Origin of the sequence: Rhizobium sp. PP-CC-3G-465, from assembly GCF_004343445.1 — a bacterium.
GTDB lineage: Bacteria > Pseudomonadota > Alphaproteobacteria > Rhizobiales > Rhizobiaceae > Ferranicluibacter > Ferranicluibacter rubi.
In genome coordinates, this window is record NZ_SLYH01000001.1 from 1,017,994 (window position 1) to 1,075,664 (window position 57,671).

The window sequence follows — 57,671 nt, forward strand, 5'->3', positions numbered from 1 at the left end:
TGAAAATGTCCGGGCTTTGCCGCAAAACCACTTTTTGCGTCAGATACGCCTAAACACGCTCGGAGCCCGCCATGTCCCTTCCTGAAAAAGCCTTTCCCGTTTCCTGGGACCAGTTCCACCGCGATGCGCGCGCGCTTGCCTGGCGCTTGGCGGATCAGGGAGTGGAATGGAAGGCGATCGTCTGCATCACGCGTGGTGGACTGGTACCTGCAGCAATCATTTCGCGGGAATTGAACATCCGGATGATCGAGACGGTCTGCGTCGCGTCCTATCATGACTATTCGTCTCAGGGTCAGATGGAGGTCATCAAGGCGATCTCCGAGGAGATCCGTGCCGATGGCGGCGAGCGCGTGCTGATCGTCGACGATCTCACGGACACCGGCAAGACAGCCGCGATCGTGCGGGCCATGCTGCCGAAAGCGCATTTTGCAGCCGTCTATGCCAAGCCGAAGGGGCGTCCGCAGGTCGATACGTTCGTGACCGAGGTCAGCCAGGATACGTGGATCTATTTTCCGTGGGACATGGGCTTTTCCTATCAGGAGCCGATCGCCAAGGGATCGCGCGGGTAAACCGACGCCGGTAACAGGCTGTGAAGCTTGCGCGTATCGACGGGGCTCGGGGGCGGTGCATACGCCCTCGACGCCCCGTTCTTCGTTAACGCCGCGCCCGGCAATGCGTGGCTTTTATGACACCATGTTGACCGAGACGGATGATCTCAACAAGTTTTTGTCCACAAGTTTTCATGGAACGAACGGCCCAATCGGTAAGTGCCGACCACAAGTGACTGATTTCCTTAGGTCACTCAGTTTCTTCCTATTTCCACAAGATATAGTCGGCAGTGGACGACAAGACGCAAGCCCTTGACGGTGCCACCGGACTCGCGGTTAATCATAATCGAGACTGGCATGAGGCCAGACGACGGCCCAGGCGGCGGCTTGCCCCGGACTGCGCCATCATCCTGAACTTGTTGGAGATCCTGCCTTCACGGCGGGAACGCGTGTTGAAAAATGAGCTGTCAGAATAAAATCACGCTTGCGGGACCAGCAAACAGCTCGATAATTTTATCTACATCTGGTAGATTGAGAACCTAGAGAACACCATATATCGGATTCCATGATTGGCATCCATCGAAACGCACCACCGACCGGCAATGTCGCGGCTCGGAAGGACTTTTTGCGTGCCTGAGAAGCGCATGCCACGGACAGAATAAGGATCGGGACAGATGCAGATCGAACGTCGCTTTACCAAGGCGGGCCAATCGGCCTATGCAGACATCGCATTCCGCAAGGCGGTGAGCGAGATCAAGAACCCGGACGGTTCCATCGTCTTTCGGCTTGCCGATATCGACGTTCCCACCCAGTTCAGCCAGGTCGCAGCCGACATTCTGGCTCAGAAGTATTTCCGCAAGGCCGGCGTTCCCGCGCGCCTGAAGAAGGTCGAGGAGAACTCGGTTCCCTCGTGGCTGTGGCGTTCGGTCGCCGACGAGGCTGCCCTGAAGAACCTCCCGAAGGACGAGCAATACGGCTCGGAAACCGATGCCCGGCAGGTCTTTGATCGCCTTGCCGGAACTTGGACCTATTGGGGCTGGAAGGGCAACTACTTCGCCTCCGAAGACGCTGCCCTCGCCTTCCGCGACGAGCTTGCCTACATGCTGGCGACCCAGCGCGTGGCACCGAACTCGCCACAGTGGTTCAACACCGGCCTGCATTGGGCCTATGGCATCGACGGCCCCGGCCAGGGTCATTTCTACGTCGATCCCTTCACGGGCAAGCTTGTCAAGTCGAAGTCGTCCTACGAGCATCCGCAGCCGCATGCCTGCTTCATCCAGTCGGTCGGTGACGATCTCGTCAACGAAGGCGGCATCATGGACCTGTGGGTGCGCGAAGCGCGCCTCTTCAAGTACGGTTCCGGCACCGGCTCCAACTTCTCCTACCTGCGCGGCGAAGGCGAAAAGCTTTCGGGCGGCGGCAAGTCCTCCGGCCTGATGAGCTTCCTCAAGATCGGCGATCGCGCGGCCGGCGCCATCAAGTCGGGTGGCACCACGCGTCGCGCCGCCAAGATGGTCGTCGTTGATATCGATCATCCCGATATCGAAGACTACATCAACTGGAAGGTGAAAGAGGAGCAGAAGGTCGCGGCTCTCGTCACCGGTTCCAAGATCGTCGCTCAGCACCTCAAGGCCATCATGAAGGCCTGCGTGAATTGCGAAGGTCCGGATGGCGCCTGCTACGACCCGAACGAGAACCCTGCCCTGAAGCGCGAGATCAAGGCTGCCAAGAAGAACCAGGTTCCGGAAAACTACATCCAGCGCGTCATCCAGTTCGCCCGTCAGGGCTATAAGGATATCGACTTCAAGACCTATGACACGGACTGGGATTCGGAAGCCTACCTCACGGTCTCCGGCCAGAACTCCAACAACTCCGTTTCGCTGCGCGACGACTTCCTCAAGGCTGTCGAGGCCGACGGCGACTGGAACCTGACCGCCCGCAAGGACGGCCGCGTCATGAAGACGCTGAAGGCGCGCGACCTGTGGGAAAGCATTTCCTACGCCGCCTGGGCATCGGCCGATCCGGGCCTGCACTTCAACACGACCATGAACGACTGGCACACCTGCCCGGCCGCCGGCTCCATCCGTGCATCCAACCCGTGCTCGGAATACATGTTCCTGGACGATACGGCCTGCAACCTTGCCTCGCTCAACCTGTTGCAGTTCAAGGACCAGACCACCAAGAACATCGACATCGCCGATTACGAACATGCCGTCCGCCTCTGGACGGTCGTGCTTGAAATCTCGGTGATGATGGCGCAGTTCCCGTCGAAGGAAATTGCAGAGCGCTCCTACGAATACCGCACGCTCGGGCTCGGCTATGCCAATATCGGCGGCCTGCTGATGTCGTCCGGCATTCCCTATGACAGCAAGGAAGGCCGTGCGATCGCCGGGGCCCTCACCGCCGTCATGACAGGCGTTTCCTATGCGACCTCGGCCGAAATCGCCGCCAAGCTCGGTCCGTTCCCCGGCTTCAAGCCGAACCGCGACAACATGCTGCGCGTCATCCGCAACCATGCCCGCGCCGCCCGTGGCGAAGCGAACGGCTATGAAGGCCTGTCGGTCGCGCCTGTGCCGCTGGTTCATTCCGAGTGCCCGGACCAGACGCTGATCACGCATGCCGTTGCCGCATGGGAGAAGGCTCTGTCGCTCGGCGAGCAGCATGGCTACCGCAATGCCCAGGTTTCCGTCATCGCGCCGACCGGCACGATCGGTCTCGTCATGGATTGCGACACCACCGGCATCGAGCCCGATTTCGCTCTGGTGAAGTTCAAGAAGCTTGCCGGCGGCGGCTACTTCAAAATCATCAACCGTGCCGTTCCCGAGGCCCTGCGCACGCTTGGCTATTCGGAAAGCCAGATCGCCGAGATCGAGGCCTATGCCGTCGGTCATGGCAACATCAACCAGGCGCCGGCCGTCAACCCCGGCTCGCTGCGGGCCAAGGGCTTCACGGACGACAAGATCGAGGCGATCAACGGCGCGACGAAGGCAGCCTTCGACATCAAGTTCGTCTTCAACCAGTGGACGCTCGGCGTCGATTTCCTGAAGAACACGCTGAAGGTCAGCGACGAGCAGCTCGCCGACATCAGCTTCAATCTGCTGGAGCACATCGGCTTCTCCCGCAAGGAAATCGAAGCGGCCAACGTGCATGTCTGCGGCGCGATGACGCTGGAAGGCGCGCCGTTCCTGAAGGACGAGCACCTGCCGGTGTTCGACTGCGCCAACCCCTGCGGCAAGATCGGCAAGCGCTACCTCTCGGTCGATAGCCACATCCGCATGATGGCGGCCGCTCAGCCGTTCATCTCCGGGGCGATCTCCAAGACGATCAACATGCCGAACGAGGCGACCGTCGAGGACTGCAAGAACGCCTACATGCTGTCCTGGAAGCTCGCGCTGAAGGCCAACGCTCTCTATCGCGACGGCTCCAAGCTCTCGCAGCCGCTGAACGCCTTGCTGATCGAGGACGAAGAGGACGAGGATGCTCTGGAAACGCTGATCCAGCAGCCGGTGGCCGCTCAGGCCGTGACGGTCACGGAAAAGATCGTCGAGCGCGTGATCGAGCGGATCACCCGCGAGCGCGAAAAGCTGCCGAACCGCCGTCAGGGTTATACCCAGAAGGCGATCGTTGGCGGGCACAAGGTCTATCTGCGCACCGGCGAATTCGGCGACGGCCGGATCGGCGAGATCTTCATCGACATGCACAAGGAAGGTGCTGCCTTCCGTGCGATGATGAACAACTTCGCCATCTCCATCTCGCTGGGGCTCCAGTACGGCGTGCCGCTCGAGGAGTTCGTGGAGGCCTTCACCTTCACGAAGTTCGAGCCGGCCGGCATGGTGCAGGGCAACGACGCGATCAAGAACGCGACGTCGATCCTCGACTATGTGTTCCGCGAACTTGCCGTCTCCTATCTCGGCCGTCACGACCTTGCGCATGTCGATACGTCCGACTTCGGCAACACGGCACTCGGCAAGGGCATTCAGGAAGGCAAGACCAACCTGCTCTCGACCGGCTGGACCCGCGGCCACAAGCCGACGCTCGTCTCCGGCACGACAACCGGTGCCGGCATCGACCGCGCAAACAGCGAGCCCAAGGGATCGGCAACGACGACCCCTGCCCGCAGCGCGTCGCCAAGTGGCACAGTGACCCCGTTTGCAGGCTCCGCCGCCCGCAAGCTGGAGCCGGCAACGTCGATCTCCACGTCGGAAGTCGTCGCCTTCAAGCGCGACTACGAGGAACGGATCGCCGAAATCGTCGAGCAGGTCACAACCGAAGTTGCCGAGCCACCACGCGACGTCACCGCTCTCTTCTCCGACAAGGCCGCTGCGGAAGCTGCCGCTGCAAAGTCGGATGCCAAGAAGCGCGAAACCGAACGCCGCATGCGCTCGATCGCACAGGGCTACACCGGCAACATGTGCTCGGAATGCCAGAACTTCACGATGGTCCGCAACGGCACCTGCGAGAAGTGCGACACCTGCGGCGCGACCAGCGGCTGCAGCTGAGCGAATTGGGTCCGTTAAACGGCCCGGTCCGGTAACGACCACCACAACACGGACAACCCGCCGATGGCAGCATCGGCGGGTTTTTTCGTTGCTGCGGTTGGCTGCTTCCGAGCGATCGACTTGGGAACAGGCGAGGCCGGTGAGGGTTTCGTCATGACCGAACGACGGAGCGACCCTTGACCACTTCCTATCCTCATACGCCGGATGGCCGATACTTCGTGGTCCGGGGCCGTCTGTGGCGGATGAGCAGTCCCGACCTTACCGAGGACGATCGCGCCAGGCTGGTGTCGGAGCTCATGTCCGCGCGAAGGGCGGTTCGCGATGCGGGCGAGGATCGCGCAGGGATGGCTGAGGCGCGGCATCGGGTCGAGGCGGCGAAGGTGGCGTTGGGTGAACGGGGGCCCGCTTGGTGGACGGATGGCGCGCCTGACTATAATCGCCATCTCGTCAAAAACACGCCTTACGCCGACTGGTTCTCTGACTTGAAATAAAAGCGAAGTACACCCTTAGGCAGCACTATCGAACGGTTCCGTGGCGCCGTTTGTTTCCAGCGGAAAGCCCTAGGGTGCAATCGCGCAAGAAACCCTAGAATTGGTGTTTTTACCTCTGAACATTCACGAAGTTTTAGAGCGCGCGGCTCATCACTGATCCAAAGCATGGATCGCGGCGGCTGGCGTCTGCGCATGCGCAGTCGTGGAGCCCACATGTCGAGCCTGACAATTTCTCGCTTGCTGGTAGTGTTCGGAGTCGTCGTCACGGGCGGTCTCGTTGCCTCTATCGGATTGCAGACGATGACCCTGCAGGAACTCAAGGTCGGTGGACCCGTCTATACCGGGATCGCCAATGGCAAGGATCTTGTGGCCGACATTCTCCCGCCGCCGCTCTACGCTCTGGAAGCCTACATGCTGGCGAACGAGACCATGGCGCACCCGGAACGCGCCGGTTCCAACCTCGAAAAAATGAAGGCGCTCCGCGCTGATTTCGACGCGCGCAAGGCGTTCTGGGTGTCGGCGGACCTCGACAAGACGCTTCGGGCCGGCCTGGCCGATCAGGTCGTTGCCAGTGGCGAGGCGTTCTGGGCGATGGCCACGGTTTTCGAAGAGGCCAAAGTCCGCGGGGAAACGGCGGACCTTCAACCCGTCATGGACGCCTTCTATGTTCATGACGCAAAGGTTCGTGACCTGGCAAAAATGGCGACCGCGACGCTGGAGACGGCCGTGGCGAAGGCCGACAGTGCCGGAACCGAATATACGATGATCGGCGCGCTCAGCAGTGCTGCATCCGTTCTTCTCTTTCTCGCCGGCCTCTGGTTCGTCCGGCGTCGGGCCATCACACCGCTCGTCGAGATCGGCAGCGCCATGAGCGTGCTTTCCGGCGGCGACTACACGGCAGAGGTTCCGTTTGCCAAGCGCACGGACGAGATCGGCGCCATGGCGCGCGCCCTCACAGTCTTCCGTGCGGGCGCGATCGAGCGCCAGCAAATGCGTGCGGCCGCCGAACAGGATCGGTCCCTGTCGGAAGCCCAGCGTCTCGAACAGCAGCGCCATCGCGAGCGGGAAGCCGAGGAACTGCGCACCGTTGTGGAAACGCTTGGTGCCGGTCTCGGACGGCTTGCAGATTGCAATATTCGCAGCCCGCTCGACCAGCCTTTCGCTGACCGCTTCGAGCCGCTTCGCCTCGATTTCAATCAGTCGCTCGCAACCTTCCAGCTGACGTTGGAGCAGGTTCTCGGCAAGACATCCGAGCTTTCCGGCAATGCAAGCGAGATGTACCAGGCGGCAGACGAGCTTTCCAAGCGTACCGAGCAGCAGGCGGCAGCGCTGGAACAGACATCCGCGGCCCTCGACGAAGTCACCGCCACCGTCAAATCCTCGGCCGACCGAGCTGCGGAAACGCGCAGCCTCGTCGGCGCGGCCAACCAAAGCGCGACATCCTCGGGCCAGATCGTGCGGGATGCGGTCGAGGCGATGCGGCGCATCGATGCGTCGTCGAACCAGATCGGACAGATCATCCATGTGATCGACGAGATCGCTTTCCAGACCAACCTGCTCGCCCTCAACGCCGGGGTCGAGGCGGCGCGCGCGGGGGATGCCGGCCGCGGATTTGCCGTCGTCGCACAGGAGGTTCGCGAACTCGCACAGCGCTCGGCCGCCGCCGCCAAGGATATCAATGCGCTGATCCGAACATCCTCAGGCGATGTGTCCGACGGCGTGCGGCTGGTCGACCAGACGGGTCGCGCGCTCGCAGAGATCGCACAATATGTGATGGAGATCGACACCAAGGTCGAAGCGATCACGACAGGCTCGAAAGAGCAGTCCGTAGGACTGCTGGAGATCAGCATAGCCGTGAACGCGATCGACCAGATGACCCAGAAGAACGCGGCCATGGTCGAGGAGACAACAGCCATCAGTAGCAACCTTGCCTCAGATGCGACGGCGCTGTCGGCGATCGTCAATCGGTTCCAGCTCAATCCCGGCAGGCAGGGCGCTGCACCGGCGGTCGCCACGCGGCATAGGGCCGCGTAGGCCGCCTTCAGCGCCCGAAGCGACGCGCGCCGAAGACACAGAGGATAACGCAGACGGTGATACCGAGCATGCCCGCTGTTACCGGCTCGTGCAGAAGGGTCGCCGCCAGTGCCAGCGCGAAAAAGGGTTGCAGCAATTGCAACTGGCCGACGGCGGCGATGCCGCCTTGGGACAGCCCGCGATACCAGAAGATGAACCCGATCAGCATGCTGAACAGCGAAACATAGGCAAGCCCGAAAAGGGCCGGCGGCTCGATGCCGGCAAAGCTTGCGGGCATGGTGAACAAGGCCAGGCAGAGCATCGGCGGGAGCGAGAGAACGAGTGCCCAGGAAATGACCTGCCAGCCGCCGAGGGTCCGCGACAACTTTCCCCCTTCGGCATAGCCGAGGCCGCAGACGATGACCGCCACAAGCATCAGGAGGTCGCCGAGCGGGGACGCGCTCAGCCCCTGCGCCAGTGCATAGCCGGCAACAAGCGTGCTTCCCAGGAGAGAGAAGAGCCAGAAGGCGGGTTTCGGCCGTTCACCACCCCGGATGACGCCGAAAATGGCGGTCGCCAGCGGCAGCAGCCCGATGAAGACGATCGAGTGTGCGGATGTGACGTGCTGTAGCGCCAGCGCGGTCAGCAGGGGGAAACCGACGACGACGCCCAGCGCGACGATCACCAGGGAGGCGATTTCACGCGGTGTCGGCCATTTCTGGCGCAGCAGCAGCAGAAGCCCGAGCGCCAGCAGGCCCGCGATTGCCGCACGGGCGACCGTGAGGAAGACGGGATCGAACTGCATCACGGCGAGGCGTGTGGCGGGCAGCGATCCGCTGAAGATCAACACGCCGATCATTCCATTCAGCCATCCGGCAGTTCCCCTATCCATTACGCACCCCTTCGACAAGCCTGTCCTGTTCGACACACCCGTCCCGTTCGAAAAGACGATCGTTATTGACCGGCTTGCCCGGCAGTGCCAGAAACGGTTCCGTACAGTTCGTCAAAACTGTTATGGTGAAAGAGCATTACAGATGGATCACATTGCACCTTCTCCGAGCCGCACGACGATGGTGATGGAGACGATCCGTCTGCGGATCGCCAGCCGTGCGCTGTTGCCGGGCGCGAAGCTGCCGTCGATCCGCAAGCTTGCGGCGGCGCTGAAGGTCTCCACATCCACCGTGGTGGAGGCCTATGAGCGACTGGTCGGGGATGGCACGATCCAGTCGCGACCGGGCTCGGGCTTCTATGTGACGCATCATGCGGGCGCGACCACGATTCCCTTTTCGGTTGCCGATGCCGGGCCAAAGCGTGATCGGGCCATCGATCCCTTCTGGGTGTCCCGCCAATCGCTGGAGGCAGATGCGGAGGATGCAAAGCCCGGATGCGGCTGGCTGCCGCCGAGCTGGTTGCCGGAGGACGGGGTGCGGCGCGCGCTGCGCACCTTGTCGCGCGCCAAAAGCCCTGTGCTTTCCGAGTACGGCTCTCCCCTTGGCCTCGCGCCCCTTCGTCAGCTGATCGGCCGGCGCATGGGCGAACGCGGCATCGAGGCCTCCCCGGACCAGATCCTGCTGGCGGAATCCGGCACGCAGGCGATCGACCTCCTCTGCCGCCTGCTGCTGGAGCCCGGGGATACCGTGCTGGTGGACGATCCCTGCTACTTCAATTTTCACGCCTTGTTACGCGCGCATCGGGCACAAATCGTCGGCGTTCCCTACACGCCAACCGGCCCGGATATCGACGCCTTCACGAAAGCGGTCGCGGACCACCGGCCCCGGCTCTACATCACCAACTCCGCCATCCACAATCCGACCGGCGCGATCCTTTCGCCGGTTACCGCACATCGGGTCCTGAAGATCGCCGAGCAAGGCAATGTCGTCATCATAGAGGATGATATCTTCGCCGATTTCGAGCGCAGCCCCGCCCCGCGGCTGGCAGCCTTCGACGGGCTCGATCGTGTCATTCACATCGGCAGCTTTTCGAAGACGTTGTCCGCCTCAGGACGCTGCGGCTTCATCGCCGCAAAGCCCGAATGGATCGACAGCCTGACAGATTTGAAGATCGCGACGACCTTCGGTGGCGGTCGCATGACGGCCGAGCTTGTCTACGGCGTCCTCAGCGACGGCAGCTACCGCAAGCACCTGGAGACGCTGCGCCAGCGGCTGGCAACCGCGATGCAGACCGTCTCGACCCGGCTCCAGAACCTCGGTGTCACTCCGTGGCTCGAGCCGCAGGCAGGCATGTTCCTCTGGTGCCGGCTTCCGGAGGACAGGGACGCCGCCGACGTGGCGCGCAGCGCCCTGCAGCGCGGTCTCGTCCTTGCGCCCGGCAACGCCTTCAGCCTTTCGCAGAGCGCGACAACCTTCATGCGCTTCAATGTTTCACAAATGCAGGAGCAGAAGGTCTTCGACGTCCTGCGCGATGTTCTGAAGACGGCGCAAGACCGGAGAGAGAACCTTTGAGCCCTTACCTCCGGGCGTGTCACGCCCGGGATCACTTCCAGCTCGTATAATCGCCGGCCGTGCATCCGAACGGTGCGCGCTGATCGCCAAAGCGCGTCTTCAGCTGGTCGCAGCCCCATTCGTTGATTGGTGCCGGCATCATATTATTGATGTTCATGCCCGGCGACTGGAACTGCGTGTCGGAGGCAAGGACGTACCAGAGCCAGAAACCGACGACGCCGACCACGATGAGAAGCAGTACGCCGAAGACGATCTGAAGCCGCTTCCAGATCGACACCGTCTTTTGCGGCGCTTCCACGAGCAGCGGCCGACCGTCGTGCTCGTCGGCCGCTCTCTCGAAGGGAAGAAGGGCCTCTGCGCGCTCCGCATCGGTCAGCTCGATCCGCATCAGGCGATCGTCGAGCAACACGGGGAGAGCTGTGTTTCCGTGCCGGACGGCGAGAGCTACCGGCTTGGTCCCGTTCGCTCCCACGATCAGCGGCTCCTCGCCGTTCCGCATCCGCGTATAGGCCGAGCGCTTGGTCTTGTCGTCCGCGATCGTGTCGTTATAGGTGATCGAGAGGATGTTGCGCTTGCGATCGAACGCTGCGATTTCCACCGGCACCGGAACCAGCGTGGCGGGATGCCGCAACTGCCCGCGGACGCGCCAGATCCGCAGGCTAAGAAAGATCATCCCGAGCCCGAGCCCTCCGAGGAAGAGAACGAAGAGCGTCAGCGTGATGATGCGGTTCCAGAGCTTGTCGAGGCCGAGGCTCATCGTTGCCAGTTCCGGATGATCGCTCGAGATGACGAGGCCCGTCTCGTAGTCCCCGACATGAAAATCGACGAACATGATCTCGACGTCCGACGCGTAGTCCTTGCCGCCATAGCTGTAGACGAGGCGGGCTTCGCAATCGGTGAAGATGGCCTTGCGGGTCGTGCAGCGTCCGTTCTGGACGTCGCCATCCTCGATGAGCACCGGATTCTGGCTGATGGTGAAATCCCGCAGCACGCCCGGCCCTTCCCAGACGAGCAGAAAGACGCAAAGCGCCAGAATGATCGGCGTAGACCAGTAATAGGCCCGCGGTGTGGAAATGACATCGGGCGCCAGTCTCAACGGGCGGCGGGGAAGCGAGAGTTCGGGCAAATCGAGACCTTTCCTTGTGCGTCGCTTTCAGCGTCCATGGCACAGACGAACCGTGCGGGAAAGCCGTCGTTTTTCACTTACGCACACCTGTGTCGCTCTTTGCCGACATTGGTATCCCCTGAGGGATGGATAGATGAGACTGGAAGATTTACCGCCACGGCGCTACATCGCCGAGGATATCGTGCACTTGCTGATGCCGGCGCCTGCTGAATGAAGGACTCTCGATGTTTCCTGCCAATCCCGACTGCGGGAACCTGTTCGATGAGATGGACTGGTCACAGACACCGCTTGGGGCACGGGAGGACTGGAGCGTCGAGCTGAAAACGCTGACCAATGTCATGCTCGGCTCGCTTCAACCGATGCTGATCGTCTGGGGGCCAGAGCAGACGACGCTTTACAATGACGGCTATGCCGCCATGTGCGGGCATCGGCATCCCGCTGCCTTCGGACGGTCGTTCCGCGCGTTGTGGCACGACATCTGGGACGCCGTCGAACCCATCATCACCGATGCCTATGAGGGGCGCAGCACGTCGATGGACGACATCGAGTTCACCATGCACCGGAACGGCTATCCGGAAGAAACGCACTTCGCCTTTTCCTACACGCCGGTGCGCGACCCCTGGGGCACGGTGCTCGGCATGTTCTGCGCCTGCACGGAAATCACCGCTCAGGTCATGGTGCGTCGTGCTGAGCGGACGCAGCGGGAGCGTTTCCGGCAGGTGTTCGAACTCAGCCCCGGCGGCATCGCCATGCTCGTCGGCCCGAACCATGTCTTCGATTATGCGAACGAGGACTATTATACGATGATCGGCGTCGGCCGGGATATCATCGGAAAGACCGTGGCGGAAGCCGTGACAGAGGTCGTGCGTCAGGGGTTCATCGACATTCTCGACAACGTCTACCGAACCGGCGAAAGCTTTATTGCGCGCGACCTGCCGATCCAGCTCAATCGGGGCCCCGATGGCGAGATGCAGCGCCGGCTGATCGACCTTGTCTACCAGCCGATGCGGCAGGAAGACGGCGCGATCAACGGCATCCTTGTGCAGGCCCGCGACGTGACGGACCTCCGGGCAGAGGAGGCCAGCCGAGAGCTTCTTTCCCACGAACTCGGGCACAGGCTTAAGAACCAGCTTGCCATGGTCCAGGCGATTGCCTCGCAGACCCTTCGCAATGCGCCCGGCTTGCCGTGCTCAGCGCCGCGCATGATACGATTCTCGAAGGAGGGCGCGGGACATCGACGGTGCGCCAGCTCGTCCAGCAGATGACGGATCTGCACGACGACCCCGCCGCGCCACGCTTTGCGACGTCGGGCCCCAACCTCAAGATCGGCTCCCGTCCTTCGCTCTCTCTGTCGCTCATCCTGCATGAACTCGCGACAAATGCCGTGAAGCATGGTGCGCTCTCGGTACCGACAGGCAGCGTCGATCTGCGCTGGCGCGTGGTGCTGCCGGCGGCCGACCGCTTCGAGATGATCTGGACGGAACGGGGCGGCCCGACTGTCGCGGAGCCGCTCGTCAAAGGCTCCGGCTCCCGACTGATCTCAGCGGGCTTGAACGGCACATCCGATGGGCATGTGGACATGATCTACGCGCCGGAGGGCCTGCGCTGCATCGTGACCGCCGACCTCGAAAGCTTCCAGAAAGAACATTGATGCCCGACCATCCGCGCTCCCCTCCCGTCCTTGTCGTCGAAGACGACGGCCTGATCCGGATGGATCTTGCCGATCTCCTCTCCGACATGGGTTTGGCCGTCGTAGAGGCCGGAAACGCGGATCAGGCGCTGAAGATCTTGGACACCCTGCCCGCGATCTCCGCGCTGCTCACCGACATCGACATGCCCGGCTCCATGAACGGTATTCAACTGGCGCATCTCACCGCAACCCGCCACAGCACCTGTCCCCTCGTCATCATCTCCGGCCGCTACAACCCGGCCGACGGCACACTGCCCGAAGGCGCAGTCTTCCTGTCGAAGCCGATTTCGGAGCCGATGCTGAAGCGCACGCTGGCGGCGATAAAGCTGATGACGGGGGATGCGGAGTAATCTCCCGCCGCTTCAACCTGGTTGCGACAACGTCACGTTTTCTGCAATACCGTATCGCGGGTAATGGAACGCGCCATGGTCGTGATAATTCGCAGGCAGTCCGCCTTTCGCCCTTGCGGCCCTGCCATCGAGCGTGTATTGCCCACCCATCGGCACGGAGTGTAGCGCAGCCTGGTAGCGCATCTGGTTTGGGACCAGAGGGTCGGGAGTTCGAATCTCTCCACTCCGACCATTTTCCCCCTTCTAAAATTTCATCGCCTCGAATGTGAGGACCTCTTCGTCCACAGCACAGCTGCGAGCCGATTTGGACCTCTTTACGAACGGAAAATTCGGTCGAGCTTGCATCAAGGTCATTCCGTTTTCAGCATTTGTGCGTTATGCCACAGGAAAGCCGGCTGAGCCGGTAGTTGCCATGCTTGGAGTTTGAGGAATGTCCGCCAAGATTTATCGTCCCGCCAAGACCGCGATGCAGTCGGGCAAGGCCAAGACCAATCTTTGGGTGCTCGAATTCGATCAGGAGACGCCCCGCACGATCGATCCGATGATGGGCTATACCAGCTCGGCCGACACCCGCCAGCAGGTCAAGCTCACCTTCGAAAGCGCGGAAGCCGCCGTCGCCTACGCCGAGCGTAACGGCATCGAATATCGCGTCATCGCACCGAAGGACCCGACCCGGAAGAATGTCTCCTACAGCGACAACTTCCGCTACAGCCGCATGCAGCCCTGGACGCACTGATACTACCCGCGCCGCTTACAGCAGCGCCAACGGCCCCTTAGCTCAGCTGGATAGAGCACCTGCCTTCTAAGCAGGTTGTCGCAGGTTCGAGCCCTGCAGGGGTCGCCATATTTCCAAAGAAAATTTTAAGATCTGATAGGTCGCGCATTCTCATATGCTGAGAAAGCACGCGTTACCTGATGAGGTGGGCGCAAGGTCGATCATCAAGCAACGTGAATCGATATCTCTCCGCGTGCCGAGATACCCTTCAGAATCTTACCCGAGTCAGTCCGGCTTGGCCGCCGGAAGCTGCGACGGCAGCGCTACGTGTGCGCCGGGGGTGATCGATAAGGTCTTTGCCACGCCTGCGTTCAGTTCAACGACATAGGCGACGGGGACGCGGGAGTCGATGATGGATTCGGAGTGCGGGACGGCGTTTTCGTGGATGGTTTCCACCTTGCCGTCTTTCGAAACGAACAGCATGTCCAGTGGAAGGAACGTGTTCTTCATCCACATCATCACCTGACGCGTCTGGCCGAAGTCGAAGAACATGCCGTGATCGGCGGGCATTTCGCGGCGGAACATCAGGCCCTGGGCACGCTGGTTGCTGTCGAGCGCGAGTTCCACGGTGAAGGTATGCGTCTTGCCGTCGGTCGTGGAGATCGTCAGCGGCGCCTTCTCGAACGTTACGTCCGCGGCATATGAGGGTGCCGCCGCCAGCAGCATACCGGCCATGAGAATGGTGCGGCGTGCGGCCTGGCGCAGGTTTAGCATGTGACGTCCGTCAATGTGCGCGGCCGGCGGGTGCGGGCACGTCGGGATGGATTTCCGCAGCCATCAGACCCTTGTCGCCATCGCCAAAACGCACGAGCACGGTCTGGCCCGGGCGCAACTCCGTGAGGCCGAAACGGCGCAGGGTTTCCATGTGGATGAAGATGTCTTCCGTGCCGTCGCCACGCGTCAGGAAGCCGAAGCCTTTGGTGCGGTTGAACCACTTCACGAGCACGCGCTCGAGGCCGCTGGTGGGCGTTACCTGAACGTGGGTCTTGACGGGCGGCAGTTGCGACGGGTGGATCGCGGTCGATTGATCCATCGAAAGAATGCGGAAGGCTTGATATCCCCGGTCGCGCTTCTGGATCAGCGCGACGATGCGCGCACCTTCCAGAACCGTCTGGTAGCCATCGCGGCGCAGGCAGGTCACATGCAGAAGAACGTCCTGCATACCATTATCCGGAATGATGAATCCGAAGCCCTTGGCAACGTCGAACCACTTGATGACACCGGTGATCTCGATCAGATCGAGCGCGTCACCGCCGAAATCTTCATCTGGTGCGACATCTTTCGCCGAAATCCTGTCCACCATTATATGCCAGCCCCTCGAATACGCATCACGATTGCTGCGGTTAACTGATTCTTGAGCATCAGAATAACATCGTCCCGCCGCTTATGGGCAAGCCCTAAGGACGAAATTTGCCGCTTTCGGTAAGCTATGACTCCAGCCTTGTGTCTGGCTGGCGCAGCGCTAGATAGGACAGGCAACAACAGGAGAGAGGGCTTTCATGCGCTATCTGCACACCATGGTTCGGGTTAAGGACCTTGATCAGGCACTGCATTTTTACGGCACACTGTTCGGACTGCAAGAGGTGCGCCGCACGGAAAATGAAAAGGGGCGCTTTACGCTGGTCTTCCTGGCCGCGCCCGGCGACGTGGATCACGCGGAGTCACGGCTGTCCCCGTGCCTTGAGCTGACCTACAACTGGGACACGGAGGATTATACGGGCGGTCGCAATTTCGGCCATCTCGCCTACGAGGTCGACGATATCTATGCCATCTGCCAGAAGCTGATGGATGCTGGTGTCACGATCAACCGTCCGCCCCGCGACGGCAACATGGCCTTCGTTCGCTCCCCGGACGGCATCTCCATCGAGATTCTGCAGAAGGGCGAGCCGCTCCCGCCGCAGGAGCCGTGGTCGTCCATGGAAAACACCGGCGCCTGGTGATCGCTTCCGCGTAACCGCTGCATATTCAAACAACCCTGCGACGAGGTTCCCCCGCCGCAGGGTCATGGCGCAAGCTCCACGCAACGGGGCTGGCGCATAGCTCTCCCTTGAGATCTGCCCGGACACATGGTTTTCGGGCATCGGCCATGATGGCGCGACCCTGCCCCTTGCGATGGATCGGGGTCGTCGCTCGGGAGATGTAGCGTTGCGATACGGCCCTTCGTCCAAACCCTTTCTCACAAGCGTCGGCGGTGCGGTGTTCGCTGCAGTACTGTTGACGGGCTGCGTAACGGGCAAGCCGGTTACGGATCAACTGGTCGAAGGCGTCGTTGCACCCGACGTCGGCGAAGCGGATGTGCCGGTCGTCGCGTCGGGCCCGGCTTCCGCAACGTCTCCGGCAGCGCAAGCCTCAAGCCGTCCAGCCGCTGCGCAGCAGACTGCACAGCCGCAGGCGCCTGCACAGCCGGGTGCCATCGTCATGCAGGGAACAGGACTGCAAGCAACGTCGAGCAGCATCTTCTCCGTCAGCGGCACGGCGGGTGCCTCGCCCGTTTCCGGCGGCGGGTCGTCGCCAGCGAGCCTGTTCCGCGTTGCCCCACAGGGTCAGACAATGCCACCCGTATCCCCGCAACCGTTGCCGCTTCAGTCCACGGATGCCGGCTATCAGGTTCAGGGCGCGGCGGCGCCTGCATCGACAAACGAGATGCCGGCCGAGGCTGCGCTGGCCAGCCTGAGGCCCGCGGCGGTGCCGCAGACGGTTGACGCAACACGGGCGTCGTCGTCCCTGATCGGGCTGTTCGGCAAGTCCCAAGGTGGCGCCGACATGAGCGCGCCCGGTAAGCCGGCTAACAACAAGGTGCTCCCCGGCATGGCGCCGCAGCAGGTGGCGGCGCTCAGCTATACCGCCCTGCCCGGCATACGCGCGCGTTCGATGTTTGCGACAGTGGACGATACGGCCGAGAATCACGACGACAACAGCCCCAAGGTCCAGATGGCCTCGCTCTCCGGTCTCGCCCGGCTGGCGCCCAGCGGCCTTCTCCTGCAGACGGAAACGGTGGAGACCGGCTGCTTCAAACCGCAGCTGTTGAACATCCTGAAATCGGTGGAGCGGCATTTCGGCAAGAAGGTGCTCGTCACGTCCGGTCGGCGCAGCCTCAGCCACAACATCAAGGTGGGCGGTCGGCCGCAATCGCGGCACCTGACCTGCGAAGCCGCCGATATCCAAGTGGCGGGCGTCAGCAAGTGGGATGTCGCGACCTTCCTGCGTGGGTCCGAAGGGCGCGGTGGCGTGGGTACGTATTGCCACACGCAGTCCGTCCATATCGACATCGGACCACGGCGCAACTGGAACTGGGCCTGCGGCCCGCGGGATGCATAAGCGGCTGATTTGACGCTCTTTTTTAGAACGTTTGCCGTCATCGTCCACAGCCATGATATTTTTACGACAAAATGACATTTGCGGCTTGCGGTCCCCAAAACCGCTGACTATAAGACGCCCACCGCAAAGCGACTGCGCCCTTCGTCTATCGGTTAGGACACCAGATTTTCATTCTGGGAAGAGGGGTTCGACTCCCCTAGGGCGTACCACTTTGCGGTTTAAACCCCTCCCCCTTTTCTATCTGACATCAAGCTTTAGCTCTACCGCGCATCGCGTTGGTATTGCGTGTGAAATACGCTTGAATTCATCATGAGAAATTCGTGGCTTTCTGCGTTTTTCCTCTTGCCTCCAGATGATCCTCAGCCTATAAGCCGGCCACCAGCGAATGCGCCCTTCGTCTATCGGTTAGGACACCAGATTTTCATTCTGGGAAGAGGGGTTCGACTCCCCTAGGGCGTACCACCTGGCTTTCCCCGTATCTACGATCGACACGATGGCGGTGCTATGGACCCATATGGTCCGTTATCATGGCATATTGTCATGCGATATCGCGGCGTCGCGAGAGGCTGGATCGACCACTCCTCTTAACCGTCATCGAGACCGTCCGGATGTCTTTGGTCCGCCTACAAAGCGCGTGCAGCATCGAGAATGCGCAGCTGGACCCGGCGTGTACCCTGCCAGATATCGGCCGAGAGGCTACCGGCGAGATGGATGGTCATTCCCCGTGAGGCGAGAAGAAAGTCGCCGAGAGGCGTCTGGAAAGCGCGGAAGGCGATGGCATCGAGTCGCGCGCCATCCTGCCCCTCAAGCGTCACCTTCACGTGATCCGTTCCGATCTGGCGTACGTCGCGCACCCTGTGGGCGGGAATCGCGAAGATCGGCTGCGGATGGCCGGAGCCGTAGGGGCCTGCCTGCTCCAGCCGGTCGATCAGATCGATGGTCGCGCCGGAGGCTGCAAGTGCCCCATCGATCTTCACGGTTTCCGCCGCCACCAGATCGTGAACCGTGCGGGCGGCGCGTTCCTCAAGGAAATGGCGGAGGCGCCCGAGATTGGCGCGCTCGACGGTCAGGCCCGCTGCCATGGCGTGGCCGCCGCCCTTGACGAGAATCCCCTCCTCGACCGCCGCACGAACGACCTTGCCGATATCGAAACCGGCAATCGAGCGGCCGGAGCCTGTTCCACGGCCATTGAGATCGAAGGAAATGGCGAAGGCGGGGCGGCGGAAGCTTTCCTTGAGGCGGGCCGCGAGCAGGCCGACGATGCCGGGATGCCAGTTTTCCCGCGCCGTCACGATCACGGAGGCGCCGTCGCCATTGCCGTATTCCGCCAGCGCCTCGGCCTGGGCTTCCATCAGCATCACCTGCTCGATCGCCTGACGTTCGCGGTTTAGTTCGTCAAGGCGGGCGGCAATGGCGTCGGCCTCGTTGCTGTCATCGAGCGTCAGGAGACGGCTGCCGAGCGCCGCATCTCCAATGCGACCGCCGGCATTGATGCGCGGTCCCACGAGAAACCCGAAATGGTAGGGCGTTACGGGGCCACTGAGGCCAGCTTTGCGGAAGAGCGCGGCAAGACCGGGGTTCTTCATGTGGCGCGCGGCGATCAGCCCCTTGACGACATAGGCCCGGTTCAGGCCCTTCAGAGGCACGACGTCGCAGACGGTCGCAAGCGCGACGATATCGAGATGGGACAGGAGATCGAAATTGCCGGCGCGGAGGTCGCCCCGCTCGCGCAGGACACGCAGCAGGTTGACGAGCACCAGCATGACGACGCCGGCCGCGCAGAGATGCCCCTGCCCCGACAGGTCGTCTTCCCGGTTGGGGTTCACCAGCGCCACCGTCGGCGGGAGTTCGCCTGAGACCTGATGGTGGTCGATGACGACGACGTCGATGCCGCGCGTCCGCGCGCGTTGCAGCGATTCGTGGCTGGTCGAGCCGCAATCGACGGTGACGATCAGGACGGCACCGTTATCGATCAGCTTGTCGATGGCACCCGGGTTCGGGCCGTAGCCTTCGAAGATCCGGTCTGGAATGTAGATTTCCGCCGTTACGCCGAAATGGGTGAGCAGGCGATAGAGGATGGCGGATGACGCTGCGCCGTCGACATCGTAGTCGCCGAAGATGGCGACGCGCTCTTGCCGGGCGATCGCGTCGGCGATGCGGACCGCCGCCTTCCGGCAATCCGTCAGCTTGTCGGGGTCCGGCATCAGGCTGCGGATGGTGGGATCGAGGAAAGCGATCGCGTCTTCCTGTTGGACGCCACGACCGGCGAGGACACGCGAAATCAAATCGGGAAGCCCGTGGACCTGGCTGATCGCCAAGGCGCGGTTCTGACCCGCCTGATCCAGCCGCGACACCCACCTCTGCCCCGTGACGGAGGTCTCGACGCCGAGAAAGGCCCGCGGAACCGGGTCGGGAAGCTCGCTCATGCGCGTCCCTTCCCGTCTGACAAGGGCCGCACGGCCGACAGTTCGGACGAGGCAGCGCCGATCTCAGTAATCCTTCGGACGCTCGATGCGGATGACCTGCGGTTCGCCGACGAGATAGCCCTCGCCCTTGATCGCCGCCACCGCATCACGGACCGAATGCTCGGCCGTCGCATGCGTGACGAGAATGATCGTCTGCGGCTTGCCGGTTTCCTGCGTGTGCTTGGAATGCTGCATGATCGATTCGAGCGAGATGCCGTTCTCGGCCATGCGGGATGCGACACTGGCGAAGACGCCGGCGCGGTCGATGACCTTCAGCCGAATGAAGTAGCCGCCTTCATGGCTCTGGATCTGCGCGCGCGTGTAGGGGATGAGCGCCGCGACCGGGCGGCCGAAGGCCGGAACATGCTGGGCGCCGGGGCGGCTCTTGGCGATGTCGGCGATATCGCCGAGCACGGCCGAGGCCGTCGCGTTGCCGCCGGCACCGGGGCCGACCATCAAAAGCTCGCCAAGGATGTCCGACTCGATCGCCACCGCATTGGTGACGCCGTCAACCTGCGCGATGACGGAGTCGAACGGCACCATGGTCGGATGCACCCGCTGCTCGATACCGCCGCTGTCGGTGCGCTGGGCGACACCGAGAAGCTTGATACGGTAACCGAGATCGGACGCCGCCTGGATGTCCTCGATCGAGATGTTGGTGATGCCTTCGAGGTAGATATCGTCAGCCGCGATGGCAGTACCGAAGGCAAGGCTGGTGAGAATCGCCAGCTTATGCGCCGTGTCGTTGCCCTCGATGTCGAAGGCCGGGTCGGCTTCGGCGTAACCGAGGCGCTGCGCTTCCTTGAGGCACGCCTCGAAGCTCAGGCCTTCCTTCTCCATCTTGGTCAGGATGTAATTGCAGGTCCCGTTCATGATGCCGTAGACGCGGGCGATCGTGTTGCCGGTCATCGACTCGCGCAGCGCTTTGATGACAGGGATGCCGCCAGCGACGGCAGCCTCGTAGTTCAGAAGTGCGCCATGCTTTTCGGCAATGCCGGCAAGCTCGATGCCGTGGCTCGCGAGCAGTGCCTTGTTGGCGGTCACGACATGGATGCCGCGGGCGAGCGCTGTCTTGACGGCGGAGTAGGCCGGATCGCCCGCGCCGCCCATGAGCTCGACGAACACGTCCATCTCAGCTTCCGCAGCGAGCGTTCCCGCGTCTGCGAACCAGATGTCGTCTGCCAGCGCGATACCGCGGTCCTTGGCGCGATCACGCGCCGTGACGGCGACGACCTCGATAGGCCGGCCGCAGGTCGTGGCAAGCGAGTCATAACGTTCGGTGAGAATGCGGACCAGAGAGGCGCCCACGGTGCCCAAGCCCGCAATGCCGATTCTCAGCGCGTCTGCCATACTCATTATCCCTACTGTCTGAAAATTGTCCCGCCGACACTGCGGCGGGAAGATGTGTCTTCGATTGTCGGTCGCGACGCGAACGCCTAGCGGCGGGCGTTGAGCGAAATCACGTTGTGCAGCGTGTCGTCGGCGGTGGACAGGAACTTCTTCAGGTTCCGGGCCGCCTGGCGGATGCGGTGCTCGTTTTCGACCAGCGCGATGCGGACGTAGTCGTCGCCCATTTCACCGAAGCCGATGCCGGGGGCGACCGCGATGTCGGCCTTCTCGACGAGCAGCTTGGAGAATTCGAGCGAGCCGAGATGCCGGAATTTTTCCGGAATCTTGGCCCATGCAAACATCGTCGCTTCCGGCGGTGGAACTTCGAAGCCGGCCTTGCCGAAGCTCTCGACCAGCACGTCGCGGCGGCGCTTGTAGACGGCGCGAACTTCGGAGATATCGGAGCCGTCACCGTTCAACGCGTGCGTGGCCGCCACCTGGATCGGCGTGAAGGCGCCGTAGTCGAGATAGGACTTCACGCGCGTCAGCGCTGAGATCAGGCGCTCGTTGCCGACGGCAAAGCCGATGCGCCAGCCGGGCATCGAGAAGGTCTTCGACATGGAGGTGAACTCGACGGTGCAATCCATCGCGCCGGGAACTTCCAGAACGGAGGGTGGCGGCGTGTCGCCGAAGTAGATCTCGGAATAGGCGAGGTCCGACAGGATGACGATGTCATTGCGCTTGGCGAAGGCGACGACTTCCTTGTAAAAGTCGAGCGTGGCGACATGCGCCGTCGGGTTCGACGGATAGTTGATGATCAGCGCGATGGGCTTGGGGATCGAATGCTTGATCGCCCGTTCCAGCGGCGGGAAGAACGTATCGTCCGGCTCCACCGAGATGGAGCGGATGACGCCGCCCGTCATGAGGAAGCCGAAGGCGTGGATCGGATAGGTCGGGTTCGGGCAAAGCACGACATCGCCGGGCGCCGTGATGGCCTGCGCCATGTTGGCGAAGCCTTCCTTGGAGCCGAGCGTGGCCACGACCTGGGTATCGGGATTGAGCTTCACGCCGAAACGACGGGCATAATAGGCGGCCTGCGCCCGGCGAAGACCGGGAATGCCCTTGGACGAGGAATAGCGATGGGTGCGCGGATCGCGCACGACCTCGCAGAGCTTGTCGACGATGGCCTGGGGTGTCGGAAGGTCGGGGTTGCCCATGCCGAGGTCGATAATGTCGGCGCCGCCCGCTCGCGCGCTAGCCTTCAGGCGATTGACCTGTTCGAAGACGTAGGGCGGCAGACGCCGGACTTTATGAAACTCTTCCATCTCTCTGACCTTGTCCAGAACGCCTGCATCCGGCCGGACGCGCGTGAGGGCGTTCTCTTTGATATAACGTGAACAGCGTATCGGCGAAATGATGACGCTTTCTTCTGCAGTATGTCCGTCGCACCCTTTCCGAAGCTGGCGTTTTTGACCGCACACCGGAAACACTGCGACAGGGGGAGATCTGCAACATGGCAGGACGTGCTCTACGGCCTGCAACGCTGCAACACGACCGGAAACGCCTCATGAAAAGGCCTGATCCACCCCTCGGTCGACGTTCTGGCTTTGCGTCCAAACGGCTCGAAAGGCAAGCCTTAATCGCGAATCTCGTTGAGCGTGTCGGCACCGTGGTGTTCCGCAAGCGCGTTCAGTTCGGCGAGCCGGCGACGGTATTCCGCCTCGGAGATGGCGCCGGATGCGCGGCGGGCCGAGAGTGCACTCAGCCGCGTCGAAACACTCGTGGCCTCCTCGTTCGTCATCTGCGGCGCGGCAGCGGAAAGTTTGCCCTCGATGCGCGGATAGACGTTGGTCGGCACCGGGCGCGCCATCGTGGAGGTGTAGGCCGGTGTACGATCGGCCTGAGGGGTCGTGCAGCCGACGGCAGTGGCGCAGAGCGCGCTGATCGCGCTGATCGCCGCAGTGCGCAGCATCGAATGTCCCGACAGCAATTTCATGATAGCCCTCTAAAACCCAGATCGTCCGGTGGTCGCCAATCTGCGTGGCGCTTCCCTGCCCCGCATGGCAACATCCGCTGGCACTTGTAGTGATATTCCGGCAGAATGTAAAAAGCCAAAACAAAGAGATATGGCGGGAGGATCTGGTGGGAGACGACAAGACGACCGGCAACGGCGGACGCGCTTTTCCGGGCTTCGATCCGAAAGCCGTCGAAGCTTATCTGATCAAGGATCCCGAGGCCCTGACCGTCAACCTGGCCCGCTCGCTGGAGCATGTGGGCAAGGCGGCGTCCGCCTGGCTTGCGCCGCGCGAAAGCGGCGAGAAGGTCGATACGATCGCCGATCCGATGACGGATCTCGTAAAGACCCTCTCCAAGGTTTCCGAATACTGGATGTCGGATCCCCGCCGGTCGTTCGAGGCGCAGACGCATCTGATGACCAGTATGATGGGCATGTGGACGCGCAGCCTGCAGAAAGCCAGCGGCCTCGACATACCGCCAAGCGAGACGCCGACGCTTGAGCCACCCCGCGACAAGCGCTTCGCCGATCCGGACTGGATCGCCAACCCCTTCTTCGACATGCTGCGGCAGGCCTATCTCGTCCTCTCCGACTGGGCGGAGAAGATGGTGACGCAGACGGAGGGACTGGACGAGCACACGCGCCACAAGGCCGCGTTCTATGTGCGGCAGGTCACAGAGGCCCTCTCCCCGTCCAACTTCATCGCGACCAATCCGCAGCTCTACCGCGAGACGGTCGCCGCCAATGGCGCCAATCTCGTCAACGGCATGCGGATGCTGGCCGAGGACATTCTCTCCGGCAAAGGCGAACTGCGTCTGCGCCAGAGCGACACGAGCAAGTTTGCGATCGGTGAGAATATCGCGCTGACGCCGGGCAAGGTGCTGGCACAAAGCGACGTCTGTCAGGTCATCCAGTACGATGCGACGACGGAAACGGTGCTGAGGCGCCCTCTCCTCATCTGCCCGCCCTGGATCAACAAGTTCTACGTTCTCGACCTCAACCCGCAGAAGTCCTTCATCAAGTGGGCCGTGGACCAGGGCCACACGGTCTTCGTCATCTCCTGGGTGAACCCCGACGAGCGCCATGCGGCCAAGGACTGGGAATCCTATGCGCGCGAGGGCATCGGCTTCGCGCTCGACACGGTGAAGCAGGCGACCGGCGAAGACGAGGTCAACGCGGTGGGCTATTGCGTCGGTGGCACGCTGCTCGCGGCAACGCTCGCGCTACATGCGCAGGAAGGCGACCGGCGCATCCGGTCGGCGACGCTGTTCACGACGCAGGTCGATTTCACCCATGCCGGCGATCTCAAGGTGTTCGTCGATGAGGACCAGATCTCGCAGATCGAAAAGCGCATGAGCGAGAAAGGTTATCTCGAAGGGTCGAGCATGGCGCTTGCCTTCAACATGCTGCGCGCTTCCGAACTGATCTGGCCTTATTTCGTCAATAACTACCTGAAGGGCGTCGAGCCCTCGGCCTTCGACCTTCTCTATTGGAACGCCGATTCGACCCGCATGCCGGCGGCGAACCACTCTTTCTACCTGCGCAATTGCTACCTCGAGAACAAGCTCAGCCGCGGCGAGATGGTGCTGGCGGGCAAGACGCTGTCGCTGAAGGACGTGACGATCCCCGTCTACAACCTCGCGACACGGGAAGATCATATCGCGCCGGCGAAGTCCGTCTTTCTCGGCAGCAGCGCCTTCGGCGGCGCGGTCACCTATGTCCTGTCCGGCTCCGGCCACATCGCCGGCGTGGTCAATCCGCCGGACAAGCGGAAGTACCAGTTCTGGACGGGCGGCCCGCCGGTCGGAGAACTGGAAGACTGGATCGCAAGCGCCAAGGAAACGTCTGGCTCTTGGTGGCCTAACTGGCATGACTGGGTGGCCTCGCTCGATGGAGAGCGGGTTCCTGCCAGACGCACGGGCGGCTCGATGAACTCGATCGAGGAAGCTCCGGGCTCCTATGTCAGAGTTCGCGCCTGAGCGAACGGCCGGTGCCTGGAGGCGGGTCAAATATTTCCAGAACTTCGACGGTTTGGGCTGTGGTTTCGCGATCGCCTTCATTGCCGACATCCGTCCTTGCCTCTAGCATAGGCTTGAGGTCGGCCTGACATCCCCCAAGCGGGATCTCCAGGACCGCAGAAGACGCAAGACAGGCAAGCAGGAAGAGTCGGGCTATGGTCAACTACATCGAAGCGGCGGCCGCGCCCACGCGAAACACCGGCGTCATCCGCCTGCACACGGCAGAGGATTTCGAAGGCATGCGACGGGCCTGCCTCATCACCGCGCGCTGTCTCGATGCGCTGGTCGATATCGTCAAGCCGGGCGTCACCACGGATGCGATCGACCGGTTCGTGTTCGACTTCGGCATGGAGAACGGCGTTCTCCCCGCGACGCTGAACTATCGCGGCTACACCAAATCGTCCTGCACCTCGATCAACCATGTCGTCTGCCACGGCATTCCCAACGACAAGCCGCTGCGCGAAGGCGACGTCGTCAATATCGACGTGACCTATGTGGTGGACGGCTGGCATGGCGATTCGAGCCGGATGTATCCGGTCGGCGAGATCAAGCGCGCGGCGCAGCGACTGCTGGAGGTGACGCATGAGTGCCTGATGCGCGGCATCGCCGCGGTGAAGCCCGGCGCCCGCATCGGCGCGATCGGCGAGGCCATACAGACCTTTGCCGAAGCCGAACGCTGCTCCGTGGTGCGGGATTTTTGCGGCCATGGCGTCGGGCGGCTGTTCCATGATGCGCCGAACATTCTGCATTACGGCCGGGCCAGTGATGGGCCGGAAATGCGTGAAGGCATGATCTTCACCATCGAGCCGATGATCAATCTCGGCCGGCCGCATGTGAAGGTGCTGGCGGATGGCTGGACGGCGGTCACACGCGACAGATCGCTGTCGGCCCAGTACGAACATGCCGTCGGTGTGACGGCCGATGGCTGCGAGATCTTCACGCTCTCGCCCGCCGGTCTCGACCGACCCGGCCTGCCGGCGGCGTGATGGGCACAAAACCTCCCTTCGATCTCGACGGCGACGCGCCGGAGCCTGCGGACGAACGCGGCTTCTTCGCCGACCAGCCGGCCCGCCCTGCATCCGCGTCAAGACAGGGAAGGTTTACGCCGAAGCCGCCTGTGAAAGATGCCGACGAGGCGCACTATCACGGACATCGCGACCGCTTGAGAAGCCGTTACCGCGACAATGGCGACACGGCGCTTGCCGATTACGAACTCCTCGAACTTCTCTTGTTCCGCCTCATCCCGCGCCGCGATACCAAGCCGATCGCCAAGGCGCTTCTCGACCGGTTCGGCACCCTCTCCGGGGTCCTTGGTGCGCCGCCGGCGCTGCTGCAGGAGGTCAAGGGTATCGGAGAGGCCGTCGCCCTCGACCTGAAGCTCGTCTCGACCATTGCCCACCGCATGTTGAAAAGCGAGTTGCGGGGCAAGAAGGTGCTCTCGTCCTGGTCGCAAGTGATCGAATATTGCCATGCCGCCATGGCCAACGAGACGCGCGAGCAGTTCCGAATCCTGTTCCTCGACAAGCGCAATGCCCTGATTGCCGACGAAGTTCAGCAGACTGGCACCATCGACCATACGCCCGTCTATCCGCGCGAGGTCGTCAAGCGAGCGCTGGAGCTTTCGGCGACCGCCGTCATCCTCGTCCACAACCACCCCTCCGGCGATCCGACGCCGTCACGGGCGGATATCGACATGACGAAGACCATCATTGATACGGCAAAGCCGCTCGGCGTCACGGTCCACGACCACATCATCATCGGCCGCGACGGTCATGCGAGCCTCCGGGGACTGCGCCTCATCTAGAGACTTTCCTTCCCGCGGTCTCTCAGGCTCGCGCAGGGCTTGCCACCCTGTCGGTTTCTCGCCATTTTGCGTCGTTCATACAGTCTCCATGATTGACCTATAGGCCATTGACGCGCGACATTTGCCGCAACGCACAACGATTCATCCTCCTATCGGAAACATTCCATGATGCAGTATGACCTCATCGTCGTCGGCAGCGGCCCCGCTGGCCGTCGCGCCGCCATCCAGGCCGCCAAGCTCGGCAAGAAAGTGGTGGTGATCGAGCAGGGCAAACGCGTCGGTGGTGTTTCCGTGCACACCGGCACCATTCCCTCGAAGACGATGCGCGAGACGGCACTGAACCTCTCCGGCTGGCGCGAACGCGGCTTCTACGGGCGCGCCTATCGCGTCAAGGAACAGATCAGCGCCGAGGACCTGCGCCGCCGCCTGATCATCACCCTCGACCACGAGGTCGAGGTTCTGGAGCACCAGTTCGCCCGCAACCGCGTGCAGCATATCCGGGGACGCGCGAGCTTCGTCGACGTCAACACCATGCAGATCGTCAAGGAAGACGGCGAGGTGGTGCAGATCACCGGCATGAGCATCCTGCTTGCCGTCGGCACGAAGCCCTTCCGCCCCGACTACATTCCCTTCGACGGCAAGACCGTGCTGGACAGCGACGAGCTTCTCGACATCGAGGAACTGCCGCGCTCCATGGCCGTCATCGGCGCTGGCGTCATCGGCATCGAATATGCGACGATCTTCAGCGCGCTCGATACGGCCGTGACGATCATCGACCCGAAATCGACCATGCTCGACTTCATCGACAAGGAAATCGTCGAGGACTTCACCTATCAGCTGCGCGACCGAAACATGAAGCTGCATCTCGGCCAGAAGGCCGACAAGGTGGAGCGGTTGCCGGATGGCAAATGCCAGATCACCCTCGACAGCGGGCGTGTGATCATCTGCGAGATGGTGCTGTTTGCAGCCGGGCGCATGGGGGCGACCGAATCGCTCAACCTTGCAGCCGCCGGCCTGCAGGCCGATACGCGCGGACGGCTCAGCGTCAATCCCGAGACCTTCCAGACCTCCGTGCCCAACATCTACGCGGCGGGCGACGTCATCGGTTTCCCAAGCCTTGCCTCGACCTCCATGGAACAGGGCCGGATCGCGGCACGCGTGGCCGTCGGCGCCATCGCCAAGGAGCCGCCGAAGTTCTTCCCCTACGGCATCTATGCCGTCCCCGAGATCTCGACCTGCGGCCTGACCGAGGAAGAGGTAAAGACGCGCGGCATCCCTTACGAATGCGGCCTCGCGCGGTTCCGCGAAACCTCGCGCGGGCACATCATGGGCCTTGATTCGGGCCTCCTGAAACTGATCTTCTCGCTCAAGACCCGCCGCCTTCTCGGCATCCATATCGTCGGCGAAGGTGCGACCGAACTCGTCCATATCGGCCAGGCCGTCCTCAACCTGAAGGGCACGGTCGAATACTTCGTCGAGAACACCTTCAACTATCCGACGCTCGCCGAAGCCTACAAGATCGCGGGTCTCGATGCCTGGAACCGCATGGGCGATCTGAAGAGTACGGCGCGTTGAGACTGCTTTGAAGCTATGACCACAGACGAAGAGCCCCTCATCCCGCTGCCGCGACCTTCTCCCCGCGCGCGGGGAGAAGGGACCTCAAGTTAGCATTCGTCGCCTGTAGCTGCCTGCTTAATCTCGGAAAGATACGAAAGCGCAACCGCGTCCCCTCTCCCCGCATGCGGGGAGAAGGCTAGGGTGAGGGGCAGCCGCACATGAGCGGCCAAATTCAGCGTCGCAAGCCAACGCTTACCGCCCCAACCGAAAAACCCCGCCGGCGAAACCGGCGGGGTTTTCAATATCCGGACTGCGCGCCGATTACTCGGCGGCGTTGTCGTCTGTGGCCTTCTTCTTGGAAGCGGCCTTCTTCTTCGGTGCAGCGGCTTCGGCGGTTTCTTCGCCTTCGGCAGCATCGGCCTTGGCAGCCGACTTCTTCTTGGCAGACGTCTTGGCCGGCTTGTCGTTGCCGTCCTCGTCATCTGCCATCAGTTCTTCCTTGCTGACCGTCTTGTCGGTCACGCTGACTTCGGAAAGGAGATGATCGACGACCTTTTCTTCGAACAGCGGGGCGCGCAGCGAAGCGGCAGCACCCGGGGTCTTCTGGAAGTAGTCGATGATCTGCTTTTCCTGGCCGGGGAACTGGCGCAGCTGGTCGAACAGCGAACGCTGCATTTCTTCGTCCGTCACAGTGACGCCGGCCTTTTCGCCGATTTCCGAAAGAACGAGGCCGAGACGAACGCGGCGTTCCGCAAGCTTGCGGTACTCGACGCGGGCTTCTTCTTCCGTCGTTTCTTCATCGGCAAAGGTCTTGCCGGCCTGTTCCAGATCGGTGTTGATCTGGCGCCAGATGTTTTCGAACTCGGCATCGACGAGGCGCTGCGGGGTATCGAACTGGTACATTTCGTCCAGCTGGTCGAGCATCTGACGCTTGACCTTCTGGCGCGTCATCGAACCGTACTGGCTCTCGATCTGGCCGCGGACGATTTCCTTCAGCTTGTCAGCCGATTCGACGCCAAGCTTGGTGGCCAGTTCGTCGTTGATCTCGACAGCGCCGGGCGCGGCAACCGACTTGACCTTGATATCGAAGGTGGCTTCCTTGCCGGCGAGGTTCGCAGCCGGATATTCTGCCGGGAACGTGACGTTGATCGTCTTCTCGTCGCCGGTGGAGGCGCCGACCAGCTGCTCTTCGAAGCCGGGGATGAAGCGGTTGGAGCCGAGAACCAGCTCCGCGTCTTCGTCCTTGCCGCCGTCGAAGGCTTCGCCATCGACCTTGCCGAGGTAGTCGATCGTGACACGATCGCCATTTTCGGCTGCACCGGTCTTGTCTTCGAAGGTGCGCGCGCTTTCAGCGATGCGCATGATCTGCTCGGTAACTTCGTCTTCGGCGATATCGACCACTTCGCGCGTGATCTTGATGCCGCTGACGTCTTTCAGCTCGATGGCCGGGATGACTTCATAGGCGAGCGTGAATTCGAAATCGGCTTCGGCGCTGAGGATCTTTTCGGCTTCCGCCTCGTCCTCGGTCATCGCCACTTCCGGCTGGGTCGCAGACTTTTCGCCGCGCTCCGACAGGATCTCGGTGGGCTTGTCGCGGACCAGCTCGTTGACGAGCTCAGCCATGATCGACTTGCCGTACATCTTCTTGAGATGTGCAACCGGTACCTTGCCCGGACGGAAGCCGTTGATCTTGACCTTGTCCTTGGCATCGGCGAGGCGCTCGTTCATGCGCGCCTGCATGTCCTTTGCCGGGATGACGACCTTGAGTTCGCGCTTCAGCCCATCCGCGAGCGTTTCGATAACCTGCATGTTCCAACCTTCATTTCACGTTGACAGGGCTCTGCCATTGAATGCTTCAGGCGAGCCGATCCGGGTGCCGGGAGTGGCTTTACGCAAATCGAACGCCATTTTGCAAGCAAAACAGCGCTGCCGCCGGATCTATACCGACCCATTCGTCTATCTGGTGCGGGTAGAGAGACTTGAACTCCCACGCCTTACGGCACCAGAACCTAAATCTGGCGTGTCTACCAATTTCACCATACCCGCGTTCAGAAGCGGCTGCCTGGTCTCTACGGATGGGCGGGAGATACACTATTCCTGCCGCAACCGGGTCCAAGCCTTCCCGAGCGCGGCGTCTCTATAACACCCGTTCCCTGGGGATCAAAGGGAAAATGCGGTTTTTTCGGTGATCGCGCGCAGGGATATTACCTTCTCCTTCCGGAGCCCTCGTCGCCACCTCCCGCTCCTTCCCCTTGGCGAGGTTTGCGCGGGCCGCATGGGTGCGATGCAGCAAACACCCTGCCTCTAATCGATTTGATTGGCTATATCAGCGTCATGACAACGCGCCGGTGCGATATGCCGGCATTTCCAAAAGGAAACCGGACATGAACATCACCCGCTCTTTCTCCACATGGCGCAAGTATCGTCAAACCGTTTCGGAACTCGGCCGCATGAGCGATCGCGAACTGAACGACCTCGGCATCGGCCGCAGCGAGATTCTCAGCGTCGCTCGCAAGGCTGTTCGCTAAGCGACATAAGCCGCAAGGCTTCGAAAATTCAAGCGCCCTTCGGTCCCGCCGGAGGGCGTTTTCGTTTGTGAGATCCAGCGTTTCGACATGGCCTTTCCGGCCTCTTCCGCGTTCCGTCAGTGATGCGCTACAAAATTGGTCAGACCGATTGGATGCGCGCTAAATGTGCAGGCATCTGCACAAATGCATGGCAGATGCATAGTCTTTGCACTCCACCTTCCCAAACCATGGGCGTATAAACAGCGTCAACGAGATGGCTGAAATGCATGCCGCTCACCATGATACCGAAGGATAAGACCATGAACCCCATTCGCATCGCCAAGAGCTGGATCAACTACCGCCGCACCGTTGCCGAACTCGGCAACCTGTCGAACCACGCCCTGTCCGACATCGGCATCACGCGTTTCGACATTCGCAACATCGCTTCGCGCTCCTACCGTTAATCGGCGGATTTTCGAGACTGTATGCCAGCGGCGCTCTTCGGGGCGCCGCTTTCGTTTGTGGGGCGCGCGCAGAGATGCGGTACCGCGACGTGCCCACCCTTCCGGGCCGATCCGTTTTGCTCTATGAACGCGCCATGACGAAGTACAGCTCCTACTCCCCCATTCATGTCATCGGCGGCGGCCTCGCCGGCAGCGAAGCCGCGTGGCAGATCGCCCAGTCCGGTATTCCCGTCATCCTGCACGAGATGCGCGGCGTGCGCGAAACCGAGGCGCACAAGACGGACCATCTTGCCGAACTGGTCTGCTCCAACTCCTTCCGCTCCGACGACGCCACCAGCAACGCCGTCGGTGTGCTGCATGCCGAGATGCGGCTGGCGGGCTCGCTGATCATGGCGTGCGCCGACCGCAATCAGGTGCCGGCTGGCGGCGCGCTTGCGGTCGATCGCGAAGGTTTCTCGGCGGCCGTCACGCAGGCGATCAACGACCATCCGCTGATCGAGTTGACGCGCGAAGAAGTCTCCGCGCTGCCACCCGAGGCCTGGGATCTCGCCATCATCGCCACGGGCCCCCTGACCGCACCAGCCCTCGCCGAGGCCATCCAGGCGCAGACGGGTGCGGACGCGCTTGCCTTCTTCGACGCCATTGCGCCGATCATCCATACCGAGACGATCGACATGGATGTCTGCTGGTTCCAGTCGCGCTACGACAAGGTCGGCCCCGGCGGCACGGGCAAGGACTATATCAACTGCCCCATGGACGAGGCGCAATACAACGCGTTCGTCGATGCGCTGATCGCCGGCGACCGGATCGGCTTCAAGGAATGGGAGGGAACGCCCTATTTCGACGGTTGCCTTCCGATCGAGGTGATGGCGGAGCGCGGACGCGAAACGCTTCGCCACGGCCCGATGAAACCGATGGGCCTTACCAATGCGCACAACCCGACGGTCAAAGCCTATGCCGTCGTGCAACTCCGGCAGGACAACGCGCTCGGCACGCTCTACAACATGGTCGGCTTCCAGACGAAGCTGAAATACGGCGCGCAGGCCGATATCATCCGTATGATTCCCGGCCTGGAGCGGGCAGAGTTCGCGCGCCTCGGCGGCCTGCATCGCAATACCTATCTGAATTCGCCTGTCCTGCTCGATCACTCTCTGACGCTGAAATCGCGTCCCGGTCTGCGTTTTGCCGGTCAGATCACGGGCTGCGAGGGCTATGTGGAGAGCGCCAGCATCGGGCTTCTCGCCGGTCGCTTCGCGGCAGCCGAGCGCAAGGGAGAGGCTCTACATCTACCGCCGCCAACCACGGCCTTCGGCGCGCTTCTCGGCCACATCACGGGGGGACACATCGTCTCGGACGAAGAGCCGGGCAAGCGCTCTTTCCAGCCGATGAATGTCAATTTCGGCCTGTTTCCGCCGCTCGATCCCGGCGCCATCGTCAAGCCGGAGGGCGTGAAGCGCTTTCGCGGCAAGGACAAGGCGATCGTCAAGAAGGGCCTCGTTGCGAACAGAGCCCTTGCGGACTGCGCCGCCTGGCTTGCAGAGGACAAAGCACTGCTTAAGTCCGCCTGAGTCTGGCCTGTCCGTCTGGTTCAGGAACTGAAGCTGCCGAGGATCCAGAGAGAGACCTCGGCGGCTGTTTCGGCGTTGGGAAACTCGTAGGTTCCGTCGAAGGTCGCCGTGTCGTTGAACGACAAGGCGAGGCCTCGGCCGCTTTGGGCGTGGGTGATCCGTACCTTACCGGGAACGATCAGGTGGCAGAGATAGTGCCGCCCCTGCGACAGCACGATACCCGCCTTGCCGTCATGCAGCCTCACGAAGAAGGCATGGCCGTCGGCCGTGGGATGAATGGCCCGGATCGCCTCATCGGGGAAGGCGCGGCCGAAATCGAGAATGGCCTGTCCCTCGTCCGGTTCCGACAGATCCTCGGCTTCCTGCCGCTTCATGCGCTGGTAGATGTAGGCCGCTGCAAACAGCGATGCGACGATGGCAAACCAGGATATCATCGCATCTTTCCATTCTCCGGCCGGGCGTGTCACGGACCGGCTTCATCCCGATGTTATCGTTTGCCGCAAGTCGCAGGCAATCTCCGGCAACCTGATGGAGAATTCCTGTAGCGCGCGTGGCTTGCGCGAATGTGCCACGACCTACCAGCGACCACTTTGGGCTGCGCGCCACATCCACCATTGCCTCCGCCATTGCGGTGGAACGATGGAATGGTCGAAAATATCGGCGCCTGCCTTCTCCGCACGCGCGAAAACCTTTTCGGCGAGGGCTACGGTCGCGAAGGCGGGCCGGTTCTGCCGCGAGATGGTCTGCGATGCCGCTCGTGCCTTGCCAAGGTGCTCCCGTCCGAGCCCGGCCAAAGCCTGCACCGCCCGTGTGACGGCCGCACGATCCGCACCATTCAGGAAAGATGTCCGGTCGAGCCCGGTGGCTGTCAGAAGGTCCGCCGGGAAATAGACCTGACCGCGCTGTCGGTGAATGGGGCCGAGCATCAGGAGCCCGGCAATCGTCTGGGCGACGCCCGCATGGCCGGCGGCATCGGCCGAGCCGCGCGCGGTTTCCGGATCGAGGATAAGGCAGGCGAGCTGGATCAGGGCCGAGGCAGTTTCGCCGGCATAGCCTTCCAGTGCGCTCCGGTTCTCCATCGGGTCGTCGTAAAGATCGAATACGCGAGCGTCGATCATGTCGAGCAGCACGCCGATCGGCAGATGCGCGTCGCGGATGGCGTGCAGCAGCGCTTCGGCGAGCGGATTGCCATCGGCCTTGGAACCGGTGGTATCCTCCAGCGCATCGCGCCACCATTGCAGCCGGATTTCGCCCGGAAGCGGTTCGCGCACGACATCGCGGACGCGGGCGATCTCGGCATGGAACGCGTAGAGTGCAGCCAAAGGTCCCTGCTTTTCCGGGGGCGCCAACAGGCAGGCGAGATAGCGGTCGCGATCGCTTTCGCGGAGTGCGGCGAGGCTTGCGGAAAAATCGGGCATGCCGGGTGCAATGTCAGGCGTTGATGTATCGGACATGGGAATCGTTCACGTCACACGGCGACGAGAGCGGCGGCAACGTTGCGCTCTTCGGCCAGCATGATGTTGTAGGTCCGAACTGCGGCACCCGTGCTCATCGGATCCGATGAGATGGATCGACTGCGGAAGGCCGTTTTCACGTCGCCCGCGAGCGGCCGGATATTGGCGCCGGTTCCGACAAGGATGACCTCGATGTCGCCGGCCTCGGCGATCACGCGATCGAAATCGGCAGCGCTCAGTAGCTCGCCTTCTTGCCTCTCCCAGCCATAGATTCCCGAGGGAAGCAGCAGGAGCGAGCCGCGATGCGACATGCCGGCAAAGCGGAAACCACCATTGCCGTAGGCGTCGATGGGCGCGCGGCCGGGAAAATGGGCATTGCGAACTTCGATCGGTCGGCGCATCACGCTGCTCCCTGCATGTCGCGCGCCCGGGCGCGGGCACGCTTCAGCCGGAAGAGGATGAGCACCGGCCCAGCGACATAGATGGAGGAGAAGGTCGCCACGGCCACCCCGAACATCAGGACGACGGCAAATGGCCGGATCGTATCGCTGCCGAAGAGGCTGAGCGCCGCCAGAGCCAGAAGCGTCGTCGCGCCCGTCAGCACGGTGCGCGACAGCGTCTGGTTGATGGCGGTATCGATCAGGATCGGCAGGGGCATGCGCGGGAAGCGATTGAGATTCTCGCGGATGCGATCATAGACGATGACCGTGTCGTTCAGCGAATAGCCGACGATGGTCAGCAGCGCCGCGACGCTGGTGAGGTTGAACTCCATGCCGGTGACGACGAAAAGTCCCATCGTCAGGATGACATCGTGCAGCGTTGCGACGATGGCGCCGGCCGCGAACTGCCACTCATATCGCGCCCAGATGTAGAGAAGGATACCGAGCAGGGAGATCGCGACGCCGATGGAGGCGGAGCGGGTCAGGGTTTCTGACACCGTCGGACCGACGACCTCGACACGGCGAAGCTCGTAGGCGCTGTCCAGCTCGTCGCGGATCAGGATGACCGCGGTCTGCTCGGCATTCTCCCCGCCATCGCGCGACTGAACGCGGATGACCGCATCGCGGGGCGAACCATAGGGCTCGACTGAGATGTCGCCGAGATTGAGCTGGTCGAGCCGTGCACGGATATCCCCGATATTGGCATTGCCCTCGCGGGCCTGCACCTCGATGACCGAGCCGCCGGAGAAATCGATACCGAGATTAATGCCGAACATGCCGAACAGCACGACGGTGAGGATAGACAGCGCGGCCGTGACGGAGAAGACGTAGCGGCGCGCTGCCATGAAGCGGAACGAGAGGTGATCGAACATCGCGGTCTTGATGCCGCGCGGCAGGCGCTTGCGCGGGCGCCGACGCTGCCACGCCTCCAGCATTACGCGGGTGAGCGTAAAGGCGGTGAAGAGCGTCGTGACGATACCGATGGCGAGCGTGACGGCGAAGCCGCGAATGGAGCCGCTGCCGAGATAGAGAAGAATGATCGCGGCGATCAGCGTGGTGATATTGGCATCAACGATGGCACCGAAGGCGCGGGCGAAGCCGAGCTGGATCGCCTGGCGGAAATCGCGCCCCGCGGCCGCCTCTTCGCGAAACCGCTCGAAGATCAGCACGTTGGAATCCACGGCCATACCGATCGTCAGCACGATGCCGGCGAGCCCCGGAAGCGTCAGCGGCAGGCCGGTCGCGGTGAGGACGGCGACGATCATCACGACGTTGAGGACGACGGCAATGCTGGCAACGACGCCGAAGCGTCCGTAGAAGCCGACCATGAAGGCGATGATGATGACCGTGCCGATGGCGCCGGCGATCAGCATGGACTCGATGCTATCGGAACCGCGGCCGGCGCCGATGGTGCGCTCCTCGGCAACGGAGATCGAGGCCGGCAGGGCGCCGGCGCGCAGGACGAGCGCCAGATCCTGAGCGCCCTCCGGCGTCATGTCGGCAACGACCCGCATGCGGCCGTCGGTCACGGCTGCGCGAATGAGAGGGGTGGCAATCACCGAGCCATCGAGAACGACGGCCATGGTGGTACCGGCAACCGCTTTGGTCGCCTCGGCGAATCGACGTGCACCGTCTTCGGTAAAGACGAGATCGACCACCGGAGCGCCATTCTGCGTGTCCGTCGTGGCCGTGGCGTCCGCGATATCGGCGGTCGTCACTGCCGGCTGGCGCCGTACGAGCGTGGCAACCGGTGGATCTTCCGCGGAATAGAGAACCTCAGAGCCTGCCGGCGGCGAACCGGTCACGGCCTGCTCGACGGTCGTGGACATATCGACGATGCGGAACGAGAACGCGCCGCCCTGCCCCAGAACGGTCTTCAGCTGTTCGGAATCATAGAGACCTGGAACCTGCACCACGATCCGGTCGGCACCCTGTCGCCCGAGCCGCGGCGCAACGACGCCAAGCTCGACGAGGCGCCGCTCGAGAACGCCGATACTGTCGGCAACCGCGTCGGCGAGACGCGCATCGATGCCTTCCGGCGTCAGGGCCAGTTGCGACTGGCCATCGGTGGTGCCAACGAAACGCAACTCGCTGACGGCCTTGCCGCCGCGACCGCGATCGACCACGCCGGTCAACGGCGCCAGGACCTGCGGCAGCGTCGCTGCCTGGGCGGCATCCTGAAGGGAGAAGGTGACCTCCTCGCCGGTGCCCGAAAGATCGGTATAGGCGAGATTGGCATTGCGCAATTGCGCCGCGACGGCGTCCGTCGCGGCCTGCAGCCGGGTCCTGGCCACATCGTCGCGCTCGACCTTGAGCACGATGCGCGAGCCGCCGGAAAGATCGAGCCCGAGCGCAACCTGGCGGGCTGGAACCCAGTCCGGCAGGCTATCGAGAAGCGAACGTGGCAGCACGTTCGGCAGGGCCACGACGAGACTCGCGAGAACGACGAGCCAAACGAGGACAGTTCCCCAGCGTGAGGTTTGCGGCATGACGCTCCCGGCGCTTCGCAGTGGATCGATCGGATCGTCGTCTTTGCCGCAGCGGCCCGTTATTCCTTGACGGGTTCGCCCTTGACGCGGACTTCGGTCACACCACTGCGTACCACACGAATCTTGATGCCGTCAGCAATTTCCACTTCGAGTTCACCGTCGTCGATGACCTTCGTGACCTTGCCGACAATGCCGCCACCGGTAACGACCTGGTCGCCGCGGCGGATATTCTTCAGCAGTTCCTCGCGACGCTTCAGCGCCGTGCGCTGCGGACGGATGATCAGGAAGTACATCACGACGAAGATCAGCAGGAACGGCAGGATGGACATGAGAATGTCCGCGCTGCCGGCGCCGGTTGCACCTGGCGTCTGCGCGAAAGCTTCCGTAATGAACATCGATCACTCCTCAAATAACAACAATTGCGGCCGGATGGGCGGAACGCCCTTTCGCGGAATGGCCGCACTATAAGAATGGCCGCTGCGATTGCAACGCGCCGAACCCTGCCTCTCGCATAGTTTATCCCGGCGCAGAAGGACTTTTCAGTCGTCAGGTGACCTTTCCCCAGATCAAGACGCGTGTTAGCGCAGCCGGATGAGGCGCAAACGCGCCTTGAGGCACAGCGGACCGGAGGAGACCGACATGAGCGAAGCGACACTCGAACGGCTGATGGACGAGGTTCGCCGACTGTCTGCGGCGGTGGAGCGCATTGCGGGCCCTGCCCCTGCGGTCAACGATCTCGACGCCGCGGAATGCTTCGTCTGGGCGCCGGCGCGGGCCCATCTGCAGCCTGTGGCGCGGCCGAACCGGATCGATCTCTCCCTCATCCAGAGCGTCGATCATGTGCGCGATATCCTTCTCGACAACACGCTGCGCTTTGCAGAAGGTTTTCCGGCAAACAACGTGCTTCTCTGGGGTGCGCGCGGCATGGGCAAGTCGTCGCTCGTGAAGTCCGTGCACGCCGCCGTCATCCAGCGGACGGGCGTTCCGCTCAAGCTGGTCGAGGTGCACCGCGAGGATATCGCCACTCTGCCGCAGCTCATGGAGATCCTGAAGGCGGCATCCATTCCCTTCATCGTCTTTTGCGACGACCTGTCGTTCGATCATGACGACACCTCATACAAATCGCTGAAAGCAGTGCTGGACGGCGGTATCGAAGGGCGTCCGGGCAATGTGCTTCTCTATGCAACCTCGAACCGCCGCCACCTCCTGCCCCGCGACATGATGGAAAACGAGCGCTCGACCGCGATCAACCCTTCGGAGGCGGTGGAGGAAAAAGTCTCCCTGTCGGATCGATTCGGCCTGTGGCTCGGCTTCTACAAGTGCAGCCAGAAGGATTATCTCGCGATGATCGACGCCTATGCCCAGCATTTCGCCATCGCGATCTCCCGGGAAGAGCTGCATGCGCAGTCACTCGAATGGAGCACCACGCGCGGCGGGCGGTCGGGGCGTGTGGCCTGGCAGTTCATTCAGGATCTCGCAGGCCGGACACGGACGCGGATTGCGGACACCGACAATGGCAAGCCAGCGCAGTAAGCGACGCAAGTCCTAATATGCAAAATCCCCGGCAAGCCGGGGATTTTTTGTTTTCAGTCCGTGGAAAGAAACGCCCTATTCGAGATAGGTCGCCGGGTTCACAGCCGTCGCGTTCTTGCGGACTTCGAAGTGCACCTGCGGCTGGGTCGCGGTGCCGCTCATGCCCGACGCTGCGAGCGTCTGGCCGCGCTGGATCTTCTGGCCGCGCTGCACCTTCAGCTCGGAGGCGTTTCCGTAGACGGTGACCGTGCCGTCGTCGTGGCGCACCAGAACCGCGTTGCCGAGCTCCTTCAGGCTGCTGCCAGAGTAGATGACCACGCCGTTTTCGGCTGCCTTGATCGGGGTCCCCTCGGGCACCGAGATGTTGATGCCGTCATTGCGGTTGCCCTCGACATTCGCGCCGTAGCCAGCAACGACCGCACCGCGCACCGGCCAGCGATACTTGCTGATGCCGGTTGCCTTCGGCGCATCGGAACCATCGTCCTTGGCGGCGACCTCGTTGACCGACTGCTTGGCAACGGCCGGGGTATACTCCGTCGGCTTGGAAGCGTCGGCCTTGGCTTGCTCGACCTTCGCCGTCTTCGGCTCGATCTTCGGGGCCGCAGCCTTCGGAGCGACCGATGCCGTGGTGACGTCGTCGGTACCGGGCTGGGCCGTATTGCGGGCAACCGAGGTCGTCTTCGGCAGCTTCAGAGCTTGGCCGACACGGATCGCGCCATTCGTCAGGCCGTTTTCAGCGCGCAGCTGATCGACGGAGACACCATTGGCCTTTGCGATGCGGTTCAGCGAATCGCCGGCCTTCACCGTGTAGGTCCCGGCCTTGTCGCCTTCGCCGGCCACCGGCTGCTTGCCGGCCGTGGTGCCGTTCGCGGTCGAGCCCTTTTCACGGCTCTGCGTCTGGGTCGGCAGGATGGCAACGTCGCGGTTTTCCGGCAGGACCGGCTTGTTCTTCTGCTTATCGACATCGAGGGCCGTCGCAGCCTGGGACGCCGATGCCTTGGCAGCGCTGCCGGCCGCACCGTAGGTGGGGATTAGAATGCGCTGACCCGGCTCGGCGTCGGAGCCGCGCTTCAGGCCGTTGGCCTTCAGGATTTCCTTTTCCGGCACGCCGAAGCGGGTTGCCAAAGATGCCGTCGTATCGCCCTGACGCATCAGCACAGCCGGAGCATTGACGGTGGACCAGCCGCTGGACGAACGAACGGTCGCGGTATTCACCGGATCGGGTGTCGCCAGTGCCGGCGCGCCGCGCTGTGCGGAAGACGCTTCAGACGGGAAAGGTTGAGCGCTCGGACGACGGGTCGGCTCGGCCGTCGGCTCAGCAAGGGTCGTCCGCTGAACATTCATCGGCGTCGAGGCAACGCGTGTGCGGGACACCGGCGTCGCATTGACCGGATCCGGGAAAGACTGACTGACCGCCGCCTGGCGGGTGTTCGACATGGGCGGCATGTTGCCGCTGCCGTCGACGTCTCCACGCGGAACCGGCACGGAAGCGCTGGGAATGGAATTTGTCGTCAGGTCGGACGAGCGGGAAAACAACCCTCCGAACCGGGACGAGTCCGAACTGCAGCCACTCGCCGCGCTCGCCAGGAGAACGGCCACTCCCAGACGGATGACCGATTTATGAACAGATGACGATACACTCAAACGCATGACGCTTACCTACTTGGAACACAGCCCCGATGTAGGTTTATTAAAACGTATTAGAGTTACCGGCGGGTTAAGACCCGGTCATCCTTTATGGTTTTAACCGTGTGCGTGATGATCGCAATCGTCGGAATCCACAGAAAGATCAAAAGCTTTCTCGGTAGAAGCGCTCGATCTCGGAATGTTCGGCGCGGCTTTCGGTGACGTCCTCGTAGGAGACCGAGCCACTGTCCCAACCGAACATGTCGCCCGTGATCATCACGCCCGGCGCATCGCCGGCTTGATCCGACGCCGTGGGCTTCTCGCCATCCAAAAGCACATCGACCAGCGTCTGGAAACCACCTGCCGCATCGAGGCCCGACTCATCCTCGTATTCCGTGGAGCGCAGCCCTGCGACAGCGGCGTCGCGGGTGCCGAAATAGCGAAGGCTGTGCTGATCGTCCGGGCGCAGGTTGTCGTAATAGTCGATGAAGCCGCGGTAGTAGGCCTTGTAGTCGCCGGTTTCCCCATACTTGCCGAAGGCCTGATACTCGCGGGCGGCCAGCTGCGGCGAGAGCTTGTTGTTCCATTCGTCGCGCGTCAGCGGCGGATATTTTTCCTGGGCACGCCGCGTTCGAGAGAGGAAGAGCAAGGTTTCAGCGGAAAGGGAGACGCGGGAGGACGGATCGTAATTGCCGCCGATGACGACCCCGGGAACCGAGGCCTCACGACTGTCCACATCCGGCCGAACCTGAACCTGCGGACGCACATTGCGCTGGCCGGTATCATTGGTCGCGGTGATGGTCTTGCCTGCAATCTGCATGGATAAGCTCCTTGCGCCTCAACGCCTTGGGAGCCTGCACCTCTGCAAAGCTCTGTGAGGTCTACCTCTGGGGTAGATCCCAAGGCTTGCGCGAGGCTGGATCAGGTTAACGCTGCGTTAACCCGTTGAATTGCCAGAAGACTGTTGAAGACGTTGTGAATGAATGCGGATGACCCGGCTCGTCGTGCAACGAGAAAACCTACGTGATTCTAGAGGAATGCCGCCATTTTGGGGACGATCGGGAGGTATGGCGCCTCGAACAGATCCTCGCGATCGAAGCGGCTTCCGGTCCGGGTGAGGCGCACCATGCGGCATTCGGTTTCGCTGATCATGATGGGCACGAGCAGGACGCCGCCGGATACGAGATGGTCGGAGAAGACACGCGGCAGGCTGTCGAAAGCGGTGGTCACAAGGATGCGGTCGAAGGTCCCCTCGCCCACCAAGCCGGCACTGCCATCGGCCTGCCGGACGATGACGTTGCGGATGCTGGCCTTGTCGAGGCTCGCCTGTGCATTGATCACCAGCGTCTTGTAGCGCTCATAGCTCAGGACGCGCTCGGCGATCCGCCCCATGACGGCCGCCGTGAAGCCGCTGCCGGTGCCAATCTCGAGAATACGCTGCCCAGGCTTTACGCCGAGGGCATGCAAGGTGCGCACCGCAAAATCGAAGCCCTCCATGAAGGATCCGCAGTCGAGCGGGACGATGCGGGAGGAGAGCGCCTCCTTCTGGTAGGGGGCAGGCGCAAACAGGGTGCGTGGCGTTTCCTCGACGGCGTTCAGCAGGCCCTTGTTGGTAATGCCTTCGGCACGCAGACGCAGCACCAGCGCGGCAAACCCCTCCTGCTCCAGCAATCGTGTCGCCATGCGCCCGTCCTCCCCCTTCATCGGCAACGCGGCGCCCGGTCCGGGGGCCGCGTTAGACGCGCTCAGCGCGCCGCTTCGATCCGCGTCAGCCCGCCCATATAGGGCTGGAGAACGTCGGGCACGGTGACCGAACCATCCTCGTTCAGGTAGTTTTCCATAACGGCGATCAGCGCGCGGCCGACGGCGGTGCCCGAACCATTCAGCGTGTGGACGAACTTCAGCGCCTTTTCGTCCTTCGAGCGGTAGCGCGCATTCATGCGCCGGCCCTGGAAATCGCCGCAGACGGAGCAGGAGGAGACCTCGCGGAAGGTATTCTGGCCCGGCAGCCAGACTTCGAGATCGTAGGTCTTGCGGGCGCCAAAGCCCATGTCGCCGGTGCAGAGCGTGAGGACGCGGTAATGCAGGCCGAGACGCTTCAACACCTCTTCCGCACAAGCGGTCATACGCTCATGCTCATCGATCGACGTCTCGGCGTCCGTGATCGACACGAGCTCGCATTTCCAGAACTGGTGTTGGCGCAGCATACCGCGGGTATCCCGACCGGCGGAACCGGCTTCCGAGCGGAAAGACGGCGTCAGCGCCGTGTAGCGCAGCGGCAGTTTTTCAGCCTCGACGATCTCCTCGCGCACGAGGTTGGTCAGCGTCACCTCGGCCGTCGGGATCAGCCAGCGGCCGTCCGTCGTGCGAAACAGATCCTCGGCGAATTTCGGAAGCTGGCCGGTGCCGAACATGGCATCGTCACGCACCATCAGCGGCGAGGACACCTCGGTGTAGCCATGCTCGCCGGTGTGGAGATCGATCATGAACTGGCCGAGCGCCCGCTCCATGCGCGCCAGCGGGCCGGTCAGCACCGTGAAGCGGGAGCCGGACAGCTTGGCCGCACGTTCGAAATCCATGTAGCCGAGCGCTTCGCCGATTTCGAAATGCTCCAGCGCCTTGTGGTTCCAGCCGGGACGCGTACCGATGGTGCGGGTAACGATGTTCGCGTGCTCATCAGCGCCGACGGGTACATCGTCCAGAGGGATATTGGGGAGGCGGGAGAGGACGTCGAGAAGTTCCGCATCGACCGTGCGCGTCTGCTCCTCAAGCGCCGGCATCGCGGTCTTGAGCTCGGCCACCTCGGCCTTCAGCCGATCGGCAAGCTCGGCGTTCTTCTGCGCCATCGCCGCGCCGATTTCCTTCGATGCGGAATTGCGACGGGACTGCATGTCCTGCAGCGCCTGCACGAGGCCGCGCCGCTTCTCATCCAGCGAAATCAGGCTTGCTGCCTGCGCAGGAGCGCTGCGTTTTGCCAGTGCCGCGTCGAGCGCTTCGGGATTGTCCCGCACCCATTTGATATCGAGCATCGATCAGTCTCCGGACGTGAGAGACCCGACATTCCGCAAAGGACGCGGACGAAGACGCCGAGGACCTTCCGAGCCGCGTGAAGACCACCGGATCTCCTGATAGAGGATCAATCCGTCTTCTCGTCGGCTTGCGCAAGCTCCCGCGACGCCGCATCTTTGGCGCGCTGGCGCTCGATGAGTCGGGCCGTATAGATGGAAATCTCGTAGAGAAGGATCGCCGGGATCGCAAGGCCGATCTGGGAGACGGGATCCGGCGGCGTCAGGATGGCCGCGGCGATGAACGAGATCACAATCGCATATTTGCGCTTCGCCGCCAGCGTATCGGCCGTGACGAACCCCACACGTGCCAGAAGTGTGGTGATGACGGGCAGCTGAAAGACAAGACCGAAGGCGAAGATCAGCGACATGATCAGGCTCAGATATTCCGAGACCTTCGGCAGGAGCTGAATCGATACTTCGCCCTGCCCGCCTTCCTGCTGCATGTTCAGGAAGAACCACATCACCATCGGCGTGAAGAAGAAGTAGACAAGCGCCGCGCCGAGCAGGAACAGCAGCGGCGATGCGATGAGGAACGGCAGGAACGCGGCCCGCTCGTTCTTGTAGAGACCGGGTGCGACGAACTTGTAGAGCTGCGTCGCGATCATCGGGAAGGCGATGACCAAAGCGCCGAACATCGCCACCTTGATCTGCGTGAAGAAAAACTCCTGCGGCGCCGTGTAGATCAGGCCGGCCGCGCGGTGATCCAGCCCTGCCCAGGACACTGCCCATTTGTAGGGCTGCACGAGAATGTTGAAGATCTGTTTGGCGAAGAAAAAGCAGACCAGAAAGGCGACGAAGAATGCGCCGACGGCCCATATCAGGCGGGTACGCAGCTCGATGAGATGATCGAGAAGCGGCTGGGGCTTGTCTTCGATATCGGCGCTCATGCGTCGTCTCCGCTCTTCGGCGTCATCGGTATATCAAGCGGGACGTCGGCTTTCACCGCCTTCTTCCGCTTGGCTAACTTGGCGCCGATCTCCGCAACATCGGCGTCGCCGATCGGCACAGAGGCGCGCTTGCGAGGCTTGGCCGTCGTGGTGTCACCCGGGGCCTTTGCCGTCTTCTTCCGCGGCAATGCCACCGCGACGCCATTGACAGCACCGGCTTCCGCGTTCCCAGCTTCTGCCTTTACGGAGCGCTTGCGGGGCTTGGGGGCCACGCGCGTGTCGGCGGCAAGGGGTGCTGATGTAACGGGAGTAACAGGGGCGGAGGCGACGGTATCCGTTGCGCCTGCGGCCGGAGTGACGCCGTTTGTGACAACCGCGGGCTGTTCGGCTGGTATCGCAACCGATGCCGCCATCTCCGGGGCCGGCGGAATGTCCGAAGCGACGGCGGCCGGCTTTTCATCCGGGCGGGTCGCCTTCTGCAGGTCAGCCTTGATGTCGTTGCCCATCTGGCGAAGCGGGTTCATCGCCTCGCGCAGGCTGTTTGCCGGGTTGAGTTTCTGCGCATCGCTCAGCGTCTTGCGCACATCGTCGAGATCCGCCTCACGCAGAGCCTCGTCGAACTGATGGCGGAAATCGGTGGCCATGCCACGCATCTTCGACATCATCTTGCCGAAGGTCCGGAGCATCGGCGGCAGGTCCTTCGGGCCAACGACGATGATCAGGACGATGGCAATGACAACAAGCTCGGTCCAGCCGACGTCAAGCATACTCAGGAACTCCGCACATCATGATGGGACGCGCGGCGTGTGCTGCGCGTCCAGACTGGCTGATCAGCGGACTTCGTCGGATTTATGTTCGACGGTCCGCGGGTCGATGGGGGCGCCCTTGTCATAAGGGGCCTTGTCGTAGCCGGGCTTGTCGTAACCCGGCTTGTCGGCGGCATCCGTCTCGTCGTCGGTCATGCCCTTCTTGAAGCTCTTGATGCCCTTGGCGACATCGCCCATCAATTCCGGGATCTTGCCGCGACCGAAGAGCAGCAGGACGACGACGAGCACGATGAGCCAGTGCCAGATGCTGAATGAACCCATTCTCTTAAAACTCCCTGCAAATCCGACAAACCCATCCGGGATGGCCTGCCTGCCCTGTTCCACTTTGTCGAGCTTTCAAGCCAGCGTCACCGCCCTGCTCTCAGCCCTCGTCTTTGTCGGCCGATGCGATTCTCCCTGAGGAAACGCAATCCTGCTTTTCGGGCAAAGATCTAAAGGAAACGGTGATGTCACGCAATGCTCACGCTGTTCAATCCCGCGAGAGCATCACACTGTCGATCATGGTGAATATCAGGCAGGCTCGTCGCCGCTCGGCGGGAGAAGGCCGAGCTCCTCCAGATCGAGGGCGGTAATCGGATCTTCGTCATCCGACAGGTCGTCGTTGCCGGATGGCAAGGGGACATGGAAGTTGGGCGGGATGCGGCCGGCAAGCAGGCCTGCGCCCTTCAACTCCTCCAGTCCGGGCAGGTCGCGCAGTTCTTCCAAGCCGAAATGGTCGAGAAAATCGCGTGTCGTCGCAAAGGTTACCGGTCGGCCGGGCGTCCGGCGGCGACCACGAAATCGCACCCATCCGGCTTCCATCAATACGTCGAGCGTACCCTTGGAGGTCTGCACGCCGCGGATGTCCTCGATCTCGGCGCGCGTAACGGGCTGGTGGTAGGCGATGACGGAGAGTATTTCGAGCGCGGCGCGCGAGAGTTTGCGCACCTCCTGCGCATCCGACGACAGGGCGAAGGAGAGATCGGCCGCCGTGCGGAACGCCCAGTGATCCTCGACCTGCACAAGGTTGACGCCACGCGTCGCATAAAAGGCCTTCAAGCGAAGCATGATGCTGCGAACATCCGTGCCGCTCGGCAAGCGCTGGGCGAGATAGGTCTCCGACACGGGCTGGGCTGCGGCGAAAACCAGAGCCTCGGCGATTCGCTCCAGTTCGTCGGCCCGATGCGCGTCGTCTCTCTCGCGAACAAGGGCGCCGTCACCGTGGACCTCAACCATTGCGCGCTTCCAATTCTGCGATCTCGTCCTCGGTCATCGGGTTGTCGCCGAGCCGGACGTAGATGGGCGCGAAGGCTTCTTCCTGCCGGATCTCCAGCCGGCCTTCTCGGACCATCTCCAGCGAGGCAGCGAAGGCACTGGCGATGGCGCTGACGCGCAGGCGGGGATCGCCGACATAGCGCAGGAGATAATCATCGAGCACCGTCCAGTCCGACAGGCCACCCATCAGCCGCGCGAGAACGAGGCGCGCATCGGCCAGCGACCAGACCTGCCGGCGCTCGATCGTCACCTGCATCACCGCCTCACGCTGGCGCAGGCTCGCATAGGCCTGCAGGAGATCGTAAAGCGACGCCTCGAAAGCGGAGGTGCGCTCGACCGGGATATGTTCCGGTGCGCCGCGGGCAAAGACGTCGCGACCCAGCCGGTTGCGGTTGACGAGCCGGGTTGCGGCGTCCCGCATGGCCTCCAGCCGTTTCAGTCGGAAGGCCAGTGCCGAAGCCATTTCCTCACCCGATGGTCCATCGTCCTTGTGCGGCTGCGGAATGAGAAGGCGGGACTTCAGAAAGGCGAGCCAAGCCGCCATGACGAGATAATCGGCGGCCAGTTCCAGCCGGATCGAGCGGGCACTCTCGATGAAGGCGATGTACTGCTCGGCGAGCGCCAGCACGGAAATGCGGGACAGATCAACCTTCTGGTTTCGAGCAAGGTGCAGCAAGAGATCGAGCGGACCTTCGAAGCCGGCGATATCCACCACGAGTTCCGCCTCATGCAGCGCCCGCTCGTCTGCCTGCCAGTGTGCATCCATCGGCACGTCGCCGCGCGCGCGCTCGCGACCATCGGCCGGGCTCATCCGGCGACGTCCAAAATGGTTGCTGCTGACAGGGACGCGTCAGACACTCGGGATCATCTCCAGGAATTCGGCACGCAGCGTCGCCTCGTCGGCATCGTCGGGCTCGCGGAAGCTTGAAGCAGCGATGTCTGCGCGGCGGAGGGAATCGCCCGAGAGGACAGGCACGACACGCGATACGGCCTGCATCTCCTCCATGATCCCGTGGCAGTGGAGGACGAGATCGAGCCCTGCCTCGACGATGCCCCTCGCCCGCGTTTCCATGTCGCCGGCAAGTGCATTCATCGACACATCGTCGGACATCAGCAGTCCGTCGAAGCCGATATGCCCGCGGATGACCTCGTCCACGACCTTCCGCGATGTCGTCGCAGGGCGATCGGGATCGATCGCCGTGAAAACGATATGGGCGGACATCGCCATGACTTCGGATTTCATGGCGACGAACGGCACGAAGTCGCTGACGGCCAACTCCTCGAAAGTGCGGTCGACAACCGGCAGCTTGTGATGCGAATCGACCAGCGCCCGGCCATGGCCGGGCATGTGCTTCATGACGGGCAACATGCCGCCGGCTTTCAGGCCTTCCGCCGCCGCGGCGCCGAGGGCTGCCACGGCCTGGGGATCGGAGGAATAAGCCCTGTTGCCGATCGCCTCGCTCATGCCGTCGGCCGCCACGTCGAGAACAGGCAGGCAATCGACGTTGATACCGTAGCGCATCAGGTCGAAGGCATGGAGACGCGACATAAGCCATGCCGCCCGCAACCCCTTTTCGGGGTCGGCGTGGAACAGGGCGCCGATGGCGGCCGCATTCGGATAGGCGCCGGCAAGCGGCGGGCGAATGCGCTGCACGCGGCCGCCCTCCTGATCGATCAGCACGGGTGCTCGGCTGTTGCCGATGCTGTCGCGAAGGCTGGCGACGAGATCCGAGATCTGCGCGGCGTCCCCAATGTTGCGGGCGAACAGGATGAAGCCCCAGGGACGCTCATCGGCGAAGAAGGCCTTCTCGTCGGCGGTCAGCGAGAGGCCCTTGCAGCCGGAGATGAATGCTTTCGATCCGCTCATGGCGTCACCCTCATGCCTTTTGTTTTCGTTCGTCGCGTTCGGTTTAAGGACGGATCGCGCCGGAGAGCAAGAGGCTTGCGATTCGGCCTTGCTCGTCGCCCCCCCCCAAACGCGCAAGGGCGCAGCCGAAGCCGCGCCCCTTTTCTGAAAGCGTGGTGTAACCCTTAACGGGTGACCAGGCAGCTGCCGCCGGCACTTTTCAGGCGCGAGCAGAGAGCGTTCGCTTCATCGCGGCTACCGGCCGGGATACGGACGCGGTAGTAGGTGCCCTTGCCGGCGATGTCGGCCTTCTTGATATCGACGCCGCGGCCGGCGATGACGCTGCCGTACTTGCCGGAAAGGCTCTTGTAGGACTTCTGCGCCTCTGCCTCGGACGGCAGGGATGCGACCTGCACGACATAGCTGCCTGGGGCGATCGACGCCGTCTGGACGGGCGAAGCGTCCGTCGGCACGGCGGTTGTCGCTGTTGCAGGCGTCGCGAAGGTATCGACCGGCTTGCGTGTCGCCCTGGCCGTCTCGACCGGCTTTGCTTCCGGAAGGGGCTGGGTTTTAGCGATCTCGGCAGACGGCACGGCTGCATTGGCAGCGGCCGCCAGCGCACCGACATCGTCCTGTGCAGCCGACGCGAGCGCTGGTGTGTTCGGCTTCAGCGCAGTGGTCTTGACCGTCTTGATCGCCGGCTCCGCAGCGGCAACGACCGCTGCCTCTTCCGGGGCAAGATCCTCGCGGGCAACAAGCGTTCCGTCCGGCCGGACGATCATGGTACGGACCTTGCGCGGCGCGACGGCGGGTGCTGCATCCTCGTTCGCGGCACTTGCCTGCGTATCGCCATCGTCAGGCATCAGGCGGTCTGCGCCCTCGTCATCGGCCGGCGACATGCCGTCGAGTCCGTTCATCCCTTCGAGCGGCAGGCTTTCCGGCGTTAGCGTGCGCTGGACGACGTCGATCGGCTCTTCAGTGGAGGAAACCAACGTGCCCTGCTGCGGCGCATCTTCCTGCGCGCCGGCGACACGGTCGTAGACGGCCTTGTCCTGGTTCGGCACGGTTTTACCGCCCTTTTCGACAGGCACCATCTTGGTCGGCGTCTTGTCGGCGAGAATGATCTGCGGTTCGCCGCTGGTAAAGGACGATCCAACACTGCCCATCAAGGTATACGCCCCAACGCCACCGGCGATCAGCACGATGGCAGCAGCACTGGCGAGAAGGAGCAGCTTGCCGCGCGGGCGGGCTTCGTTGTCGTTGCCATAGGTCGGCTCGGCATAGCGGTCGCCCTGCCCGATGACTTCCTGGCGCTGGCTGATCGAGCGGCGGAAGTCCTCTTCCATCGCCCGCTCGAAATCGGCGAACTCTTCGTGCGACGCACGGGCCGGGGCTGCAGCGCCAGCGATGCCGGCAGCCGTTACGGCCTGCACGCTACCATTGCCACGCTCCGACGCCTGACGACCGGCACTGAAGATCTGTGCCATCTCGGCGTCGATATCGAGATCGTAGTCGCCGGGATCGAGCGGATGGTTCTGCTCCTCGATGACGGGCAGCTGCGGCACATCGATCTCGCCGGTCGCAACGACGCCATAATCGGCTTCGGCAATCAGCGAGGGATCGAAGGGAAGTTCCGCTTCCATGAAGGGCTCGACCGGCTCTTCGATCGCAGCAACCTCTTCCGTTGCCATATCCAGTTCAAGCTCGATGTCGGAGAGGTCGATCTCGAAATCGTCGAGGTCGAAGTCCGGCTCGGCTTCCGCGGCTGCAATCGGAGCCGGTTGCGGCACAGGTGGGGCGACCGGTGCCGGGGCGACGAATGCCTGGGGAGCGGGAGCCTGCATGACGGGTGCAGCAGCAACGGGCGTCGGCACGGCCGCGGCAACAGGCGCCAGCGGCGTTGCGAAGGTGCGCGGAGCACCGCCATTCAGCGCGACAGGTGTCGCACGGCTGAAATTCGGCGTGAAAGGAAAGTTGTTCTTCCGCGCGGCTTCCGCGGAAACGGCAGGGCGAACCGGCGTGCTCGGCACGGCGAAATGCTCGACCGTATCCAGCAACGGATCAGCCCGAGGACGCACAGGCTGCTGAACGGGCGCAACGGCTGCAACCGCCGCGGGGCGAACAGGCTCGACCGGCATCTGCTGCACGTGAACCGGCTCCGGCGCGGAGCCGAGCGACATTTCGAGTTCATGACCGAGGTCAAGCGATGGATCCGGCTGCGCGTGGAAAACGGGTTCCGGACGCGGATCGAAGGTCGGCTCAACCGGGCGCGGCGCCTGCTGAACGGGTGGCTGCGCCTGAACCGGCTGATGGTGCTGCTGCACGGGAGCAGCGACGACGGGCTCTACAAAGGGCTGAGGCTGCGAGACAGGCTCAGGGGCCGCCGGCGTATCGAACGCCTCGAACTCCCGCATCAGCTCTTCTTCCAGATCGACGATCGGATCGTAGCGAACCGCTTCCCGATGACGCTCCAGCTCCTGGAGCTGTTGCAGGGCGGGACGATTGTCGTAGCCGACGATGCGGGCCAGCTCGCTCAACGGATCTTCATCCGGGAACAAGTTCGGGTCCACATCCGTGCTTCGTGCCAACTGTTTGTCTGCCATTCGCTCCACTCACATATACCGGGCCGGTCGTGCCAGTCCAATATGGGGAAATGGTGACATGCTACCGCATCTCGTTCGGGGCGTCCGTCCCTGTGATACCAAGGCCGGACCTCAAAACGGAGGCAACCGCATGCACCAGTCCTAGTCTGGCAAGGCTCAATTCTCTACTTTTATCGTTAATAAAGCGTAAGCCCGGAAAATCTTTGCCCTTGTTCCAATGCCCGTGGAACGCGCTGGCCAGATCATAGAGGTAAAATGCGATGCGATGCGGCTCTTGCGCCAGCGCTGCCGACTCGATCACCCGTGGATATTCTGCCAGCTTCGCGACCAACTGCAACTCGCTAGGATCCGCGATATGCGTCCCCAGGGCCTGTGTATAGTCGACGGCATCAAGGTCGAGATCCGGAAACGCTTCCGCAGCCTGCCGGAAGATCGAACGGCAACGCGCGTGGGCATATTGAACGTAGAAGACCGGGTTGTCCTTCGACTGCTCGGTGACCTTGGCGAAATCGAAATCGAGCGGCTCGGAATTCTTCCGGTAGATCATCATGAAGCGCACGGAATCCCGGCCGACCTCGTCCACGACATCGCGCAGCGTAACGAAATCGCCGGACCGCTTCGACATCTTCACCGGCTCGCCATTACGGTACAGCTTGACGAGTTGGCAGAGGAGCACGGTCAGTTTGACCGAGCCGCCGGAGACGGCGCGCGCGAGCGCCTCCAGCCGCTTGACGTAGCCGCCATGGTCCGCGCCCAGCACGTAGATCATCTCCTCGAAGTTACGGTCGAACTTGTCCTTGAAATAGGCGACGTCGGCTGCGAAATAGGTGTAGGAGCCGTCGGACTTGATCAGCGGCCGGTCGATATCGTCGCCAACATCCGTCGAGCGGAACAGCGTCTGCTCGCGGTCTTCCCAGTCTTCCGGCACCTGCCCCTTCGGCGGCGGCAGGCTTCCCTTGTAGACATGGCCCTTGAACGTCAGGTCGTTGATGGCGGAGCGGATGCGCTGGGCGCCGTCGGCATGCAGCGTGCGCTCTGAAAAGAAGACGTCGTGATGGACGTTGAGCGCGCCCAGATCCTCGCGGATCATCGCCATCATCGCCGCAATGGTGCGCTCCTTGACAAGCGGCATCCACGCGTCTTCGGGCATGCCAAGCAGGCTCGAACCGAACTCGTCCGCGAGCGCCTGCCCGACCGGCACGAGATAATCGCCGGGATAGAGACCTGCCGGGATCTCCCCGATCGTTTCGCCCAGAGCTTCGCGATACCGCAGCATGGCGGACTTGGCGAGGACGTCGATCTGCGAGCCCGCATCGTTGATGTAGTATTCCTTGGTCACATCCCAGCCGGCGAAGCCGAGCAGGTTGGCCAGCGTGTCGCCCACCACCGCGCCCCGGCAGTGGCCGACATGCATGGGGCCGGTCGGGTTGGCGGAGACGTACTCGACATTGATCCTGCGTCCGGCGCCGACCTGGCTCCGGCCGTAGGTATCACCGGCCGTGACGATCGCGGCCAGAAGCTTCTGCCAGTAGCCGACCGACAGGCGGATGTTAATGAAGCCCGGGCCGGCGACGGACACCTCGGCGATATCGGCATCTTCCCGGAGCGCTGCGGCAATGGTTTCGGCGAGCGCGCGTGGATTGGTACCCAGCGGCTTTGCCAGCACCATGGCGGCATTGGTCGCGACGTCACCATGGCTCGGGTCGCGCGGAGTCTCGACCGCAACACGCTGGAAATCGACCTCTGAGCGCTTTTCCTTTACCATATCAATGGCTTCAAGGACGTTTTTCACTCTGGCTTCGAGGTCGGTGTAAATGTTCATGATATCCATCGTCCGGGAGGGCGTGCCTCATCAGGCCGCGGTCCGCATCAAGGTGGCCCGGCTCTGACAGACCAAGATCTGCGACCGGGCGGTGGCTGGCGCTCTAGCGCAAATCCGGGGTGTGGTCAAACAAACGCCGGTGCGTGGAAATCGCGTAGGTATCGGTCATTCCGGCGATGTAATCGGCAACGTGACGGGCCTTTGCCGGCTCCGCGAGCCCGGCAATCTGATCGATCCAGTAGTGCGTCTGCATCTCGCGCGGCTCGGCCATGAAGGCATGGTAGAGATCGACGACGATCCTAGCGGCGTTCTCGCGCACCCGCATGACGTCGGCGTGGCGATAGATGCGGGTCATCAGCATGCGCTTGATCTGCCGGTCGGTCTCCGCCATTTCGGGAGAAAAGGTGGCAATGACGCGTCCGGCCATGCGGATGTCGGTGGCACTTTCCGGGCGGATGTCGCGCAGGTTGCCTTGCGCGACGCCGATGACGTCCTCGACCATGGCGGTGATCTGCCGGCGCATGATTTCGTGGGTGAAGCGGGCCGCCTCCAGACCCGGATATTTCGCCCGGACTTCCTGCATGAGATTGGCGAGAAACGGGATCTCTTCCAGCATGTCGAAGGTCAGGTAACCCGAGCGCAGGCCATCGTCGATGTCGTGCGTGTTGTAGGCGATATCGTCGGCGATGGCCGCCGCCTGCGCTTCGAGGCTCGCAAACGTGCCAAGCTCCAGATCGTGCAACGCGCAATAATCGAGAATCGGCTGCGGCACGACGGGGTGGCGCGGATCGGCGGCCGGTCCCGTCAGCGGCCCGTTGTGCTTGACCAGCCCCTCTAGGCTCTCCCATGTGAGGTTCAGCCCGTCGAACTCGGCGTAGCGCCGCTCCAGCTTGGTGACGATGCGCAGCGACTGCGCGTTGTGATCGAACCCACCATGGGCCGAGAGCACCTCCTGAAGGGCATCCTCGCCCGTGTGACCGAAGGGGGTGTGGCCGAAATCGTGGACGAGCGCGACACCCTCCGCCAGATCCTCATCGAGACGCATCGCGCGTGCGAGCGCCCGCGCGATCTGCGCCACCTCGATCGTGTGGGTCAGCCGGGTGCGATAGTGATCGCCATCTGCGGCGATGAAGACCTGTGTTTTATGCTTCAGCCGGCGGAAGGCCGTGGTATGAACGATGCGGTCGCGGTCGCGCTGGAAATCGGAGCGCGTCGTGCTGGTGCCCTCGGGGTGGAGGCGCCCCCTGTTCGTCCAGGGATCGGACGCGAAAATCGCCCGCTGTCCGGTGCCGAAACCCAGTGCATCCTTGTCCAAAGCCATTTGCATGCAGCATCCCATTGACGCGGTTTTAAGGCCTTCATACCTATAGTGTCGGCCGCATGAAAGCATGGACTGTTACTCTACGGCATGATCCGTTCAGAATCATGACGTTGGCGGCCGCAGCGCAGACCATGGATACAGATTTTGCCGTAAGCGGCGACAAACTCTCCGGATCTTGACCCCGGCAGGAGACACCAGAATGACCGAGACCACCGTTACTCTCTCCGATTCCGCCGCAAAGCGCATCGGCACGATTCTCAAAGGCGATGCGGAGAAGCACGCGATGCGCGTTTCCGTCGAAGGCGGCGGTTGCTCCGGCTTCTCCTACAAGTTCGATCTCGTCGACGATGGATCAGACGACGATCTCGTTCTGGAGAAGGGCGAAGCGAAAGTGCTGATCGACAGCCTGTCGCTCGTCTATATGGAGGGGTCCGAGATCGACTTCGTCGACAATCTTCTCGGCCAGTCCTTCCAGATCCGCAATCCGAACGCGGTTGCGAGCTGTGGCTGCGGGACCAGCTTCTCGATCTAACAGATCAGAAAACATGTATAACTTGCTGTAAGGTATAAATTAAAGATATGGCGACCCCAGCCAGAAGACTCGGTCGAGAAGTCGCATCAAGAACGGCCGGGCGCGGAGCTCGGCCAGCATTACCTCAACCGATCCGCCGCGCACGGCTTCGAAACGGCGCTCGAGATCGGCGGCGAACGTCGTATCGAGCACCTCGAGGTCGATCTCGAAATTGAGCCGCAGCGATCTCGGATCGATGTTCGAGGAGCCGATATAGGACCAGCGTCCATCGATGGTCAGCAGCTTGGAATGGTTGAAGGTTCCCTGTGCCCGCCAGACCCGGCAACCGCCTTTCAGAACTTGGTCAAACTGCGCGGTCATCGCCCGATCGACGAGCGTCAGATTGTTGACGGCGGGCACGATGATGTCGACGTCGACGCCACGCAGTGCCGCTGTCACCAACGCACTCACCAGTTCCCGATCCGGCAGGAAGTAGGGCGACATGATCCGGATACTTTTGCGAGCGACCGAGATCGCCCCCATCAGCATCTTGTGATTGGCCTCGTTGGCGCGGTCTGGCCCGGTGGGTATGGCGCGGAGGATCATCGGCGACTTGCGCTCGCTGTCCGGCGGCGGATCGACGCCCCAGATGTCGCCTTCCAGCACCTCGCCAACGGCGAACTGCCAGTCCTCGCAGGCGACATGCAGCAGATCGGCGACCACGGGACCCCGCACCTCGAAATGCGTGTCGTGCGCTTCCTCGCCCGCTGCGAATTCCGATGTGAAGCCGGCGCGGATATTCATACCGCCTGTATAGGCGACACTGCCATCGACCACGAGGATCTTCCGGTGTGTGCGGAGGTTCGCATAGGGCAAACGCAACCCCATGACGATATTGCCGTTGAAGGTCCGTGTGGTCACGCCACCCTTGCGCAGATGGCCGACAATGCTCGGCACGGAATAGCGCGCACCGACCGCGTCGATCAGCACCCGTACCTCAACGCCACGCTCGGCGGCCGCAATGAGCGCATCGGCAAAGCGCAGGCCGATCGGGTCCCGGTCGAAAATGTAGGTCTCCAGCAGGATGGAGCGCGTGGCGCTGGCGATCGCTTCCAGCATGCGGGCATAGGCGATGTCGCCGCCTTCCAGCATAACGATCCTGTTGCCGGCCGACATGTGGTGACGGCTGACCTTGTCGCCGAGAACCTTCATCGAGCAGAAGCGCTGGCCGAAGCGTTCGGCAACGAGCGCATCGTTGACATCGAAGCGCCGCAGCGCGTCGGCCGTCCGGTCCTTGAGCAGCGAACGTTGCAGGCCTATGGAGCTGCGCCGGATGCGGTTGATACCGGCGACGGCATAGATGATGGCGCCGAGGACCGGAGAGAGAACGATGACGCCGACCCAGCCGAGCGCCGCCCGCACCTCATCCTTGGTCATGGTGGCGTGGATGGCAGCGGGAACGCCGATGAGCACCGAGAGAACGGCGAGAATGTGCGGCCAGTAGGTGGCAAGCGTCTGGATCATGCTCCCCGGTCTATCCCTTCTCATCGACAGTGGCGTGACGTGTCTGTGACGTCATCTGCTGACTTAGCGCATCGGAGCGTGAACGTGTATCTCAGGCCGGAGATTATTGGCGTTCTCCTATCTTCTTACCCTCAAGGGCATCGGATACCGGGAACAGCGATTTTCCCGCCGACGCGTTTGTCAAAGCGTGCGGTGCGCTTTAAGACGAGGCGGCAGCCACGGGAGACAGAGACCATGAAGATCGCGACCTGGAACATCAACGGGGTCAGGGCCCGCATCGACGCTCTCCTTGCCTGGCTGCAGGAGTCCCGACCCGACATCGCCTGCCTGCAGGAGATCAAGACGGTCGATGAGGGCTTTCCCCGCGCCGAGATCGAAGCGCTCGGCTACCATGTCTTCACCCACGGCCAGAAGGGCTTCAACGGCGTCGCGCTGCTGACGCGCATCAAGCCGGACGAGATCACCAACGGCCTTGCCGGCGATGATGAGGACGTACAGTCACGCTTCATCGAAGGTGTGTTTTCCGTCGAAGGCGGGGTCATCCGGGTGTGCTCGCTTTATCTCCCGAACGGCAACCCGCCGGAAACGGAGAAATACACCTACAAGCTTAGCTGGATGGAGCGTCTGCAGGCCTTCGCGGCATCACGACTGACGCTGGAAGAGCCGCTGATCCTTGCCGGCGACTACAATGTGATCGCGGAGCCGCATGACTGCTGGGACCCGCGCGTCTGGGAGAACGACGCCCTCTTCCTGCCGCGCACGCGGGCAGCGTTTCGCCGACTGGAACAGCTCGGCCTCACCGACGCCGTTCGCGCCACGACCGACGCCGCCTCGCACTATTCCTTCTGGGATTATCAGGCCGGCGCCTGGCCCAAGAACCACGGCATTCGTATCGACCATCTGATGCTGTCGCCCGAGGCGACCGACAAGCTCATCTCCACCGATATCGAAAAGCATGTCCGCGCGTGGGAAAAGCCGTCCGACCACGTGCCCGTCATCGCGCATTTCGACTTCACGCCAATCGACGTCGTCGCTGCCTGAAGACGTCTTGCGTCGAACGGTTATGATCGGAGGTCACGGAGGTGACGCCGTATCGGCGCTCAACAGCATTTTTCAGAATCGGTTGAGCGGCGACGGAGTGCTCAGTCCGCTTCGCCCGGACGGATGGCGTGGGACATGTTGATCGCGACGCGGCGATCGGACTCGGTGGCAAGCGAGAAGGCTTGCTCCTGCATTGGCTGCAGCCACTGACGATCCTTCGGCGAGCACTGGTCGAGCGCTGCCGTCATGTAGGCGAGGCCGCGAACGGTCTGGCCTTCCTGGAAGATGACGTTGCCGAAGACGCCCATGGCGCCGGCATGGCCCTTCTTGCGAGCGCGGTTCAGCCACTTCTTGGCCTGCTGGACATTGACGCTGCCGCCATCGCCGGACAACAGCATCTTGGCCAGCTGGAACTGGGCTTCCGCGA

Annotated in this window: 50 protein-coding genes and 5 tRNA genes (1 of these 55 running past the window's edge); 25 read left to right on the forward strand and 30 right to left on the reverse strand. The window is 62.6% G+C overall.

What is annotated here, in order from left to right:
* The first annotated feature begins 71 nt into the window (after positions 1-71).
* From gpt to C8J33_RS04745, 4 genes are all read left to right on the forward strand, one after another.
* Positions 72-569 (forward strand): xanthine phosphoribosyltransferase, encoded by a 498-nt coding sequence (gene gpt, locus C8J33_RS04730; protein WP_092933679.1) that lies wholly within the window; start codon positions 72-74, stop codon positions 567-569.
* Between the two features lie 653 nt (positions 570-1,222).
* On the forward strand, positions 1,223-5,047 hold the full coding sequence (locus C8J33_RS04735; RefSeq protein ID WP_132663312.1) for a vitamin B12-dependent ribonucleotide reductase: 3,825 nt from the start codon (positions 1,223-1,225) through the stop codon (positions 5,045-5,047).
* 242 nt (positions 5,048-5,289) lie between these two features.
* Positions 5,290-5,538, forward strand: a complete 249-nt coding sequence (locus C8J33_RS04740; protein ID WP_245507133.1) for a hypothetical protein — start codon at positions 5,290-5,292, stop codon at positions 5,536-5,538.
* Between the two features lie 213 nt (positions 5,539-5,751).
* Positions 5,752-7,572 carry a methyl-accepting chemotaxis protein gene (locus C8J33_RS04745; RefSeq protein WP_132663314.1) on the forward strand — a complete coding sequence of 607 codons (1,821 nt, stop codon included), beginning with the start codon at positions 5,752-5,754 and terminating at the stop codon, positions 7,570-7,572.
* Positions 7,573-7,579: 7 nt separating this feature from the next.
* Here C8J33_RS04745 and C8J33_RS04750 read toward each other — a convergent pair whose 3' ends face one another.
* Positions 7,580-8,443 carry a DMT family transporter gene (locus C8J33_RS04750; protein WP_132663315.1) on the reverse strand — a complete coding sequence of 288 codons (864 nt, stop codon included), beginning with the start codon at positions 8,441-8,443 and terminating at the stop codon, positions 7,580-7,582.
* A 142-nt stretch (positions 8,444-8,585) separates the two neighbouring features.
* On the opposite strand from C8J33_RS04750, the gene C8J33_RS04755 reads away from it, so the two are divergent.
* Entirely contained in the window at positions 8,586-10,013 is a 1,428-nt protein-coding gene (locus C8J33_RS04755; protein ID WP_132663316.1) for a PLP-dependent aminotransferase family protein, read from the forward strand.
* Between the two features lie 31 nt (positions 10,014-10,044).
* On the opposite strand, the gene C8J33_RS04760 is transcribed toward C8J33_RS04755, so the two are convergent.
* Positions 10,045-11,139 carry a hypothetical protein gene (locus C8J33_RS04760; RefSeq protein ID WP_132663317.1) on the reverse strand — a complete coding sequence of 365 codons (1,095 nt, stop codon included), beginning with the start codon at positions 11,137-11,139 and terminating at the stop codon, positions 10,045-10,047.
* Positions 11,140-11,363: 224 nt separating this feature from the next.
* Here C8J33_RS04760 and C8J33_RS04765 point away from each other — a divergent pair, with 224 nt between their 5' ends.
* The 6 genes from C8J33_RS04765 to C8J33_RS04790 all read left to right on the forward strand — a co-directional run bounded on the left by C8J33_RS04765 (position 11,364) and on the right by C8J33_RS04790 (position 14,023).
* Positions 11,364-12,404, forward strand: a complete 1,041-nt coding sequence (locus C8J33_RS04765) for a PAS domain-containing protein (RefSeq protein ID WP_132663318.1) — start codon at positions 11,364-11,366, stop codon at positions 12,402-12,404.
* Entirely contained in the window at positions 12,380-12,790 is a 411-nt protein-coding gene (locus C8J33_RS04770) for a sensor histidine kinase (protein WP_132663319.1), read from the forward strand. The genes C8J33_RS04765 and C8J33_RS04770 overlap by 25 nt, the downstream gene beginning before the upstream one ends.
* The gene (locus tag C8J33_RS04775; protein ID WP_132663320.1) at positions 12,790-13,179 is read left to right on the forward strand and encodes a response regulator; all 390 of its coding nucleotides are present in this window, start codon (positions 12,790-12,792) and stop codon (positions 13,177-13,179) included. The genes C8J33_RS04770 and C8J33_RS04775 overlap by 1 nt, the downstream gene beginning before the upstream one ends.
* A gap of 155 nt (positions 13,180-13,334) precedes the next feature.
* Positions 13,335-13,411, forward strand: a tRNA-Pro gene (locus C8J33_RS04780).
* A 198-nt stretch (positions 13,412-13,609) separates the two neighbouring features.
* Complete coding sequence (locus C8J33_RS04785) at positions 13,610-13,915, forward strand: ETC complex I subunit (protein WP_062468020.1); 306 nt, start codon at positions 13,610-13,612, stop codon at positions 13,913-13,915.
* Between the two features lie 31 nt (positions 13,916-13,946).
* Positions 13,947-14,023, forward strand: a tRNA-Arg gene (locus C8J33_RS04790).
* Between the two features lie 156 nt (positions 14,024-14,179).
* On the opposite strand, the gene C8J33_RS04795 is transcribed toward C8J33_RS04790, so the two are convergent.
* Together C8J33_RS04795 and C8J33_RS04800 are read right to left on the reverse strand one after the other, a co-directional pair.
* Positions 14,180-14,668 carry a DUF192 domain-containing protein gene (locus tag C8J33_RS04795; protein ID WP_132663321.1) on the reverse strand — a complete coding sequence of 163 codons (489 nt, stop codon included), beginning with the start codon at positions 14,666-14,668 and terminating at the stop codon, positions 14,180-14,182.
* A gap of 10 nt (positions 14,669-14,678) precedes the next feature.
* Positions 14,679-15,257 (reverse strand): cold-shock protein, encoded by a 579-nt coding sequence (locus tag C8J33_RS04800; RefSeq protein ID WP_110729730.1) that lies wholly within the window; start codon positions 15,255-15,257, stop codon positions 14,679-14,681.
* A 196-nt stretch (positions 15,258-15,453) separates the two neighbouring features.
* Between C8J33_RS04800 and C8J33_RS04805 the strand changes: the two genes are divergently transcribed.
* The 4 genes from C8J33_RS04805 (at position 15,454) to C8J33_RS04820 (ending at position 17,734) form a co-directional block, all read left to right on the forward strand.
* A complete protein-coding gene (locus tag C8J33_RS04805) occupies positions 15,454-15,894 on the forward strand; it encodes a VOC family protein (RefSeq protein WP_132663322.1) in 441 nt (146 codons plus the stop codon).
* Positions 15,895-16,150: 256 nt separating this feature from the next.
* Positions 16,151-17,272 carry a D-Ala-D-Ala carboxypeptidase family metallohydrolase gene (locus tag C8J33_RS04810; protein WP_245507058.1) on the forward strand — a complete coding sequence of 374 codons (1,122 nt, stop codon included), beginning with the start codon at positions 16,151-16,153 and terminating at the stop codon, positions 17,270-17,272.
* Between the two features lie 134 nt (positions 17,273-17,406).
* Positions 17,407-17,481: transfer RNA gene (locus tag C8J33_RS04815), tRNA-Glu, on the forward strand.
* Between the two features lie 178 nt (positions 17,482-17,659).
* A tRNA-Glu gene (locus tag C8J33_RS04820) sits at positions 17,660-17,734 on the forward strand.
* Positions 17,735-17,895: 161 nt separating this feature from the next.
* Here the strand turns inward: C8J33_RS04820 and recJ are convergent.
* From recJ to C8J33_RS04840, 4 genes are all read right to left on the reverse strand, one after another.
* On the reverse strand, positions 17,896-19,698 hold the full coding sequence (recJ, locus tag C8J33_RS04825) for a single-stranded-DNA-specific exonuclease RecJ (protein WP_132663324.1): 1,803 nt from the start codon (positions 19,696-19,698) through the stop codon (positions 17,896-17,898).
* A 63-nt stretch (positions 19,699-19,761) separates the two neighbouring features.
* A complete protein-coding gene (locus tag C8J33_RS04830) occupies positions 19,762-21,087 on the reverse strand; it encodes a homoserine dehydrogenase (RefSeq protein ID WP_132663325.1) in 1,326 nt (441 codons plus the stop codon).
* Positions 21,088-21,173: 86 nt separating this feature from the next.
* Positions 21,174-22,391, reverse strand: a complete 1,218-nt coding sequence (locus C8J33_RS04835; protein ID WP_110733286.1) for an LL-diaminopimelate aminotransferase — start codon at positions 22,389-22,391, stop codon at positions 21,174-21,176.
* Positions 22,392-22,702: 311 nt separating this feature from the next.
* Entirely contained in the window at positions 22,703-23,062 is a 360-nt protein-coding gene (locus C8J33_RS04840; protein ID WP_245507059.1) for an SHOCT domain-containing protein, read from the reverse strand.
* Positions 23,063-23,208: 146 nt separating this feature from the next.
* Here C8J33_RS04840 and C8J33_RS04845 point away from each other — a divergent pair, with 146 nt between their 5' ends.
* The 4 genes from C8J33_RS04845 to sthA all read left to right on the forward strand — a co-directional run bounded on the left by C8J33_RS04845 (position 23,209) and on the right by sthA (position 28,477).
* Entirely contained in the window at positions 23,209-25,059 is a 1,851-nt protein-coding gene (locus tag C8J33_RS04845; protein WP_132663326.1) for a PHA/PHB synthase family protein, read from the forward strand.
* A 194-nt stretch (positions 25,060-25,253) separates the two neighbouring features.
* On the forward strand, positions 25,254-26,084 hold the full coding sequence (map, locus tag C8J33_RS04850) for a type I methionyl aminopeptidase (protein ID WP_110732415.1): 831 nt from the start codon (positions 25,254-25,256) through the stop codon (positions 26,082-26,084).
* Positions 26,084-26,902, forward strand: a complete 819-nt coding sequence (gene radC / locus C8J33_RS04855; protein WP_132663327.1) for a RadC family protein — start codon at positions 26,084-26,086, stop codon at positions 26,900-26,902. Before map ends, radC begins: the two co-directional genes overlap by 1 nt.
* A 165-nt stretch (positions 26,903-27,067) precedes the next feature.
* The gene (sthA, locus tag C8J33_RS04860) at positions 27,068-28,477 is read left to right on the forward strand and encodes a Si-specific NAD(P)(+) transhydrogenase (protein WP_132663328.1); all 1,410 of its coding nucleotides are present in this window, start codon (positions 27,068-27,070) and stop codon (positions 28,475-28,477) included.
* Between the two features lie 303 nt (positions 28,478-28,780).
* Here sthA and tig read toward each other — a convergent pair whose 3' ends face one another.
* Together tig and C8J33_RS04870 are read right to left on the reverse strand one after the other, a co-directional pair.
* Positions 28,781-30,268, reverse strand: a complete 1,488-nt coding sequence (gene tig, locus C8J33_RS04865; RefSeq protein WP_132663329.1) for a trigger factor — start codon at positions 30,266-30,268, stop codon at positions 28,781-28,783.
* A 152-nt stretch (positions 30,269-30,420) separates the two neighbouring features.
* Positions 30,421-30,505: transfer RNA gene (locus tag C8J33_RS04870), tRNA-Leu, on the reverse strand.
* Positions 30,506-30,843: 338 nt separating this feature from the next.
* Between C8J33_RS04870 and C8J33_RS04875 the strand changes: the two genes are divergently transcribed.
* The 3 genes from C8J33_RS04875 to trmFO all read left to right on the forward strand — a co-directional run bounded on the left by C8J33_RS04875 (position 30,844) and on the right by trmFO (position 32,998).
* Entirely contained in the window at positions 30,844-30,987 is a 144-nt protein-coding gene (locus C8J33_RS04875; RefSeq protein WP_092933639.1) for a DUF1127 domain-containing protein, read from the forward strand.
* A 299-nt stretch (positions 30,988-31,286) separates the two neighbouring features.
* Positions 31,287-31,430, forward strand: a complete 144-nt coding sequence (locus tag C8J33_RS04880; protein WP_082477357.1) for a DUF1127 domain-containing protein — start codon at positions 31,287-31,289, stop codon at positions 31,428-31,430.
* Positions 31,431-31,564: 134 nt separating this feature from the next.
* Positions 31,565-32,998 (forward strand): methylenetetrahydrofolate--tRNA-(uracil(54)-C(5))-methyltransferase (FADH(2)-oxidizing) TrmFO, encoded by a 1,434-nt coding sequence (trmFO, locus tag C8J33_RS04885; RefSeq protein WP_132663330.1) that lies wholly within the window; start codon positions 31,565-31,567, stop codon positions 32,996-32,998.
* A gap of 20 nt (positions 32,999-33,018) precedes the next feature.
* Here trmFO and C8J33_RS04890 read toward each other — a convergent pair whose 3' ends face one another.
* The 5 genes from C8J33_RS04890 to yajC form a co-directional block, all read right to left on the reverse strand.
* Complete coding sequence (locus C8J33_RS04890; RefSeq protein WP_422038052.1) at positions 33,019-33,429, reverse strand: hypothetical protein; 411 nt, start codon at positions 33,427-33,429, stop codon at positions 33,019-33,021.
* A gap of 144 nt (positions 33,430-33,573) precedes the next feature.
* Positions 33,574-34,416, reverse strand: a complete 843-nt coding sequence (locus C8J33_RS04895) for a phytoene/squalene synthase family protein (RefSeq protein ID WP_132664454.1) — start codon at positions 34,414-34,416, stop codon at positions 33,574-33,576.
* Positions 34,417-34,466: 50 nt separating this feature from the next.
* Positions 34,467-34,853 carry an Mth938-like domain-containing protein gene (locus tag C8J33_RS04900; RefSeq protein ID WP_132663331.1) on the reverse strand — a complete coding sequence of 129 codons (387 nt, stop codon included), beginning with the start codon at positions 34,851-34,853 and terminating at the stop codon, positions 34,467-34,469.
* Entirely contained in the window at positions 34,853-37,381 is a 2,529-nt protein-coding gene (gene secD, locus C8J33_RS04905) for a protein translocase subunit SecD (protein WP_132663332.1), read from the reverse strand. The genes C8J33_RS04900 and secD overlap by 1 nt, the downstream gene beginning before the upstream one ends.
* A gap of 59 nt (positions 37,382-37,440) precedes the next feature.
* Positions 37,441-37,776 carry a preprotein translocase subunit YajC gene (gene yajC / locus C8J33_RS04910; protein WP_092987599.1) on the reverse strand — a complete coding sequence of 112 codons (336 nt, stop codon included), beginning with the start codon at positions 37,774-37,776 and terminating at the stop codon, positions 37,441-37,443.
* Between the two features lie 244 nt (positions 37,777-38,020).
* Here yajC and C8J33_RS04915 point away from each other — a divergent pair, with 244 nt between their 5' ends.
* The gene (locus C8J33_RS04915) at positions 38,021-38,914 is read left to right on the forward strand and encodes an ATP-binding protein (protein WP_132663333.1); all 894 of its coding nucleotides are present in this window, start codon (positions 38,021-38,023) and stop codon (positions 38,912-38,914) included.
* A gap of 75 nt (positions 38,915-38,989) precedes the next feature.
* On the opposite strand, the gene C8J33_RS04920 is transcribed toward C8J33_RS04915, so the two are convergent.
* The 13 genes from C8J33_RS04920 to C8J33_RS04980 form a co-directional block, all read right to left on the reverse strand.
* Positions 38,990-40,564, reverse strand: coding sequence for a peptidoglycan DD-metalloendopeptidase family protein (locus C8J33_RS04920; RefSeq protein ID WP_132663334.1), 1,575 nt, complete (start codon positions 40,562-40,564; stop codon positions 38,990-38,992).
* A 139-nt stretch (positions 40,565-40,703) separates the two neighbouring features.
* A complete protein-coding gene (locus C8J33_RS04925; RefSeq protein WP_245507061.1) occupies positions 40,704-41,360 on the reverse strand; it encodes a biotin biosynthesis protein BioC in 657 nt (218 codons plus the stop codon).
* 209 nt (positions 41,361-41,569) lie between these two features.
* Positions 41,570-42,223: a protein-L-isoaspartate(D-aspartate) O-methyltransferase gene (locus C8J33_RS04930; RefSeq protein ID WP_132663335.1), complete on the reverse strand. Its 654-nt coding sequence runs from the start codon at positions 42,221-42,223 to the stop codon at positions 41,570-41,572.
* A gap of 62 nt (positions 42,224-42,285) precedes the next feature.
* Entirely contained in the window at positions 42,286-43,569 is a 1,284-nt protein-coding gene (serS, locus tag C8J33_RS04935) for a serine--tRNA ligase (protein ID WP_132663336.1), read from the reverse strand.
* 107 nt (positions 43,570-43,676) lie between these two features.
* Positions 43,677-44,495, reverse strand: coding sequence for a twin-arginine translocase subunit TatC (gene tatC / locus C8J33_RS04940; protein ID WP_132663337.1), 819 nt, complete (start codon positions 44,493-44,495; stop codon positions 43,677-43,679).
* Positions 44,492-45,262, reverse strand: coding sequence for a Sec-independent protein translocase protein TatB (gene tatB / locus C8J33_RS04945; RefSeq protein WP_245507062.1), 771 nt, complete (start codon positions 45,260-45,262; stop codon positions 44,492-44,494). The genes tatC and tatB overlap by 4 nt, the downstream gene beginning before the upstream one ends.
* 63 nt (positions 45,263-45,325) lie before the next feature.
* On the reverse strand, positions 45,326-45,583 hold the full coding sequence (locus C8J33_RS04950; RefSeq protein ID WP_110729710.1) for a twin-arginine translocase TatA/TatE family subunit: 258 nt from the start codon (positions 45,581-45,583) through the stop codon (positions 45,326-45,328).
* Positions 45,584-45,832: 249 nt separating this feature from the next.
* A complete protein-coding gene (gene scpB / locus C8J33_RS04955) occupies positions 45,833-46,537 on the reverse strand; it encodes an SMC-Scp complex subunit ScpB (RefSeq protein WP_132663338.1) in 705 nt (234 codons plus the stop codon).
* Positions 46,530-47,387, reverse strand: coding sequence for a segregation and condensation protein A (locus tag C8J33_RS04960; protein ID WP_165929733.1), 858 nt, complete (start codon positions 47,385-47,387; stop codon positions 46,530-46,532). The genes scpB and C8J33_RS04960 overlap by 8 nt, the downstream gene beginning before the upstream one ends.
* Positions 47,388-47,426: 39 nt before the next feature.
* The gene (nagZ, locus tag C8J33_RS04965; RefSeq protein WP_132663339.1) at positions 47,427-48,443 is read right to left on the reverse strand and encodes a beta-N-acetylhexosaminidase; all 1,017 of its coding nucleotides are present in this window, start codon (positions 48,441-48,443) and stop codon (positions 47,427-47,429) included.
* A gap of 164 nt (positions 48,444-48,607) precedes the next feature.
* Positions 48,608-50,959: an SPOR domain-containing protein gene (locus tag C8J33_RS04970; protein ID WP_422037510.1), complete on the reverse strand. Its 2,352-nt coding sequence runs from the start codon at positions 50,957-50,959 to the stop codon at positions 48,608-48,610.
* Between the two features lie 127 nt (positions 50,960-51,086).
* The gene (argS, locus tag C8J33_RS04975; RefSeq protein WP_132663341.1) at positions 51,087-52,847 is read right to left on the reverse strand and encodes an arginine--tRNA ligase; all 1,761 of its coding nucleotides are present in this window, start codon (positions 52,845-52,847) and stop codon (positions 51,087-51,089) included.
* A 103-nt stretch (positions 52,848-52,950) separates the two neighbouring features.
* Positions 52,951-54,168, reverse strand: a complete 1,218-nt coding sequence (locus tag C8J33_RS04980) for a deoxyguanosinetriphosphate triphosphohydrolase (protein WP_132664456.1) — start codon at positions 54,166-54,168, stop codon at positions 52,951-52,953.
* 199 nt (positions 54,169-54,367) lie between these two features.
* Here C8J33_RS04980 and erpA point away from each other — a divergent pair, with 199 nt between their 5' ends.
* A complete protein-coding gene (gene erpA / locus C8J33_RS04985) occupies positions 54,368-54,700 on the forward strand; it encodes an iron-sulfur cluster insertion protein ErpA (RefSeq protein WP_110732429.1) in 333 nt (110 codons plus the stop codon).
* Between the two features lie 39 nt (positions 54,701-54,739).
* Here the strand turns inward: erpA and C8J33_RS04990 are convergent, their stop codons facing one another.
* The gene (locus C8J33_RS04990) at positions 54,740-56,203 is read right to left on the reverse strand and encodes a phospholipase D-like domain-containing protein (protein ID WP_132663342.1); all 1,464 of its coding nucleotides are present in this window, start codon (positions 56,201-56,203) and stop codon (positions 54,740-54,742) included.
* 234 nt (positions 56,204-56,437) lie between these two features.
* Here C8J33_RS04990 and xth point away from each other — a divergent pair, with 234 nt between their 5' ends.
* On the forward strand, positions 56,438-57,244 hold the full coding sequence (gene xth / locus C8J33_RS04995) for an exodeoxyribonuclease III (protein ID WP_132663343.1): 807 nt from the start codon (positions 56,438-56,440) through the stop codon (positions 57,242-57,244).
* A gap of 101 nt (positions 57,245-57,345) precedes the next feature.
* Here the strand turns inward: xth and exoR are convergent, their stop codons facing one another.
* Positions 57,346-57,671 carry the final stretch of an exopolysaccharide production regulator ExoR gene (gene exoR, locus C8J33_RS05000; RefSeq protein ID WP_110798839.1) on the reverse strand. The gene runs 472 nt beyond the window's last position, so only the last 326 of its 798 coding nucleotides appear in the window; its start codon lies off the right edge, out of view; the stop codon is at positions 57,346-57,348.

Coding starts and splice junctions, on each gene's coding strand:
- erpA (WP_110732429.1), top strand. CDS start 54,368: ATGACCGAGACCACCGTTACTCTCTCCGATTCCGCCGCAAAGCGCATC.
- C8J33_RS04805 (WP_132663322.1), top strand. CDS start 15,454: ATGCGCTATCTGCACACCATGGTTCGGGTTAAGGACCTTGATCAGGCA.
- C8J33_RS04800 (WP_110729730.1), bottom strand. CDS start 15,257: ATGGTGGACAGGATTTCGGCGAAAGATGTCGCACCAGATGAAGATTTC.
- tatB (WP_245507062.1), bottom strand. CDS start 45,262: ATGCTTGACGTCGGCTGGACCGAGCTTGTTGTCATTGCCATCGTCCTG.
- argS (WP_132663341.1), bottom strand. CDS start 52,847: ATGAACATTTACACCGACCTCGAAGCCAGAGTGAAAAACGTCCTTGAA.
- nagZ (WP_132663339.1), bottom strand. CDS start 48,443: ATGAGCGGATCGAAAGCATTCATCTCCGGCTGCAAGGGCCTCTCGCTG.
- C8J33_RS04740 (WP_245507133.1), top strand. CDS start 5,290: ATGAGCAGTCCCGACCTTACCGAGGACGATCGCGCCAGGCTGGTGTCG.
- map (WP_110732415.1), top strand. CDS start 25,254: ATGGTCAACTACATCGAAGCGGCGGCCGCGCCCACGCGAAACACCGGC.
- C8J33_RS04735 (WP_132663312.1), top strand. CDS start 1,223: ATGCAGATCGAACGTCGCTTTACCAAGGCGGGCCAATCGGCCTATGCA.
- C8J33_RS04875 (WP_092933639.1), top strand. CDS start 30,844: ATGAACATCACCCGCTCTTTCTCCACATGGCGCAAGTATCGTCAAACC.
- radC (WP_132663327.1), top strand. CDS start 26,084: ATGGGCACAAAACCTCCCTTCGATCTCGACGGCGACGCGCCGGAGCCT.
- recJ (WP_132663324.1), bottom strand. CDS start 19,698: ATGAGCGAGCTTCCCGACCCGGTTCCGCGGGCCTTTCTCGGCGTCGAG.
- C8J33_RS04835 (WP_110733286.1), bottom strand. CDS start 22,391: ATGGAAGAGTTTCATAAAGTCCGGCGTCTGCCGCCCTACGTCTTCGAA.
- C8J33_RS04900 (WP_132663331.1), bottom strand. CDS start 34,853: ATGCGCCGACCGATCGAAGTTCGCAATGCCCATTTTCCCGGCCGCGCG.
- scpB (WP_132663338.1), bottom strand. CDS start 46,537: ATGGTTGAGGTCCACGGTGACGGCGCCCTTGTTCGCGAGAGAGACGAC.
- trmFO (WP_132663330.1), top strand. CDS start 31,565: ATGACGAAGTACAGCTCCTACTCCCCCATTCATGTCATCGGCGGCGGC.
- C8J33_RS04785 (WP_062468020.1), top strand. CDS start 13,610: ATGTCCGCCAAGATTTATCGTCCCGCCAAGACCGCGATGCAGTCGGGC.
- xth (WP_132663343.1), top strand. CDS start 56,438: ATGAAGATCGCGACCTGGAACATCAACGGGGTCAGGGCCCGCATCGAC.
- gpt (WP_092933679.1), top strand. CDS start 72: ATGTCCCTTCCTGAAAAAGCCTTTCCCGTTTCCTGGGACCAGTTCCAC.
- C8J33_RS04750 (WP_132663315.1), bottom strand. CDS start 8,443: ATGGATAGGGGAACTGCCGGATGGCTGAATGGAATGATCGGCGTGTTG.
- C8J33_RS04920 (WP_132663334.1), bottom strand. CDS start 40,564: ATGCGTTTGAGTGTATCGTCATCTGTTCATAAATCGGTCATCCGTCTG.
- sthA (WP_132663328.1), top strand. CDS start 27,068: ATGATGCAGTATGACCTCATCGTCGTCGGCAGCGGCCCCGCTGGCCGT.
- C8J33_RS04765 (WP_132663318.1), top strand. CDS start 11,364: ATGTTTCCTGCCAATCCCGACTGCGGGAACCTGTTCGATGAGATGGAC.
- tatC (WP_132663337.1), bottom strand. CDS start 44,495: ATGAGCGCCGATATCGAAGACAAGCCCCAGCCGCTTCTCGATCATCTC.
- C8J33_RS04745 (WP_132663314.1), top strand. CDS start 5,752: ATGTCGAGCCTGACAATTTCTCGCTTGCTGGTAGTGTTCGGAGTCGTC.
- C8J33_RS04980 (WP_132664456.1), bottom strand. CDS start 54,168: ATGGCTTTGGACAAGGATGCACTGGGTTTCGGCACCGGACAGCGGGCG.
- C8J33_RS04830 (WP_132663325.1), bottom strand. CDS start 21,087: ATGGCAGACGCGCTGAGAATCGGCATTGCGGGCTTGGGCACCGTGGGC.
- tig (WP_132663329.1), bottom strand. CDS start 30,268: ATGCAGGTTATCGAAACGCTCGCGGATGGGCTGAAGCGCGAACTCAAG.
- serS (WP_132663336.1), bottom strand. CDS start 43,569: ATGCTCGATATCAAATGGGTGCGGGACAATCCCGAAGCGCTCGACGCG.
- C8J33_RS04990 (WP_132663342.1), bottom strand. CDS start 56,203: ATGATCCAGACGCTTGCCACCTACTGGCCGCACATTCTCGCCGTTCTC.
- C8J33_RS04915 (WP_132663333.1), top strand. CDS start 38,021: ATGAGCGAAGCGACACTCGAACGGCTGATGGACGAGGTTCGCCGACTG.
- C8J33_RS04925 (WP_245507061.1), bottom strand. CDS start 41,360: ATGCAGATTGCAGGCAAGACCATCACCGCGACCAATGATACCGGCCAG.
- C8J33_RS04895 (WP_132664454.1), bottom strand. CDS start 34,416: ATGCCCGATTTTTCCGCAAGCCTCGCCGCACTCCGCGAAAGCGATCGC.
- C8J33_RS04755 (WP_132663316.1), top strand. CDS start 8,586: ATGGATCACATTGCACCTTCTCCGAGCCGCACGACGATGGTGATGGAG.
- C8J33_RS04840 (WP_245507059.1), bottom strand. CDS start 23,062: ATGAAATTGCTGTCGGGACATTCGATGCTGCGCACTGCGGCGATCAGC.
- C8J33_RS04950 (WP_110729710.1), bottom strand. CDS start 45,583: ATGGGTTCATTCAGCATCTGGCACTGGCTCATCGTGCTCGTCGTCGTC.
- C8J33_RS04880 (WP_082477357.1), top strand. CDS start 31,287: ATGAACCCCATTCGCATCGCCAAGAGCTGGATCAACTACCGCCGCACC.
- C8J33_RS04960 (WP_165929733.1), bottom strand. CDS start 47,387: ATGAGCCCGGCCGATGGTCGCGAGCGCGCGCGCGGCGACGTGCCGATG.
- yajC (WP_092987599.1), bottom strand. CDS start 37,776: ATGTTCATTACGGAAGCTTTCGCGCAGACGCCAGGTGCAACCGGCGCC.
- secD (WP_132663332.1), bottom strand. CDS start 37,381: ATGCCGCAAACCTCACGCTGGGGAACTGTCCTCGTTTGGCTCGTCGTT.
- C8J33_RS04930 (WP_132663335.1), bottom strand. CDS start 42,223: ATGGCGACACGATTGCTGGAGCAGGAGGGGTTTGCCGCGCTGGTGCTG.
- C8J33_RS04795 (WP_132663321.1), bottom strand. CDS start 14,668: ATGCTAAACCTGCGCCAGGCCGCACGCCGCACCATTCTCATGGCCGGT.
- C8J33_RS04775 (WP_132663320.1), top strand. CDS start 12,790: ATGCCCGACCATCCGCGCTCCCCTCCCGTCCTTGTCGTCGAAGACGAC.